The sequence below is a fragment of the Methylorubrum podarium genome (assembly GCF_040270385.1).
Lineage (GTDB): Bacteria > Pseudomonadota > Alphaproteobacteria > Rhizobiales > Beijerinckiaceae > Methylobacterium > Methylobacterium podarium.
Window position 1 is genome coordinate 1 of sequence record NZ_JBELQE010000016.1, and the last position, 55,081, is coordinate 55,081.

The following is a 55,081-nucleotide window of genomic DNA, read 5'->3' on the forward strand; positions in this document are numbered from 1 at the left end:
TGCGCATCCTGCTCGGCGCGGCGGGGGCGGGCGGGCTGATCGGGCTCGCCACCACCGGTTTCCGCCTCCTCGCCGACGGTTTGCACACCACCCTTGCCGCGGGGCCGGCCCTGTTCCGCTTCGCGACCGGGTTCTCCCCCGCCCTCGTCGGCGTCGGCTATCTCGTCGGGCCCGGTGCCTGCCTCGCCCTGCTCGCCGGCGTGGCCCTGGCCTGGGGCCTCGCGGTGCCGCTGCTCACCGCCTTCGGCGATGGCACCGGCACCGAGGGCGCGGAGGCCGCCGCACGGGCGGTCTGGTCGGAAAAAGTTCGCCTCATCGGCGCGGGCATCATCGCGGTCGGCGCGATCTGGACGGTCGCCTCCCTCGGCCGCTCGATCCTCGGCAGCATCCGCTCCGCCTTCGGCGCCGCGCGGGGCGGCGGGCATGCCCTGCGCCAACTGCCCCGCCAGGAGCGCGACCTGCCGATCACCTGGGTCGCGGGCGCCTCGCTCCTGCTCGCGCTGCCGCTGACATGGCTGTTCTTCCATTTCAGCACCGGCGCCGAACTCGGCGGAATGCGCTTCGCACTGGTGGCCTTCGCCACCCTCTTCACCGTCGGCTTCGGCTTCCTGATGGCGGCGGCCTGCGGCTACCTCGCGGGCCTCCTCGGCTCGTCCTCCAGCCCGATCTCCGGCATCGGGATCCTCACGACGCTGCTCGCGGCGCTGCTGCTGCCGCTGCTCCTCGGCCGCGCCGCCGGACCGGAAGGCGAGCGCTTCGTCGTCGCCGCCGTCCTCCTGCTCTCGGCCATCGTCGTCACCACCGCCTCGATCGCCAACGACAACCTTCAGGATCTCAAGACCGGCCAGCTCGTCGATGCCACCCCCTGGCGGCAGCAGGTGGCGCTGGCGGCCGGCGTCGGCGTCGGGGCTCTGGTGATCGCCCCGCTCCTCGACCTCCTCTACAACGCCTACGGCTTCGTCGGCGCCCTGCCGCGAGAGGGAATGGACGAGGCCTCCGCCCTGCCGGCGCCGCAGGCGGCGCTTATGACCCAGATCGCCGGCGGCATCGTCCGCGGCGAACTGCCCTGGTCGATGGTGGCGACCGGGGGCGGCCTCGGCGCGCTGCTCGTCGCCCTCGAGGCCCGTCTGCGCCGCAGCGGCCGCTCCTTTCCGGCGCTCACCGTCGGGATCGGCATGTACCTGCCGCTGGAGGTGGTCGTGACGATCGCCTTCGGCGGTGTCGTCGGCCGGCTCGCCGCAGGCCGTCTGCGCGGGGCGGACGAGGCGGCGCAAGCGGGGGGACGCCGGCGCGGGGTGCTGCTGGCCTCGGGCTTCCTCGTCGGCGAGAGCGTCGTCGGCGTCCTGCTCGCCGCCGCCGACACGCTGAGCGGCCGCAGCGCCTCCCTCGCCTTCGCCGCGGACGCGCTGGGCGGCGTGGGGCCGTGGCTCGGCCTCGCCGTCTTCCTGCTGGTGCTTGCCGCCTTCTACCGCATCGCGTCGCACACGGACGAGGCAGGACGGCGCGGCGGCTCCTGACCCGTCCTCGATTTCGTCGCGATTGCAGGCCAGCATAACGGCGCGACTGCCCCGTTGCGACGGATTCCATGAACGCCCACGCCCCGTCCCTGCCTCAGCGTCAGAGCCATCTCGACGTCTACCTGCGCGTCCTCAGCGCCCTGATGCTGCGCGATATGCGCAGCCGCTTCGGGGGCAATTACTGGGGCTATCTCGTGCAGGTGCTGTGGCCCTGCGTGCATCTCGGCATCCTCGTCGGTGCCATGACCTTTCGCGGCATCAAATCGCCGATGGGCGATGATCCGATGGTTTTCATCGCTTCAGGCGCGCTTCCGGCCCTTGCGTTTCAGTACATCAGCCGTGAGGTGATGAAAGGCTACATGATTCACAAGCCGCTGACCTATTTCCCACAAGTGAAACGTTTTGACACAATTGTCGCACGGGTTCTCGTCGAGATCGTCAGTAGCTTCTTAGGCGTTTGCCTTGTCTGCATCGTGCTTCTCTGCTTCGGTGTCGATCCTGTACCCGCCGATATGATAACAGCTATCGGAGGTTATTTGACGGCAATCGCGTTGGGGATTGGCGTTGGAACCGTAAATGTCGGAATTTGCTCAGTATTTCCAGGATGGGTTATCGGATATATACTTGTTACTGTCACTCTTTATCTCACGAGCGGTGTATATTTTATGGCTTGCTACATGCCGGATGAAATTTATTACTATATGAAATGGAATCCAATCACACAAATTATAGAGTGGGTCCGCCTCGGCTACGATCCGACGATCCCAGTCCAAGTCGATTATCTTTACCTCTTCGGCTGGGTTTTCGGCAGTCTCACCATCGGATTGCTTATGGAACGCTACGTGGTTCGGGCCCAACAGTGACGGGGGCCGTGCGCCATGATGCGGATCCGAGGTCCGGAAGCCGTCTGACGGCTCCGGCTCTAGCTGGAGCGTATCGCGGTCTGCAGAGAGCCCGCAGCGGTAAAAGAGATGGATCGAAAGGCGGCTCAAAAATTCGGCCAAGCCTCCAAAAAGGGGGTTGAGTCCCGTCCATCCTCCGCTTATAGAACCGCCCATCGCCGACGCACTCAGCGCCGCCGGCGATGCCAGAGACCGGAAACGGTTGCGGCACACATGATGGGGCCTTAGCTCAGCTGGGAGAGCGCTTCCATGGCATGGAAGAGGTCATCGGTTCGATCCCGTTAGGCTCCACCATCTCATCGTTCTCGTCGACGGCCAGCAGTCCCGATGCTGGTCCTGCGGTAAGCCGCAGAATTCGTCCGAGATGATTTTCATCCTCTGAATGCGAATCCGCTGCGCTCGTCTCCTCCCGCGCAGCAGGGACCGCCTGCGCCGGCCGAGAGGCTCGCCGCGAGCTTCCCGTGCGCTGGCGATCCGCCGGCGTCCGACGGGGCGTTTCGCGTTCTCCGAGCCTTACCGGGCCGTCTGCCACGGGTTGATGATGCGGGCGGGAGCCGGCCCCGTCTCGGCGCGGGCCTGACGGTTGAGCGGCTCGATGTCCTCCTGCGGTGCCAGGCGCCGAGCCTTGGCGAGAACTTTTCGAGCCTCGTCGGCCGGCATGGCGCCGTGCGGCAGCATCATCGCCAGCAGCTTGCGCCGGGTCTTCGCATCGATCGTGCGCGCGTTCTTCACGTCCTCGAAGTCGCTCAGGCGGTGACGCGCGGCCTTGGCGCCGCGACCGCGATCCTCGCGCCCCTTGAAGACCTTCGGGCCGTTCGGCATGACCACGATGTCGCCGGGCCGAAGGGTTTCGTCGCGCAGGAGCGCGGCCGTCGGATTCGCCGCAATCGCCTTCGAGTCGACCGGCTGCTTGCCGCTGATCCCGTCGCCCTCATCCTTCGGAAGGGCAACCTTCGGCAGGGCAGCGTAGCGCACCTTGGGTCGGCTCCGCTCCGTCGTGCCCCGGTGGCGCCGCCAGCGGTAGCGCTCGTTCACCTCGCTGCCGCCGCCGTAGGAGGGCACGGCCGGTGCGGGAGCAGGGGCGGGGGCTGCCTGTTGCGGGGCGAAGAGCTGCTGGAAGAGGCCGCCGAGGCCGCCCTCCTGCGCATGCACGCCGGCCACCGTGGAGAGAATAAGCGCGGAGGACGCCAGGACGAGCGCGAGGCGACGTCCGGAGCGGGGCGGGGTCGATGGCATCGACGGCTCCTGAAGCGAGGGGGTCGCGTTCGACCGATGCGCTTTCAACGGAGTCGGATCTTAACAGTTCCGGCGAAAACTTGGCGCGAATGTGGATTTTTCGTGGGCGCTCGATCCGAATACGCTGCCCGAATACGCTGCCGGCGCGATGCTCACGTCCGTGTGAACCGAAAGCCGGGCCAAAGGGTTGCGAAAACAGCGCCGCCGGTCCTGCGGCGGACGGAGCCGATCCTTCGATGCCTACATCCGACCGCGCCGTTCCCGACGCCGCTGCGGGCTCAGCCGGCGATCCCCGCCATCCAGCCCTGTGGACGATGGCCCTGGCGGCGGCGCTCCTCGGTGTCGTCGCCCTGCCGCGCCGATCGGGATCGCCCCCGCACCGTGCGGGCTCGAGCGACGATGCGTCGGGCTCGGCGCGAGAGGAATCGCCCTCGCACGAGGGCGCCGATGCCCACCGGGTCGCGCGGACCGAGCGCGACCGCGGCCGTTCCGCCGACCGGCCGACCGAAGTGCCCGCCGCGGGTTGGATGGATGTCCTCAAGCGGACCTACAAGGATATCGGCGAGAACCGCCTCACCCTCGTCTCGGCGGGCGTGACCTTCTTCGTGCTCCTCGCGATCTTCCCGGCCATCGCGGCCCTGGTCTCCGTCTACGGTCTCGTCGCCGACGTCTCGACCATCAACCAGCAGATCGACGCGCTGCGCGGCGTCCTCCCGTCCGGCGGCGTCGATATCGTCTCCGAGCAGGTGAAGCGACTGACCGAGAAGGGCGATACGGCGCTGGGCCTCACTGCGCTGATCGGCATCGTGCTCTCGATCTGGAGCGCCAATGGCGGCGTCAAACACGTCTTCGACGCGCTCAACCTCGTCTACAACGAGCGGGAACGGCGCGGCTTCTTCAAGCTCAACCTCGTCTCGCTCGCCTTCACCGCCGGCGCGTTGCTCTTCGTCGTGATCGCGCTCGCCGGCATCGTCGCGGTGCCGGTGGCGATCCAGTTCGTCGGGATGTCGGGCGATGCGTGGTGGCTGGCACTGCTGCGCTGGCCGGCGCTGTTCGTCGTGGTGATCCTGATGCTCGCGGTGCTCTACCGCTACGGCCCGAGCCGCGACGCGCCGCGGTGGCGCTGGGTGACGCCGGGCGGATCGCTGGCGGCATTCCTGTGGCTGGCCGGCTCGCTGCTGTTCTCCTGGTACGTTTCGAATTTCGGCAGCTACGACAAGACCTACGGCTCGCTCGGCGCCGCCATCGGTTTCATGACCTGGATTTGGCTCTCGACGACGATCGTGCTGCTCGGCGCGCAGCTCAACGCCGAACTCGAGCATCAGACCGCCAAGGACACGACCGTGGGCGAGGAGAAACCGCTCGGGACCCGCGACGCGCGCATGGCGGACACGGTGGGCGCTGCCGCTTGAGGCCCCGTTCGCCTTCGCTCTGCGGCACCGAGCCAGATCGATGCCGCGATTGGTCCAGCTCTCACCCTCACTGTGAGGTGCGGAGCGAGGTTGCCGTTGCTTCCGGCCGGCCGATGCCACGCAAAAGGGGAGCGGCGAGGCTCTTGCCCCGCCGCTCCCCTCGACGCTCTCTGGACGGAGTTGCTCAGTAGGCCGGGCGGCCGTCGCTCGGGTAAGCGGTGTAGCCGGCCGGGCGGCGGACCGAGCCGGTCACGATGTCGTCCGCCGCGCCCACGGTGCCGCCGACGATGGTGCCGGCTGCGCCGAGCGTCCCGCCGACGATGCTGCCGGCCGTGTTGGTCACGCCGCCGACCACGTTGCCGACGCCGCCGATGAGGCCGCCGCGCTCGCGCACCGGGTCGATATGCGCGCCCCACACATTGAGGGTGCCGTCACGGTTGAAGCTGGCGCTGTCGGACGGAACGCCCTGCGCGAAGCTCGGGGTCGCGGCCAGGCCGAGAGCGAGGGCGAGGGCGGTGGTGATCTTGCTGCGGTTCGTCATGATCGTACCTCTGTCTGTCATGTCGGACGGTTCCGTGCGGGGCCGAAACTGTATTGAAGCTCGTATCGGCCGCTGACCGTCTTCGATGATTAGGATCTGTGCTCGATCTGACTGACGACAATACCCAATTTGTCGCAGTGCAATATCAATATAGTTCAAGGTGATGCCCTTGCGGGCGAAATTTCATGCAGCGACATCGTGCGCGGCAAAAAATTCCTTTTCTTAGAGAGGTTTCCCGCGCCGGCCTCGTCGAGGAGACGTGTCGTGCACGAACGCACATGGGGGCGGGATCCGGCGACTTTCCTCATGCGGCCAGCCCTTCGGTGCGCGATCGGATCGAGTCGATCCCGCTCCCAGTCGCGGCCAGCACGCCGCCAGCCGCGAGGGAAGCCGGGGATCTGCGGCATTTCCCGGCATGGGGGCGATGTCCTGAGGGGGCGAAAATGCTCTATGGATCGGCGCGGCCCGCCTCCGGGCCCCCGTTCGCCGATGGCTGTTCGACCGATGACCGCTGAGACGCAACCGCAACCGGACAAGCCCGTCGGCGCCGACGACCGGGTGATCCTCGTCGACGGCTCGTCGTTCATCTTCCGGGCCTACTTCCAGTCGATCAACCAGGACCAGAAGTACAACACCCGGCCCTCCGACGGCCTGCCCACGGGGGCGGTGCGCCTGTTCTGCACCAAGATCGCGCAGTTTCTCCAGGACGGTGCGGCGGGGGTGAAGCCGACCCATCTCGGTATCGTCTTCGACAAGTCCGAGGGCTCGTTCCGCAAGGAGCTGTTCCCCGACTACAAGGGTCATCGGCCGGACGCGCCCGACGACCTCAAGCGCCAGATGCCGCTGATGCGCGACGCGGTGCGCGCCTTCGGCCTGCACGCGGTGGAACTGGAGCGCTACGAGGCCGACGACCTGATCGCGACCTACGCGCGGCAGGCGGAGGCGCGCGGCGCCGAGGTCATCATCGTGTCCTCCGACAAGGATCTGATGCAGCTCGTCTCGGACAAGATCCGGTTCTACGACTTCGAGTCCGGCGCCAAGGGCAAGCCCGGCTACCGGCCTGAGCGCAACCTCGACCGCGACGCGATCATCGCCAAGTGGGAGGGCCTGTCGCCCGAGCAGATCGGCGACGCGCTGGCGCTGATCGGCGACACCTCGGACAACGTTCCGGGCGTGCCCGGCATCGGCCTGAAGACGGCCGCCGCGCTCATCAAGGAGTACGGCAGCCTGGAGCAGCTCCTGGAGCGGGCCGCCGAGATCAAGCAGCCCAAGCGCCGGGAGACGCTGCTCACCAACATCGATCAGGCCAAGCTCTCGCGCCGCCTCGTGGCGCTCGAGGAGAGCGTGCCGGTCCCGGTGCCGCTCGACGAACTCGGCGTGCCGCAGCCGAACCCGGAAAAGCTCGTCGGCTTCCTGAAGGCGATGGAATTCAACACCCTGACGCGGCGCATCGCCCAGATGCTCCACGTCGATCCGGAGGCGGTGAAGCCCGATCCAGCGCTGCTGCCGGGCGCGCAGCCCCATGCCTACACCAACGCCGCCGGCGGCAGCGACGCGGTGCCGTTCTTCGGCGATGCGGTGCCGGTCGATCCCGAGACCGAGGCCGCGCCGGAGCGGACGGACGGCGCGGCCCCGCCCGAGGCGGGCGAGGCCGATCCCTTCGCCGATCTCGACCTGCCGGATCAGGCACCGAAGAAGAAGCGTGCGCCGACCGAGCCGACGCCCGCGATGCTCGTCGCCGCCCGGGCGGCGGAGGCGGTCAAGCCGTTCGACACCGCCGCCTACGAGACGATCGCCACGGTCGAGCAACTGGAAGCCTGGATCGCCGAGAGCTACGAGGCCGGCGTGATCGCGGTGGATACCGAGACCGACGCCCTCGACGCGGCCAAGGCCGGCCTCGTCGGCGTCTCGCTCGCGACCGCGCCGGGGCGGGCGGCCTACATCCCGCTCGCCCACGTCAAGCCCGAGGTGAAGGGCGGCGACCTGTTCGGTGATGGCGGCGCGGGGGCGGATGCCTCCGACAGGCAACCCGGCCAGATCGACTTCGACACCGCCCTCAAGCTGCTCAAGCCGCTGCTGGAGGATGCCGGCACGCTCAAGGTCGGGCAGAACCTGAAATACGACCTCTCGGTGCTGCACCGCTACGGCATCGACGTGGCGCCCTTCGACGACACGATGCTGATCTCCTACGTGCTCGATGCCGGCAAGGGCGGGCACGGCATGGACGAGCTCGCCCGCCGCCATCTCGGCCACCAGCCGATCACCTTCGCCGACGTCGCCGGTACCGGCCGCGGCAAGGTCACTTTCGACCGCGTGGCGATCGACAAGGCCACCGCCTACGCGGCGGAGGACGCCGACGTCACCTTGCGCCTGTGGCGGATGATGAAGCCCCGCCTCGTCGCCGAGCACCGGGTGACCGTCTACGAGACGCTGGAGCGGCCCCTCGTCCCGGTTCTGGCGCGGATGGAGCGGGCGGGCATCGCCATCGACCGCAACATGCTGAGCCGCCTCTCCGGCGACTTCTCGCAGATCCTGGCGCGGCTCGAAGAAGAGATCCAGGAGGACGCGGGCGAGCGGTTCCAGGTGTCCAGCCCGAAGCAGATCGGCGACGTGCTGTTCGGCAAGATGGGCCTGCCCGGCGCCAAGAAGACGCCCTCGGGCCAATGGGCCACGCCCGCGACCCTGTTGGAGGAACTCGCTCAGGCGGGGCACGACCTCCCGAAAAAGATCCTGAACTGGCGCCAGCTCTCAAAGCTGAAATCGACCTACACCGACTCGCTGCAGGAGCATGCCGACCGCGGCACGAACCGGGTCCACACCTCCTTCGCGCTCGCGGCGACGACGACCGGCCGGCTCTCCTCGTCGGATCCGAACCTGCAGAACATCCCGATCCGCACGGAGGAGGGGAGGCGGATCCGCCGCGCCTTCGTCGCGCCCGAGGGCAAGAAGCTGATCTCGGCCGACTACTCGCAGATCGAGCTGCGCCTGCTCGCCCACATCGCCGACATCCCGCAGCTGCGCGAGGCGTTCGAGCAGGGGCTCGACATTCACGCGGCCACCGCCTCGGCGATGTTCGGCGTGCCGCTCGACCAGATGACCGGCGACCTGCGGCGGCGGGCCAAGACCATCAATTTCGGCATCATCTACGGCATCTCGGCCTTCGGGCTCGCGGACCGCCTCGGCATCGGCCGCGAGGAGGCGTCCGCCTTCATCAAGCAGTATTTCGAGCGCTTTCCGGGCATCCGCGACTACATCGACACCACCAAGCGCTCGTGCCGCGAGAAGGGCTACGTGACGACCCTGTTCGGGCGCGTCTGCCACTACCCGCAGATCCGCTCCAACAACCCGTCCGAGCGGGCGAGCGTGGAGCGGCAGGCCATCAACGCCCCGATCCAGGGCACGGCGGCCGACATCATCCGCCGCGCCATGACGCGGATGGAGGACGCGCTGGAGGCGAAGAAGCTGACCGCGCGGATGCTGCTGCAGGTACACGACGAACTCGTGTTCGAGGTGCCCGACGACGAGGTGGAAGCGACGATCCCGGTGATCGCGCGGGTGATGGAGGAGGCGCCGGCGCCGGCCCTGTCGTTGAGCGTGCCGCTGGTGGTCGAGGCGCGGGCGGCGGGGAACTGGGAAGAGGCGCACTGACCGGCGGTTCGGCTGCGCTGTCACGGCAGTCACGACGGCCCTCATGCTGAGGTGCTGCGCCAGCAGCCTCGAAGCACGCCGCGACGCTTCTCCCGGCGGGCCGGCGCCGTGGGATCGACCGTTCAGGCGTGCTTCGAGGCCGAGCTTGCGCTCGGCGCCTCAGCATGAGGTGCCCTGGGATTGCCGGACCGGGTCGATCAAAAATCGCCCGCCGCGTTGTGCGCGAGGCGGATCGGCTCCGGCAGGCGGTATTTCGGCGAGCAGGCCAGCACCAGATCGACCGCACTCGGAATGTCGGCGAGGTGCCCCGGCGAGATGAACAGCGGGTGCTTGGCCGTACGCGTGCGGACCACGGCGCCGATGGTCTCGCCCCGGTCGATCAGGGGGACGTGCGCGCCCTTCTCCTCGGGCAGGGGCGCGTTGGTGCCGACGAGGCGGGTCTTGCCGACGCCGATGGTCGGGCGCTGCAGCCACAGGCCCATATGGCTGGCGATGCCGATCCGGCGGGGATGGGCCGTGCCCATGCCGTCGAACAGGAACACGTCCGGCTCCGTCCGCAGGCGCCCGAACGCTTCCTCGAGAACCGGCCCCTCGCGAAAGCTCAGCAGGCCGGGGATGTAGGGGAACGGCGTCGGCCGCTCGGCGGTCGCCGTCTCGACGAGGAGAAAGCCGGGAAACGTCACCACGACGACCGCGGCGCGGGAGCGCTCGTTCTTCACGCTGACATCGACCCCGGCGACCAGCCGCACCGCGCCGAGGTCGATCGGCCGATCGGCCTCGATCTCGCCGCGGAGCCGGCGCTGCAGGGCGACCGCCTCGGCCGGCGTCAGGTCCCAGGCATGGCGCGGGTGAAGCTCCATGCCGGGCTCCCCGTCAGTTGGCGAAGCGGAAATGCAGCACGTCGCCGTCCTGCACCACGTAGTCCTTGCCCTCCAGCCGCAGCTTGCCGGCGTCGCGGGCGCCCGCCTCGCCATTCAGCGCGGTGTAGTCCTTGAAGGCGATGGTCTCGGCGCGAATGAACCCCTTCTCGAAGTCGGTGTGGATCACCCCGGCCGCCGCCGGGGCACGGGTGCCCTTGGTGATCGTCCAGGCGCGGGCCTCCTTCGGGCCGACGGTGAAGTAGGTCACGAGGCCGAGGAGGTCGTAGCCGGCGCGGATCACCCGGTTCAGGCCGGGCTCGGTCAGCCCCACCGCCTCCAGGAACTCGGTCTGGTCGGCCAGGGGCATCACCGCGATCTCGCTCTCGATCTTGGCGGAAACGACGACGGCGACGGCGCCCTCCGCCTTCGCCCGGTCGAACACGGCCTGCGACTTCGCATTGCCCTTGTCGGCATCGCCCTCGTCGACGTTGCAGACGTAGAGCACGGGTTTCGCCGTCATCAGGCCGAGCTGCTGGAACAGCCGCTCCTCCTCGACTTTCCGCTCCACGAGCCGGGCCGGCTTGCCCTCGCGCAGGAGCGGCAGGGCGCGGTTGACGAGGTCCAGGAACTCCTTGGCCTCCTTGTCGGAACCCTTGGCGCGCTTCTCGAGCGCCACGACGCGCTTCTCCAGGCTGTCGAGATCGGCGAGCATCAGCTCGGTCTCGATCGTCTCGATGTCGGCGATGGGATCGACCTTGCCCTCGACATGGGTGACGTCGCCGTCCTCGAAGCAGCGCACCACGTGGGCGATGGCATCGACCTCGCGGATGTTGGCGAGGAACTGGTTGCCGAGACCCTCGCCCTTCGACGCGCCGCGCACGAGGCCGGCGATGTCGACGAAGGTCAGCCGCGTCGGAATGATCTCCTTCGAAGAGGCGATCCTGGCGAGTTCATCCAGGCGCGGATCGGGCACGGCGACCTCGCCGACGTTCGGCTCGATGGTGCAGAACGGGTAGTTCGCGGCCTGGGCCGCGGCGGTCTGCGTCAGAGCGTTGAAGAGGGTCGACTTGCCGACGTTCGGCAGGCCGACGATGCCGCATTTGAAGCCCATGTCCCGGTCCTAATGCTCGGTCGCGACGGCCTCAGGGCCGACGATGAAGGGGTTGAGGATGGTGGTCCCGCGGATGGTGCGCCCGTGCTGATAATCCTCCGAAAGGAGGTATCGGCAGCCGGCCCGGTTCGCGGAGGCGAGAACGACGCAATCCCACCACTGAAAGCCGGTTTCGATCCGGAGCGCCCAGGCTTGGCCGACGAGTTCGAGGTCGGTCGTTCCCTGCGAGAACGGATGCAACTCGGTGGTGACGCGTCGCATCTCGATCGGATCCAGGGCAATCTTACCCCGAAGCACCGCGTTCAGGAATTCGCCGAGGATCTGGGGGCTGACGACCAGCGCGTCACGGGACGCGAGATCCGCGAGCCAGGATGCAGCCGCCTGCTGCTTGGCAGGAAAGCGGTCGTCACGAGCGTAGAGGAAGACGTTCGTATCGACGAAGACGAGATCAGTCGTCATCGTAGAATTGCGCCGTCGTCGGAGCCTTCCCGTTCTCGTCGAGAACGTGGAGCGGCGGCCCCGCGAGGAAGCGCTCGATCGCCTCGCTCTGCGTCAGGGACTTGCCGACGCGCTGCTCGACCGCCTCCGCAACGAAGCGGGAAAGGCTCTTGCCGTCGCGCGCGGCGGCAATGCGCGCGCGCTGAAGCAGTGCCTCACTCATCGTCACCGTGACGTTCTTCATGACCGCCTCCACGGTCCATATCCTGTCCTCGTGTTTTCGTGTCAATTCGCGTCGCGCGCGTCCTTCGCCCTCGCCTTGCCGGCCTCGGCGGGCGTCTTCACCGCGTCCCAGCCGCGGCCGGCCATGGCGAGGTGCACCTTGTTCTGGAAGCTCGCATCCTCGCCCGCCGCCAGCAGGGGCGCGTGGTCGGCGGTCGCCCGGCAGAGATCCTCGACCCACGGCTCTTCCGACTTGGCGAAGTCGTTGAGCACGTAAGCGTGCACCAGCGCCTTGTCGCCGGGATGGCCGATGCCGAGGCGGACCCGGCGGTAGTCGTTTCCGCACAGCGCCGTGATCGAGCGCAGGCCGTTATGGCCGGCATTGCCGCCGCCGAGCTTCACCCGCAGCTTGGCCGGCGCGAGGTCGAGTTCGTCGTGCAGCACGATCACGTCGGCGAGCGGGATCTTGAAGAAGCGCTGCGCCTCGCCGACCGAGCGGCCGGATTCGTTCATGAAGGTCTGGGGTTTCAGCAGGATGGCGCGTTCCGTGCCGAGCACGACTTCGGCCGCCTCGCCCTGGAAGCGGCGGCGGAACGGGGCGGCCCGGTGGACGCGGGCGATCTCGTCCACGGCCATGAAGCCGATGTTGTGACGGTTGCGCGCGTAGCGCGCGCCGGGATTTCCCAATCCGACGATGAGCCGCATGCGTGCCCCCGATTCGATGCCCGGCAAATGGAAATGCCCCGGCCGGGCGGCCGGGGCATCGATGGATGCGCGAGAGGCGGGCGCCGTTCGGCGCCCGTCGCGGCTTACTCCTCGGTCTCGTTCTTCTCGGCCGTGGCCTCGGCGTCGGCATCCGCCTTCTCCTCGGCGGCCTCGGCGGACTGCGCCTCGGCGATCGCGGCCTCCTCGGCCTCGACCTCGGCACCGAGCACCGTCGGCGGCAGGAGGTTGGCGACCGTGTCGGTCGGCTCGCCGGTATAGGTACCGGCCGGCAGGCGCAGGTCGGAGGCGTGGATCACGTCGCCGATCTCGCGGCCGGTGAGGTCGACCTCGATCGCGTCCGGGATCTGGTCGGGCGCCACGTCGAGGGAGACCGTGTGCAGCGCGATGTTGAGGGTGCCGCCCTTCTGCTTGATGCCCGGCGCCTTGTCCTCGTTGACGAAGTGGACGGGGACATCGACCGTGACGGTCTGGCCGGCGACGACGCGCAGGAAGTCGACGTGCAGCGGCACGCCGCTGACCGGGTCGAGCTGGAAGTCGCGCGGGATCGCGCGGGTCTTCTTGCCGCCGACGGTGATGTCGAACAGCGTCGTCTTGAAGCCGCCGGCGTAGATCAGCGTGCGGGCGCGGATGAGGTCGACGGCGATGGCTTCGGGGGCTTGGTTGCCGCCGTAGATGACGGCGGGAATCTGGCCCTGGCGACGAACGGCCCGGGCGGCCCCCTTGCCGACCCGGTCGCGTGCCACGGCCTCAAGCGTCTTGGTGGCGCTCATGGCGTGATCCTTTTGTAAAAAGATGGAGCCGGGCCAACGACAAAGGCCGCCCGAAGCGGACGGCCCGACCGTTCCCCAGCGCGCCCGTGCCTCCAAGGGTGTCTCAAGGGCGCGGGCGGGCCATACACGCAACGGCGCCGCGTGGCAACGGCCGGGCGACCGGCGTTATCGGTTCGCCGTCGCCATGCCGCGGCGCGCCTCGGCCTGCTTGCTGGTCTCGTCGAAGTACTTGGTGGCGTCTCCGAGCTGCACCGAGGGCTGGCAGTTCGGGGTGCAGGAATAGGACTCGCGGTCGAGGCCGCGCTGCACCGTGATGATCGAGGCCTGCGGCGCCTGCACGCTGATGGTCGATTCGGCGAGCATCGCACCCTTGCCGTCGAGGGCGATCAGGTTGGTGGTGCCGAAGCTCTTGCCCGTCAGCACCACGACGCCGTTCTTCTGCAGGGTGATGTCGGCGATCATCGGGTTGCCCACCACCACGGTCTGCGTCTTCTCCGGCAGGCGGATCACCTTCGCATTGTCCACCTGGACCGAGACGGCGCCCTGCGGCGCGGGCTCGTTGGCGCGGGCGGGCGCCGTCAGCACGAGGAGCGCGAGGACCGCCGAGACGGTGGGGAGCGGGAAGCGATGAGGGCGCAGGCGGGGCATGAAGGGTCGGTCCGATCGCGCGGAGTGCCGGACTCGCCGCCGGAGTCCGTGCCGTATCCGCGGCACCGATCCGAAGGAGAGGCATCTCCCGTCGCGGTACGGAACAGGAAAGTGATGAAGGAAGCGCTAACCGTATTCGAAGCGGCGGGCATCCGTCGATACGTCGGCGCTTTGCGGACCATTCGAGTGATTGGTGCAATACGTCGTTAACTGATCTTCGCGAACGACCGGCAGGAGGCTTGGTTGGGAGATCGATTTAACCCAAACGCAACGCGTCGGGACTACATCTCGACCTGTCGCCGATCGGGGCCTCTACAGACTTCCGACGGTCGTCCATCGGATTAAAACAAGTGGAGATCATCGTGAAGAACATTGCCAAGCGCTTCATCTCTGATGAGTCCGGCGCGACTGCTATCGAGTACGGCATGGTTGCGACCATGGTCGGTATCGCCGTGATCGGCATCTTCACCACGTTCAAGACCAACCTGTCGACCGCCTTCGCGACGCTCGGCACCGGCCTGAACACGCAGACCACGAAGCTCGGCACCGCGCAGTAATTCTCAAAACTGGGCGACGAGGTTTTCAGGTTATGGCGGATCGCATCCGTCATAACCTGCAATCGCTCGGTCTGGCGGCGCCGAATGATCGACGCCCTGCGCAAGCGCCGTTCTCAGAAGGGATCGGCGCGCCAAGAACAGCGGACTTTCTGCCGAGCCATACCCGGCCGAGCACGCGATCCAAACGACCCGAAGAGCAGGCCGAGCAAGGAATAGTTCCGTGTCGAACATGGCGGCCTATCTCCTTCTGTGCATCCTCTTCCCGTTCCTGATGGCCTACGCCGCCGCCAGCGATCTGTTGACGATGCGCATTTCCAACCGCGTGACCGGCCTCGTCTTCATCGGATTCGTTCTCTATGCCGTCGCGTCCGGCATGGCCTGGTCCGACTTCGCCTGGCACCTTGCGGCCGGTGCGCTGACCCTCGTCATCACCTTCATCCTCTTCGCGCGAGGATGGATCGGAGGCGGCGATGCCAAGCTCGCGGCGAGCACCGCCCTCTGGATCGGCCTCGCGAACCTGCCGGAATATCTGATCCTGGCCTCGATCCTCGGCGGACCCCTGACGCTCTCGATCGTCTCCGCCCGCAAGTACCCGCTGCCGACGTTGGCGCTCAAGTTCCCCTTCGCCGTTCATCTGCACGACGCGAAGACCGGGGTTCCCTACGGCATCGCATTGGCCGCCGCCGCGCTGATGGTGCTGCCGAATTCCGTCGGACTGGAGCAACTCGCCCTGCCTTGATCGAGGGAAGGGTCCAATTGAGCGGGCCGCCGTCGAGGCGGCCTTCGCGTTTTTTGCAGATTTCGGAATTGTGCCGGTCGGGACAGCACCGAAAAGCACGCGGTGACGCTCGGTTAACCCTAACTTGACGAATCCCGGGCAAGTCTCGGAACCGGACGGCGACCAAGCCGTCGCCACGGTTCCACGCTCCCATGAAACCAGCCCGTCTCGCCGTTCTGGGAATCGCGCTCGTCGCGGGCTGCGGTGCTGCCCTGCTGATGCAGGGCGAGAAGGCGCCCGAGCCCGCACCCGTCGCGAAGGTCGAACCCGTCGCGCCCATCCCGATGAGCGAGGTGCTGGTCGCTGCCGCAGAACTGCCCATGGGTCAGACCCTCAAGCCCGAGGATCTGCGCTGGATACCCTGGCCGGAACAGGCGGTCTCCCCAGGCCTGATCGACCGGCGCGCCGCGCCGAAGGGGCTCGAAGACGCGGTCGGCGCGATCATCCGCACCGGTTTCTCGGCCAACGAGCCGATCCGGTCCGAACGCCTCGTCAAGGCCGGCAGCGGCTTCATGTCGGCGATCCTGCCGTCGGGCATGCGGGCGGTGGCGATCACGACCGATACCCGAGGATCGAGCTCGGCCGGCGGCTTCATCCTGCCGAACGATCATGTCGACGTCATCAAGACCAGCAACGAGGGCGCCGAGCAATTCGCCGAGACGCTGCTGACCAATGTGCGCGTGCTCGCCGTCGGCCAGATCGTGCAGGAGAAGAACGGCGCCAACGTCGTGACGGCGGAGACGGCCACCCTGGCTCTCACGCCGAGCCAGGCCGAGACCGTCACGCTGGCGCAGAAGGTCGGGCAGCTCTCGCTCGTCCTGCGCAGCATTCAGGATTCCGCCCGAACCGCCGCCGTCTCCGATGAGACGGACATGCCGACCGAGGGCCCTTTGACCGTCGTGCGATTCGGCGTCGCCAAGCAGCAGCGCCGGTGAGGACAGGACCGATGACGACCCCCTCTCGCTTCCGCGGCTTCGCCCTCTTCCTGCTCTCCGGCGCCTGCCTCGCCTCGGCGTCCCTGTGCGCCTCGGTCCCCGTTCAGGCCAATCCCGCCGCGACTTCGCCGGTGCTGACGATCGGACCGAACGAGGCGGCGGTCTCCCGGCGGGTCGAGCTGAGCAAGGGCCGCTCGCTGATCGTCGATCTGCCCCGTGACGCCAAGGAGGTGTTCGTGGCCAATCCGGCGGTCGCGAACGCGGTCGTCCGCTCCAGCCGCAAGCTGTTCCTGATCGGCATCGACAACGGCGCCACCTCGATCTTCGTGATGGACGCCGAGGGGCGCCAGATCGCGGCGCTCGACGTCACCATCGCCCGCGACATCAATGTCCTGCGGCAGTCCCTGCAGCAGAGCCTGCCCGGCGGCCGGTTCGACGTGAAGGCGGTCGGCGAATCGCTCGTCCTCTCCGGCAGCGTGAGCTCGGCCTCGGAGGCGCAGCAGGCGCTCGACATCGCCAACGCCTTCGTCGGCATCGCCGCCGGCGGAGCATTGGGGACCCGTGGCGCCGTCATCAACAACCTGACGATCCGCAACAAGGATCAGGTGATGATCCGCGTCACCGTGGTCGAGGTGGCGCGCACGGTCCTGAAGCAGTTCGGCATCAACGTCACCGGTAACTGGTCGGCGCTGAATCCGCTCAGTTCCACCGGCAACGTCCTGACGAACAACACGCTGTTTCCGATCACCGGCGCCTACACGCCGGACGGCAACGCCCTGTCCGCCTCGGTCCGCTCCGGCGGAGCCTCGCTCCAGGCGACCTTGCGCGCCTTCGAGCAGGCCGGCGTCTCCCGCATCCTGGCCGAGCCGACGCTGACGGCGATTTCGGGTGAATCGGCCAAGTTCACCGCCGGCGGCGAGATCCCCGTTCCTTCGAACTGCGCCGCAGGTGTTTCCGGCGCGGCCTGTACCGTCGCGCTCGAATTCAAGCCCTACGGCGTCAGCCTCGCCTTCACGCCGATCGTGCTGGCGGAGAACCGCATCTCGATCCGCGTCGCCACCGACGTGACCGAACTCGACCGGCAGAACAGCTACAGCTTCTCCTTCCCCGGCTCCAGCCGGGTCACGCCGGTGCCGGCGACGACGCGGCGCAGCTCCGAGACGACGGTGGAACTCGCCTCCGGCGCCACGATGATGACGGCCGGCCTGATCCAGCAGAAGAACCGGGCCGCGATCGGCGGCCTGCCCGGGCTGATGAACCTCCCGATCCTCGGTGCCCTGTTCCGCTCGCGCGACTACCAGCGCGACGAGACCGAGCTGATGATCATGGTCACGCCCTACATCGCGCAGCCCATGGAGGCGCGGCAGGTCCAGCGGCCGGACGACGGTTTCGTCGACGCGACGGACGGTCAGGCGGTGCTGCTCGGGCGCCTCAACAAGCTCTACGGCACGGTCGGCGGCGGCACCCTCGGGCCGGCCTATCGCGGCCGCGTCGGCTTCATCGCCGACTGACCCCACCCGGAGCCGTTCCCGACCGGACATGGTCGGGAACGGCTCGAAGACCTTGGCTGAACGCGCGCTCCCCCGCCGAGCCGGCATCCATCTCGGCAGGGGACGCTCCCGCAGGATCGACGCTCGATGTCCTCACCCGCTCGCAACCTCGTCTCCCGCGCCCGGCCCGCCGCCGCCGTCGTGCTGGTCGCCGCCGCGCTCGGCGCCTGCCGCGCGGATCGCGTCGCCACCACGGGGTCGACCTACCCGATCGACGTGCGCACGCGGCACCCGATCGTGCTGGCGGATGCCGACCGCAGCCTCGATCTCTTCCCCACCGGGATCGGTCACCTCGATCCGCGCCAGCGCGCGGACCTCGAATCATTCCTCGTGGAGTACCGTCGCTACGGCCGCGGCCTCCTCGTCGTCGAGGTGCCGCGCGGCGTGTCGCCGGCCCTGGCCGGGCCGGTCGAGCGCACCGGCGCAGCGGTTCGCCACTTCGCGGCGGAGATGGGCGTGCCGGCCGGCGGTCTGCGCGTGGTCGCCTACCCCGTCGCCAACCCGACCCTCGCCGCGCCCCTGCGACTGAGCTTCCAGCGGATGCAGGCCAAGGTCGCCGACAAGTGCGGGCTCTGGCCGCGCGACCTCGGCGTCAGCGACCTGCGCTCCGACTGGTCGAACGAGCCGTCGTGGAATCTCGGTTGCGCGATGCAGTCGAACGTCGCGGCGCAGGTCGCCGACCCGATCGATCTCGTGCGCGGCCGGCCCGAGGGCCGCATCGATACGATCCGGCGCACGCAGGACATCGGTCAGCTCCGCGAGGGCAAGGATCCGTCAACCCAATGGCGCCAGGATGGGAAGGCGAACGTCGCCGACGGCGTGAAGACCAAATAGGGCGCCGGACGAGAACGCGGGCACGGCGTTCGCCCTCCGGCGGGTTCTCGACATCCCCCTGTCCGTCACCCTCGGCACACGAATCGGAAACTGCGCATCATGCCGGACACCCACGAGGCCTCAGAGCGGACCATCGCCCCGGTGCCGCGCATCACGATCCAGGCCTTCTGCGAGACGCCGGAGACGGCCGCGATGATCGAGGGCACCGCCTCCGATCGCCGGATGCAGAAGGCCCACGTCAAGGTGCAGATGGGCGGGGGTGCCGCGGCCCTGGAGGCGTACCGGCACGCCCCCACACCCAACGTCATCGTGATCGAGTTCCTGGGCCTCAAGTCGCGCCCGCTCGAATGTCTCGACCAGCTCGCCGAGGTCTGCGACGAGGGCACCAAGGTGCTCGTGATCGGCCACGTCAACGACGTGCTGCTCTACCGGCAATTCATCCAGCGCGGGGTGAGCGAGTACCTGATGGCGCCGGTCGAGCCGGTCGGCATGATCGGTGCGGTCTCCGACCTGTTCTCGGCGCCGGGCGCGAAGCCGGTGGGACGGACCATCGCCGTCTACGGCGCCCGCGGCGGCGTCGGCAGCTCCACCATCGCCCACAACCTCGCCTGGACCGTGGCGCGGGAGCACGGCACCGCCACCGTGATCGCCGACCTCGACGTCGCCTTCGGCACCGCGGGTCTCAACTTCAACCAGGATCCGCCGCAGGGGATCGCCGAGGCGGTGTTCGCGCCCGAGCGCCTGGACGCCAACCTGCTCGACCGGCTGCTCTCGAAATGCGCCGACAACCTGAGCCTGCTCTCGGCCCCGGCCACCCTCGACCGCACCGTCGACCTGACCGAGCCCGCCTTCGACGCGCTCACCGACCTGCTGCGTTCGACCGTGCCCTGCATCGTCCTCGACGTGCCGCATCAATGGTCCGCCTGGACCCGGCGCGTGCTGATCAGCGCCGACGAGATCGTGATCGTCGCCGCGCCGGATCTGGCGGGCCTGCGCAACGTCAAGAACCTGCTCGCGCTGCTGCACCAGCAGCGTCCCAACGATGCGAAGGCCCGGGTCGTCCTCAACGGCGTCGGCATGCCGAAGCGGCCGGAGATCGCGGCCGCCGAGTTCGCCAAGGCGCTCGACGTGCCGCTCCAGACGGTCATCCCCTTCGAACCGGCCCTGTTCGGGACCGCGGCCAACAATGGCCAGATGATCGCCGAGGTGCAGGCCGGCTCGAAGCCCGCGGAGATCTTCTCCGAACTCGCCGCGGCCGTGACCGGCCGGGCCGAGATCCGCCGTGCCAGGGCGAACCTCCTCGAACCGCTGCTCGCCCGGCTGACCCGCAAGAAGGCGTCCTGACGGTGCCCTGCGCTCCCTCCTCTCGAGACTGCTGAAGGCGCGGCGCCATGTTCGGTCGACGCTCCAACGCCGCATCGGCTCCCGCCCCGGCCCCCGCCGCGGCCGGGCCGACGACGGTCGCCCCGCCGGTCCTCCAGCAGGAGGCCGTCCGCGCCCGGCCGGAGCCGCCGCGCGCCTCGGTGCCCCAGGCGCCGCTGCCGAAATCCGACGACTATTTCCGCACGAAGAGCATGATCTTCGGCGCGCTGATCGAGGCCATCGACCTCGCCCAGCTCGCCCGGCTCGAAGGAGAGGCCGCGCGGGAGGAGATCCGCGACATCGTCTCCGAGATCATCGGTCTCAAGAACATCGTGCTGTCGATCGCCGAGCAGGAGGAACTGCTCGACGACATCTGCAACGACGTCCTCGGCTACGGTCCCCTGGAACCGCTGCTGGCCCGCGACGACATCGCCGACGTGATGGTGAACGGCGCCGACCGGACCTTCATCGAGGTCGCCGGCAAGATCCAGCTCACCAACGTCCGCTTCCGCGACAACCAGCAGCTGATGAACATCTGCCAGCGGATCGTCAGCCAGGTCGGCCGGCGCGTGGATGAATCCTCGCCGATCTGCGACGCGCGCCTGCCCGACGGCTCCCGCGTCAACGTCATCGCCCCGCCGCTCGCCATCGACGGGCCGGCGCTGACGATCCGAAAGTTCAAGAAGGACAAGCTCACCCTCGATCAGCTCGTGCGCTTCGGGGCGATCTCGCCGGAAGGCGCGAAGATCCTGCAGATCATCGGCAAGGTCCGCTGCAACGTCGTCATCTCGGGCGGCACCGGCTCGGGCAAGACCACGCTGCTGAACTGCCTGACCGCCTTCATCGAGCACGACGAGCGCGTCATCACCTGCGAGGACGCCGCGGAGCTTCAGCTGCAGCAGCCGCACGTGGTGCGCCTGGAGACCCGGCCGCCGAACCTGGAGGGCCAGGGGCAGGTCACCATGCGCGACCTCGTCAAGAACTGCCTGCGCATGCGTCCCGAGCGCATCATCGTCGGCGAGGTGCGCGGACCGGAGGCCTTCGACCTGCTGCAGGCGATGAACACCGGCCACGACGGCTCGATGGGCACGCTGCACGCCAACTCCCCGCGCGAATGCCTCGCGCGTATCGAGTCGATGATCACCATGGGCGGCTTCTCGCTGCCCTCGCGGACGCTGCGCGAGATGATCACCGGCTCGGTCGACGTCATCATCCAGGCCATGCGCATGCGCGACGGATCCCGGCGCATCACCCACATCACCGAGGTGATGGGGATGGAGGGCGAGGTCATCATCACCCAGGACCTGTTCGTCTACGACGTGCTCGGCGAGGACGCCAACGGGCGCCTGATCGGCCGTCACCGCTCGACCGGGATCGGCCGCCCGCGCTTCTGGGAACGGGCCCGCTACTACGGCGAGGAGCGGGCGCTGGCCGCCGCCCTCGACAGTGCGGCGGAAACGGTGGAGCCGTCGCTGTGAGCGCCTTCAACGCTCCCCTCGCCGCCGGACTCGTGGCGGTCGCCTCGGGCGCGCTCGCCTACGTTTTCCTGATGCCCGCCCTGTCGGGCGAGCGGCGGGCCGAGCAGCGGCGCAAGGCGCTGGGTCAGCCGCGCGCGGTGCTCGCCGAGCGCGGCGCCGCCGCCAGCCGCCGCGAGCAGGTCGCCAAGAGCCTCAAGGAACTGGAGGCCAAGAAGGACAAGACCAAGGTCACCCTCGAACTGCGCATCGCCCGCGCCGGCCTCGATTGGACCCGCAAGAAATACTACGTCGTCTCCGCGATCTCGGCGATCGTCCTCGCACTCGCCGCCTTCCTCGTCTCCCGCAACGTGATCGTCGCGCTGCTCGCCCTGTTCGCGGGCGGGTTCGGCCTGCCCGCCTGGATGCTCAAGCGGATGCAGAAGCGGCGCGTGGCGGCCTTCATTGAGGAACTGCCCAACGCGATGGACGTGGTCGTGCGCGGTCTGCGCTCCGGCATCCCGCTCGGCGATTGCCTGCGCATGATCTCGCGCGAGGCGAAGGAGCCCCTGCGCAGCGAGTTCCGGGTCGCGATCGAGGCGCAGGCGCTCGGCCTGTCGATGGGGGACGCGATCCTGCGCATGTACGAGCGGGTGCCCGTGACCGAGGTGAACTTCTTCGCCATCGTGATCGGCATTCAGCAGAAGGCCGGCGGCAACCTCTCGGAGGCGCTCGGAAACCTCTCGCGGGTGCTGCGCGAGCGCAAGAAGATGGCCGGCAAGATCCAGGCGATGAGCATGGAGGCCAAGGCCTCGGCCGCCATCATCGGCGCCCTTCCGTTCGTCGTCGGAGCGGGCACCTACCTGTCGAGCCCCGATTACACTTCGCTTCTGTGGACGACCTCGGTCGGCAAGATCGCCCTGGTGATCTCCGGGCTGTGGATGCTGGCCGGCGTCCTCGTGATGAAGAAGATGATCAATTTCGACATCTGACGCATCGCATCGCGAGGGCGTCGACGGCGAGCGGGAAGAGACGGCGAGCGGGAAGAGACGGGGCAGCGGCGCAAAGCGAATGCGTCGCCGCGGATGTGGGTTTCGAGGCGACGCGCTCGGACGGTGCGGGCCGGGGCGGAAGTTGATGTGGACGGGGCGGTTCGAGCCGCTCCGCGAAGGGACGGGCAGGGCCGGACACCGATGCTGGACGATTTCGTCAACGCCGCCCTCGCGCCCCGCACCATCGCCGCGGTGCTGGCCGGCATCGCTGCGGCGGCCACGGTCTTCACCCTCATCCAGCCGCTCTTCGAGGGCGATCAGCTCGCCAAGCGGATGAAGCTCGTCAGCGACGAGCGCGAGCAGATCCGCCAGCGCGAGCGCGAGCGGCTGAACAGCCGCGTCAGCCTGCGCGTCGAGCCGAAGGCCTACATGAAGCGGGTCGTCGAGCAGTTCAATCTCAGCCGCTGGCTCGGCACCGAGACCGCCCGGGTCAAGCTGATCCAGGCCGGCCATCGCGGCACCGGCGCGGAGACCGCCTTTCTCTTTTTCCGCCTGGTGATGCCGATCGTCCTCACGGCCGTCGCCCTGTTCTACCTGTTCGTGCTGGAGGTGCTCGATCAGCCCTTCGCGATCCGGCTCGGACTCGTTTTCGCGGCGGGCTTCGTCGGCCTCAAATTGCCGGAGGTCTACCTCTCGAACCTCACCGCCAAGCGGCAGGCCGATATCCGCCGCGGCTGGCCCGACTCCCTCGACCTGTGCCTGATCTGCGTGGAGTCGGGCATGTCGGTCGAGAACGCCTTCCGCCGCGTCAGCCTGGAGATTGCGAGCCAGTCGGCGGTGCTCGCCGAGGAGCTCGCGCTTCTGACCGCGGAGCTGTCCTTCCTGCCCGAGCGGCGCGTCGCCTACGAGAACCTCGCCCTGCGCACGGGGCTCGAGACCGTCAAGTCGCTCACCACGGCGCTGATGCAGGCGGAGCGCTACGGCACGCCCGTGGGCCAGGCCCTGCGCGTCCTGGCGCAGGAGAGCCGGGACTTCCGCATGACCGCGGCCGAGAAGAAGGCGGCCGCGCTCCCTCCGAAGCTGACCGTGCCGATGATCCTGTTCTTCCTGCCGGTGCTGTTCGTCGTGCTCCTGACGCCCGCGGGTATCCAGGCCTACGCGCTGATGCAGTGAGGCACGCCTCGGGCGCAGGCCCCCGGCGGGCTCGCCCCGGATGCGCTCGGCCGTTCGATGATGTAGCCACGCTCGGACCTTGACCCCGGCGCGGCATCCCATGGCTCTGCTTTCCCTCGACGATCTCGCTCCCGGCCAGGAATTCACCGCCGGACCCATCACGGTGAGCCGGGACGAACTCGTCGCCTTCGCGCGCCTTTACGATCCCCAGCCCTTCCACCTCGACGAGGCGGCGGCGAAAGACACCTTCGTCGGCACCCTGATCGGCTCGGGCTGGCAGACGGCGGCTCTGGGCATGCGCCTGTTCGCGCAGGCGCTCGTCTCGCACGCCACCTCGATGGGGTCGCCCGGCATCGCCGCCCTGCGCTGGCTGAGGCCGGTCCTGCCGGGGGACGCCTTGAGCGCCGTCGTCCGGGTGGAGGAGGTCCGTCCCTCGTCCTCGAAGCCCGACCGCGGCATGGCGCGGCTGGCGATGACGCTGACGAACGGGCGCGGCGAGGCGGTGATGACGCAGGCCTTCGCGGTGCTGTTCGCCCGGGCCGGTGCCGTGCCCGCGCCGCGTCCGGTCGAACTCTCCAGCGAGACGGGCCCCGTGCCGGAGCCGGACGACGCGGTGACGCTGCCCTATCTGGCCGAGGCCGAACTCGGCGTCACCCGCGAACTCGGCGCCCACCGCTTCGAGGCGGACGACATCGTCGCCTTCGCCCGCGCCTACGATCCGCAGGTCTTCCACCTCGATGCGGAGGCCGCGCGGGCCACGCATTTCGGCGCGCTCTGCGCCTCGGGCTGGCAGACCGCGGCGGTCTGGATGAAGCGGCTCAACGCGACCTTCGCCCGGGACATCGCGCTGACCGCCCGCACCGGTCCGGTGCCGCAGCTCGGCCCCTCGCCGGGCTTCAAGGACCTGAAATGGCTGCGGCCGGTCTATGCCGGCGACACGATCCGTTACCGGAGCACGCTCATCGACCGGCGCGCCTCCGCCTCGCGGCCGGGCTGGGGCCTCGCCACGCACCGCAACACCGCCGAGAACCAGCGCGGCGAGCCCGTCTTCGAATTCACCGGCACGGTGTTCTGGCAGTGGGAGCCGCCCGCGGCATGAGCCTCCCGTCCGCCCGCCGGATCCTGGTCGCGAGCTTCGTCGGCACCGCGATCGAGTTCTACGACTTCTACATCTACGCCACCGCCGCCGCGCTGGTCATCGGGCCGATCTTCTTCCCCCAGGGTGAGCCCGGCGTGCAGACGCTCCAGGCGTTCGCGACCTTCGCCATCGCCTTCCTCGCCCGGCCGGTCGGGGCGGCGGCCTTCGGGCATTTCGGCGACCGGATCGGGCGCAAGGCGACGCTGGTCGCCTCGCTGATGATCATGGGGGTATCCACGGTCCTGATCGGCTGCCTGCCGGGCTATGCCAGCATCGGCTGGTGGGCGCCGGCGCTGCTCTGCCTGCTGCGCTTCGGCCAGGGCGTCGGCTTCGGCGGTGAATGGGGCGGGGCGGCCCTGCTCGCGGTCGAGAACGCGCCGCCGGGGCGCCGCGCCCTCTACGGCATCTTCCCGCAACTCGGCGCGCCGATCGGCTTCATCGCGGCCAACCTCCTGTTCCTCGGGCTCAGCGTCGCCCTGAGCCCGGCGGATTTCGAGGCCTGGGGCTGGCGGCTGCCGTTCCTGGCCTCGGCTGCCCTCGTCGGCGTCGGGCTCTATGTCCGCCTCAAGCTCACGGAGACGCCGGCTTTCCGCGCCGCCCTCGAACAGGCGCCGCCGGAGCGGGTGCCCCTCGCCACGATCTTTTCCGCGCATCGTCGCGCGACGCTGCTCGGCACCCTGGCGATGGTGGCGGCCTACGCCGTCTTCTACCTCTCGACGGTGTTCGCGCTGAGCTACGGCACCGGCACGCTCGGCTACGCCCGCAAGACCTTCCTACTGTTCGAGTGCGTGGCGATCCTGTTCATGGCGCTGGCGATCCCGCTGTCGGGCTGGACGGCCGACCGGTTCGGGCGCAAGCCGGTGATGCTCTCGGGGCTCGTCGCGACGGGCGCCCTCGGCGCCGTGCTGGGGCCGATGCTCGGCAGCGGCGAGCCGACCCTGGTGCTCGGCTTCCTCTGCCTCGCCCTCTTCGCCATGGGCTGGATCTTCGGGCCGATGGGCGCGCTCCTGCCCGAGCTGTTCCCGACCCGGGTGCGCTACACCGGCGCCTCCATCACCTACAATCTCGCCGGCATCGTCGGCGCCTCGGGCGCGCCCTTCGCGGCGCAGTGGCTCGCGGGCTGGGGCGGCATCGGCCTCGTCGGGCTCTACCTCGCCGTGGCCGCCGGGATCAGCCTCGCCGCCATCGCCGCCATGCCGGAGACGGGCCGCGATCCCTGACGCCGCAGGGACACACGATCCGGGGCGGGGCAGCCATGCGCTGGGCGGATCGCTCGCGCGCGATTTAGATTGCGCGCAATCTATATTGCCGGTATCCAGGTCCCGAGCCGAACGGATCGGCCTCGTTCCACCCCGATCACGAGGACAGACCATGACCGTCGATGTGAAGTACCGCACCACCGCCACCGCCACGGGCGGCCGCGACGGCTCCGCCCGCACCGAGGACGGCAGCTTCCAGGTCCAGCTCTCGACCCCGAAGGAGCTCGGCGGCGCGGGCGGCCCCGGCGCCAACCCCGAGCAGCTCTTCGCGGCGGGCTATTCCGCCTGCTTCATCGGCGCCTTGAAGGTGGCCGGCGGCCAGCTCAAGCTGAAGGTCCCCGCCGACACGACCGTCACCGCCACCGTCGGCATCGGCCCGCGCTCCGAGGGCGGGTTCGGCATCACCGCCGACCTCAAGGTGAGCCTGCCGGGTCTCGACCGCGCGGACGCCGAGCGCCTCGTCGAGGCGGCCCACCAGATCTGCCCGTATTCCAACGCGACGCGGGGGAATGTGGATGTCGGGCTGATGGTGGCCTGAGCCGTCATCCCAACGCTGCCCCCCACTTCCGTCATCCTGAGGTGCGGCGAAGCGGCCTCGAAAGGCGCTCCAGCGGTCGCGCGACTCCCTGGAAGATCCTTCGAGGCTCCGCTTCGCTGCGCACCTCAGGATGAGGTTCGAGGGTAGGAGGCGTCACGGTCCCTCGATCGTCCGCTTCTGCACCCCGCCCTTCGCCATCTGCGGCTTCTTCGCGCTGAGGATGCGGGAGTTCACGCCGGTCCAGCCGATCTCGCCGGAGAGGCGGCCGTACTCGATCTTCGGGCAGCGATTCATGATCACCGTCACGCCCGCCGCCTCGGCCCGCGCCGCGGCCGCGTCGTCGCGCACGCCGAGCTGCATCCAGATCACCTTCGGCGGCACCGGCAGCGCCAGCGCCTCGTCCACCAGCGGCCCCGCCGCGGCGGAATTGCGGAAGATCTCGACCATGTCGACCGGTCCGGTCAGGTCGGACAGCCGGGCGATCACCGGGCGGCCGAGCAGGCTCTGGCCCGCCAGCCCCGGATTGACCGGCGTCACCGCGTAGCCGCGCTCGCCCAGATACTTGAAGACGATGTAGCTCGGCCGCGCCGGGTTGGCCGAGGCGCCGACCAGCGCGATCGAGCGCGTCTCCTTGAGGACGGCGCGGATCTGCGCGTCGGGATAGCGGTCGTGCCGGGTCGGGATGCCTTCGGGCGCGCTGTCGATCGTCGGGATCATGCGCCCTTGTCCGCCATGCGCGGGCGTGCTGCAAGGCGGGTCATGAGCGAGACCGTGATGAGCCTGGAGGAGACCGCCGCTTTCCTCGAGCGCGACTTCCCGCAGATGAATGCGGGCGGGCGCCACTACCAACTGGAGGCGGTCGGGCCGCTCTCGGCGCGGATGCGGCTCGACTATCACGAGCGCCATCTGCGCCCCGGCGGCACGGTGTCCGGCCCGTCGATGATGGCGCTGGCCGATTACGCGCTCTACGCGGCGATCCTCTCGAATATCGGCCCGGTGGCGCTCGCCGTGACGACGAGCCTGAACGTCAACTTCCTCCGCCGGCCCGGTCCCGCCGCGCTGGTGGCCGAGTGCCGGTTGCTGAAGCTCGGACGGCGCCTGGCCGTGGGGGAGGTCGCGATTCGAAGCCGGGGCGGCGAGGCCATCGTCTGCCACGCCACCGGCACCTACTCGATCCCGCCGGACCGGTGAGACCCGCAGCCCCGCCGGAGGCGTGTCCTGTCCCCGGAGGGCGCACCTACTCGGCCGGCACCGCCTGCGGTGTCGAGGATGTTCCGGGCGGCGCATCCGTCGGGCGGGGCCGGTAGCCGAAGGTCTCGGGCATGAACAGCAGGTAGAGCGCGAAGCCGGCCCCCGCGATCGCCGCGAGGACGAGGAAGGCGGCCGCGTAGCCCGCCCCGACGATGACCAATCCGGCCAGCGTCGCGCTCAGGGCGGCGCCGAGGCCTTGCGCCGTCGCCACGGCGCCCTGGGCGACGTTGAACCGGCCGGTGCCGCGGGTGAGGTCGGCCACGACGATCGGGAACAGCGCGCCGTAGATGCCGGCGCCGACGCCGTCGAGGCACTGCACCGCCACGAGGTAGAAGGGGTTGTCCGAGAAGGTGTAGAGCACGCCGCGCAGGGCCAGCACGCCGAAGGCGACCAGGAAGATCGGCTTGCGTCCGAAGCTGTCGGCCTTGGCGCCCACCAGCACCGCCATCGGCACCATCACGCATTGCGCCGCGACGATGCAGACCGCGATCAGCGAGGTCGCGTTGTCCTTGCCGACCACCTTGGTGAGCAGTTGGCCGACGGAGGGCAGCATCGCCGCGTTGGCGAGGTGGAAGGCGGCGCAGAGAAGCGCGAACAGCAGCAGGTGGCGATTGCGCAGGAGCAGGCTCAGGCCCGAGGGCTGCTCGCAGGTCTGATCCTCCGCGCAATCGAGGCCGCGGGCGAGGTCGTCGTCGATCGCGTCGCCCGGCACCATCAGCATCGCGACGATGGAGCAGGCGGCGAGCAGCCCCATCAGCCAGAACACGACGACGGGCCCGAAGACGTAGGCCAGGCCGCCCGCGAGCATCGCCGAGACCGCATTGCCGGCGTGATTGAAGCCCTCGTTCCGGCCGATGCGCTTCGAGAACAGCTTCGGGCCGACGATGCCGAGCGTGATTCCGGTCAGCGCCGGCGCGAAGACGGAGCCGGCCATGCTGGCGAGCGCCTGCGTGCCGGCGACCAGGGTGAAGTTCGAGATCCAGGGAAGGACGAGGCAGCTCACCGTCACGACCACCGCCGCGGCGACGACGACGCTGCGCTTGGCGTTGGTGCGGTCGATCAGGGCGCCCGCGGGCGTCTGGGCCAGCAGCCCGGCAATGCCCGCGATCGTCATCACGAGACCGATCGTGGCCTCGTTCCAGCCCTGGTCGGGGCCGCGCACGGCGAGCAGGTAGATGGCGAGGTAGGGGCCGAGCCCGTCGCGCACGTCGGCGAGGGTGAAGTTGAGCAGATCGAGCCCACGCAGGGCGCGCCGGGACGGCTCGCGCGGGGCGGATTCGTTCGAGCCTTGTGCATCGAGACGCATCGGCGGTTCCCACGGCCAATCGCAACCTCCCGGAGCCGCGGGGCGGCCTCGGGAAGAGGGCAATCCAGAAACGGACCATTTCTCAGAGTCGAGCCTCGCGACGGACTCCCCGAACGGGGCGCGATGACTCGATCCAGGCGCTTAAGTCTTGCTCTGCGCAGTCGTTCCAGAGCGATTTTCTTTAATCCCGACAGCGCGATCACGTCTTCGTGCGGTGCGAACAGCGCGGGATGACGGCCCATCCTGCGTCGCAACCGGTAACGTTGCTTTAGCCATCGACGCACCGACCCTCCGCATCGCGGCCCCGGCGAAAGGTTTGCTTAGCCCGCCGCGCCGACAGAGGGAGGCCGACGCATAAGAAACGAAGCCGATGCGCACCTCCGATGGCAAGCAGACCTGGGCGGGGGGGAGGGCGCATCCGGCGACATCCCGTCTGCGCATTCGCCTGGCCCGGCGCATCCGGTCGGCCCGGACCTGGATCGCCCTCGGCGTCCTCGCTCCCATCGGCATGCTGGTGCTCTCGGCCATCATGCTGCTCGACCTGCGGCAGGACGCCTGGGACAAGGCCGAACAGACCTCGAAGAACCTGCTTCAGGTGATCGAGCGCGACATCGCCCGCAACATCGAGATCATCGACCTGTCTCTCCTGGCCGTCGTCGACAACCTCAAGGCGCCCGGCGTCGCGGATCTCGATCCGGCCTTGCGCCAACTGGTCCTGTTCGACCGTGCCGCCACGGCCCGCGACATGGGGGTGATGCTCGTTCTGAACGAGAACGGCGACAGCATCATCGATTCTCACGCGACGCCGGCGCGGCACGTCAACAATGCCGACCGCGGCTATTTCAAGCTTCACAGGGCGCGGGCCGATCTCGGCCTTCACATCAGCCCGCCGGTGACGTCACGGCTGCTCGGCGAGCCAGTGGTCGTGCTGAGCCGCAGGATCGACAAGCCGGACGGCTCGTTCGGCGGCGTGGTGCTGGCGAGCCTCAAGCTGTCCTACTTCAGCACCCTGTTCGACCGGATCGGCCTCGGACGCGAGGGCGGCATCAACCTCTACCTGCGCGACGGCACCCGCCTGATGCGCTACCCCTTCGTGGAGGCCGATCTCGGCGCCAACATCGCCGGGGCATCGACGTTTCAGCGCTTCCTCGCGGAGCGCCGCGGCAGCTTCACCGGAACGTCCGTTCGCGACGGCGTCGAGCGATACTACGCCTTCACCCCCGTCGGCGATCTGCCGCTCATCCTCAACGTCGCGCTCGGAACGCGGGAGATCGAGGCCGAGTGGCGGAGCAAGGCGACGGTGATCGGGCTGGCCGTCCTCGTCCTGTGCGGTTTGACCATCCTGCTCTCGCTGCTGTTCGGACGGGAGCTGCGTCGCAGGGCGGCCATGCAGGCCGAACTGGCTCAGCTCGCGCGCACCGACACCCTGACCGGCCTGGCGAACCGGCGCCATTTCGAGGAGGCGTTCGCGCGGGCGTCGCGGGCATCGCGGCGCACGGGCAGGCCGCTGTCCCTCGTCGTCGTCGATGCCGACCACTTCAAGCGCTACAACGACCGCTACGGCCACGCGGTCGGGGACGCGGTGCTCAAGGGTCTCGCGCAGGGCCTGACGGCGAGCCTGCGCCGGCCGGGCGATCTCGCCGCCCGCGTCGGCGGGGAGGAATTCGCCGTGCTGATGCCCGAGACCGACCGGGACGGCGCCCTGCGCGTCGCCGAGGCGATCCACGGGGCCGCGACCGCACTGGCCGTGCCGTCCGCCGGGATCGAGCCCGGCTCCGTCACCGTGAGCATCGGGCTGGCCGTGACGTCGGCGGGCGGCGTCGGGGAGGACCTCTATCGCCGGGCCGACGCCGCGCTCTACGAGGCCAAGGAAGGGGGGCGCAACCGGACCCGGTGCGCTCCCGAAGAGACGGAGGCCGGGCCTCCCGGCCGGCAAAGCCTCCGGCTCGTCGCCCCGTGACGATGATCCGCGGGTAGGGCCGCTCTCAGGGGCAGGGATGGCGGGCGCCGTCATTGCCGAGATAGGTGCCGCTCCGCGCGTCGTAGGAACGGAAGCGGCGGGCGCAGGCCGCGACGGCCTCCGGATCGGCGCCGCCCTGGACCACCACGGGCGCGGCCTGGGCCTGGGAATTGGCGATGGCGCCGCCGAGGATCGCCCCGGCCGCGAGACCCGCTACGCCCGCGCCGACCGCGGCCCCGACGCCCGGACCCCGGCGATAGCCTCGGCCGTAGCCGTAGCGGCGATGCCCGTAATGGCGGTGGCCGTAGCGGCGGTACTGGACGTAGCCGGTCGGCAGGTCACCCCGGACCAGGGCATCCACCGGATTCTGCGGCGCGGCCGAGGCCGGCGCGCCGACGAGGAGGGCGGCGACGGCGGCGAGGGTCAGGGTCGATGTCGTCAATCTGGCAACTCCTTGATGGCGGTCGAGCCGCGGCTCGAAGCGGAAGCGCCGGCCGGACCAGCCGGCCGGCGCCTCTCCATATAACGCGCGAGCGGCCTGCCCGCGTCCGACGGCGTGTTGGCGCCGGAGGCCGGGCGGGACACCCGTCGCGATCGTAGGCTCAGTCGCGGACGCTCGCGAAGGCCGGCTTCGGCGCCGCGAGGAGGCCGCCGAGGAAGGCGGCGATGGCGCCGACGATCAGCGCGATCGAGGCGTAGAGCGCGCCCTGGGTCGCCACCGATTTCGCGGTCTTGGCCGCCTCCTCCGCCTGCGTCTTGGCACTGGCGACCGCCTGCTCGTACTGCTTCTGATAGTCCTGCACCTGCTGGCGCGCCTGATCGACCGGGATGTTCTGCGCCTTGGCGAGGGCGTCGGCGGCGCGCGTCTCCGCCTGCTGCTTGTCGGCGGCGTTGCCGGAGAGCAGGGCGCGCATGGCCGAGACGGCGGCGTCGCGAGCGGCCTGCGGGTCCTGGCCGGCGGACTGGTCCTTCACCCGCTGCTCGATCTGGTCGAGCGGGTTCGGAATCTTGGTCAGGGAGGGGGCGGCGGCCTGCGCCGCGGTCTGAACCGTTCCGCCGACGAGGTTGCCGGCGCCGCCGAGCGCCGAGCCGACCGTGCTGACGGCGCCGCCGACAATGCCGCTGGCGGCCGAGGTCAGCAGGTAGAGGACGACGAGGGTGGTGACGACCCAGGACACGAAGCCGTGCAACCCGGCGATCCCGCGCAGGGGCTTGCCGGCGAGGCGCCCGGCGATGAGGCCGCCGATGAGCGAGGCGATCACGCCGGAGGCGACGAACCACGCGCCGGCCCCGAGCGAGAAGCTCGATGCGGTCGGGTTCTCGGCCGAGTTGAGGCCGACCGAGGCGAGGCCGGCGGCCACGCCCACGAGGTTGATGACGACCTGGGACACCAGAGCCGTCGCGGCACCGGCGAAGACGGCCCCCCAGGAGACCTGGTTGAGGGCGACGGTCTCACGGGCGAACGTCCGTGTTCCGTCGACGGACGAGGGTTGAAAGCCGGAAGGATACGTCACGCTGCTACTCCAAGTCTCGTTCAAGTCTGGGGCTGTCTGGGAAGAGAGGGTCGGGCCTCAGTTGCGCCCGCGCACGAGGAGGCCGAGGCCGAAGCCGATCAGGCCGGCGACGACGAGGGAGGCGTGCGGCCACTCGACCGAGCGCTCGTGACCCTCCTGCAGGGTGCGACGACCGCGATCGTAGAGATCCTCGGCGGTGTCGTAGGCCTCGTCCGCGGCGTGCCGCGCCGCGTCCTTCGCCTGGCCGTAGATGTTCTCCGCGCGGCCCGCGACTTCGCGCAGGCGGCCCTCGGCGGCATCGCCCTGCGAGCCGGTCAGGTCGCCGAAGGCGCCCTGCACCTTGCCGCCCAATTCCCGGGCGGCACCCGTGACTCTGTTCCCATCGACCATGGTTGCGATCCTCGTTCCGATTGTTGCGATCCGGCGTCTTCCGGCGCGGCGTTCTCGACGTCGGCCGACCGCCTGACCCGGCAGCGGTGCACGAACGGGTTGCGGACAATGAGGTTCCACCGCCGCAGGGTGGGTGCACGGTCACAATCGCGCCATGTCTCCGCACTCGTTCAACGGGCGCCGTCGCGGGTGGTGCCCGGATCGGCACGCGATCGCGTTCAAGGACGGTTCAATTGGTCCGCCCTACTTCATCGAGAGCCGGCGCGGCGCCCCGCCGCCCGAGATGTCGGGAGATCGACATGCGTTCCTCGCTTCTGCGTACCGTCACGATCCTGATCGGCCTCGCCGCCGCCCCCGCGCTCGCGCAGGCGCCGAGTCCAGCCACGCCGCCCGCCGCCGCGAAGCCGCCAGCGGCCGCGCCCGCCGCGACGCCCCCGGCCGCCGCCGCCAAGGCGGATGCGAAGGGCGATGCGAAGGCGGAACTCGTCGACATCAACTCGGCCAGCGCCGAGGAGCTGAGCCGGCTCAAGGGGATCGGCGAGGCGCGCTCCGCCGCCATCGTCAAGGGCCGCCCCTACCGCGGCAAGGACGAACTCGTCCGCAAGAAGATCCTGCCGGAAGGGGTCTATGCCGGCATCAAGGACCAGATCATCGCCAAACAGAAATAGAGTTTCACGCTCCCGGCCGCGGGGGCGGGCCTATCGGGACGGCGCGCGCGATGCTACGCGCCGCCGGACCCGTTCTTCGAAGACGCCCGAACACCCATGTCCGCCGCCCATTCCCGGATCCGCCTCCATCAGGGCGACCTGCCGCCCGATTTCGCGCCTGGCGCGGCCATTGCCATCGACACCGAGACGCTCGGGCTCAACCCGCACCGTGACCGGCTCTGCGTCGTGCAGGTCTCCCGCGGGGACGGCAGCGCCGACGTCGTCCAGGTCCGGCCCGGCGATCCGGCGCCGGAGCGGCTGATGGCCGTCCTCGCCGACCCGCAGGTCGTCAAGATCTTCCACTTCGCCCGGTTCGATCTCGCGGTGCTGTTCAAGGCGTTCGGCGTGATGCCGGCGCCGGTCTACTGCACCAAGGTCGCCTCCAAGCTCGCCCGCACCTACACGGACCGTCACGGCCTCAAGGACGTGGTGCGCGAACTCGTCGGGGTCGATCTCTCCAAGCAGCAGCAATCGTCGGACTGGGGCGCCGAGACTTTGAGCCAGGCGCAGATCGATTACGCGGCCTCCGACGTGCTCTACCTGCACGCCGCCCGCGAGCGCCTCGACACCATGCTCGCCCGCGAGGGGCGAACAGAGATGGCGCAAGCCTGTTTCGATTTCCTGCCGACCCGGGCCAAGCTCGATTTGGCCGGATGGCCGGAGGTCGATATCTTCGCCCACGCCTGAGTCGCACGGGCCGCTGCAGGTCAGTCCCGCCGTCGCGAAGTAGAGCGCGGCCGGGCGCGGGCGTTCAAGCTGTCTCCGGCAGCGATGCCGGCCGGCAACGCCCGCTTGGAAGAGTACCGGGACGCGGCGATTCGCGCTGCATTCGGTGCGGGGGCGCACGCGGGTGCCGTTGATCATTTTGCGGACACGAGGCCATAACTTCGCCACCGCACCGGAGCATCCGGCCGGCAGGGCGCGACTGCGGACGCGTCGACCTCTCAGGAACGCGATGCAGGCGGCCGACACCATCCAGACGGAGACGGATCTCCTCGCGCTCGCCGCGAACGAGAACGCGCGCCGCCGACGGGCGCACGGGCGGGCCCGCCGACACAGCGCGCAGGTGCGCACCCTGCGCCGGGTGATCCCCGTCGCCGCCGGCCTCGCGGTGCTGGGTCTCGCCGCCATCGTGCTCTGGAGCCCGTTCACGGGCAGCATCCCCAACATCTCCATCGGTCCGATCAGCGTCTCGGGGACCAAGGTCACGATGGAGAACCCGCGCCTGTCCGGATTCCGCAAGGGCGAGCGGGGCTACGAGGTCGTCGCCGACGCCGCGCAGCAGGACGTGCGCAAGCCCAGCATCATCGAGCTCCAGGCCATGAAGGGCCACGTCGCCACCGACGACAAGGGCGGCCGCGCCTATCTCCAGGCGCAGGGCGGCGTGTTCGATTCCACCCGCGAATCGCTCAACCTCGAGAACGACATCCGCCTCTGGACCGACAAGGGCGAGGAGGTCCGCCTCTCGGTCGCCACCGTCGATTTCAAGACCGGCAGCCTGCGCTCCTCCAAATCCGTCACCGTGACGGTGCCGTCGGGCTCCATCGTCGCCGACAGCCTCGACGTGGTCGAGAACGGCCGGGTCGTCTCCTTCGTCGGCCGCGTGCACGCCGTCTTCCACGGGGAGGAAAACGACACCAAGGAGGGCGGCGCCAAGGTCGCCGCCCGGGCGGACGTCGAGCGCATCCACACCTCCGCGGCGGAACCCAGGCCATGACACGGCGTCTCGGCCCGGCCCTCGTCGCCGGCCTCGCCCTCCTCCTGGCTCAAGCCGCCGCGGCCGCGCCTGCCAAGGATCCTGCCAAGGAGCCTGCCAAGGACACGGCGAAGGAGAAATCCGCGCCGCTCGGCACCGTCGGCGGCGGCAAGGGGCCGATCAAGATCGATGCCGACCGGCTCGACGTGTTCGACAAGGAGAACAAGGCGATCTTCGCCGGCAACGTCGTGGCGGTGCAGGGCGAGAGCACGATCCGCTGCTCGGCCATGACGGTCCACTACAAGCGCGACAAGGATAAGGATCCGAACAAGCCTGCGAAGACGGAGGCCGAGGCCGCCGAGGACGCAAAGGCCAAGGCGGCGATGGGCGGCAGCGGCATCCGCAAGGTCGAGTGCGCCGGCCCGGTCACCGTCGCGCAGAAGGATCAGGTCGCCACCGGCGACAACGCGGTGTTCGATCAGGAGGCCAAGCGCATCGTCCTGACCGGCAACGTCGTGCTCAGCCAGTGCCAGAACGTCACCCGCGGCTCGCGGCTCGTCTACGACATGGCGACCGGCCGGGCGAACATGGATCCGGTGGCGGGCGGTCGCGTCTCGGCGATGTTCGTGCCCGGCGAGGGCGGCGAGGCCAAGGGTGGTCAGCCGAAGGGCTGCGCCCAGCCCGCCGCCGCGGGCAAGCCCGGCGGCAAGGCGGCGGAGAAGCCGGCCCCGAAGACGCGGGCGCAGGCGAACTGACCGTGACGGGAGCCGGGATGCCCGCGGGCGTGCCGCTTCACGCGGTCGCCGAGCCGAGGCCGGCGAGCCGCGGCCGCAACGCCTCGTGGTTCGGCCGCCTGCTGGGGCGCGGGAGTGCCGCGCCCAAGGCGGCCCCCGACGGCATTCTCGGCGAGGGCGGCGGGCCGGGCGTGCTGCACGTGCGGGGGCTTCGCAAGAGCTACGGCGCGCGCACCGTCGTCCACGAGGCGGGGCTCACCGTCCATAACGGCGAGGCCGTGGGGCTGCTCGGTCCCAACGGCGCCGGCAAGACGACGATCTTCTACATGATCACCGGCCTCGTGCCGGCCGACCGCGGCTACATCAGCCTCGACGGCATGGAGATCACCCATCTGCCGATGTACCAGCGGGCGCGGCTCGGCATCGGCTACCTGCCGCAGGAAGCCTCGATCTTCCGCGGGCTGTCTGTCGAGGACAACATCCGCGCGGTGCTGGAGGTGGCCGAGCCGGACCGCAAAACCCGCGAGCGCAAGCTCGACTCGCTGCTCGAAGAGTTCGACATCGCGCGCCTGCGCAAGTCGCCCTCGATCGCGCTCTCGGGCGGCGAGCGCCGCCGCTGCGAGATCGCCCGGGCGCTCGCCTCCTCGCCGACCTTCATGCTGCTCGACGAGCCCTTCGCCGGCATCGACCCCATCGCCGTCGGCGACATCCAGGATCTGGTGAAGCACCTCAAGCAGCGCGGCATCGGCGTTCTCATCACCGACCACAACGTCCGTGAGACGCTCGGCCTGATCGACCGCGCCTACATCGCCCATTCGGGCCGCATCCTCACCGAGGGCACGCCCGAGCAGATCGTGGCGAACGAGGACGCCCGCCGGCTCTATCTCGGCGAAGACTTCCGGCTCTGACCCGGCCTTTCCGGTCGGCCGCCCCGACGGGGGCCAGCCGCGGTAACGGCGCCTGAACCAATCGCGCCGGTTTCCAGGCCGCCCGCAAGGCTTTCTTGATCCTTGGAATGCAATCCCTCCGGAGCGCCTCACGCCCTGCGTGTGGGAGCTTCGTCCTGCCGCGTCGGCCGAACTCTGTGGCAATGCTGCCGATCGGAATGGATTTCAGGGAGCGGACGCCAATCAGACTTTGACGGGCCGATCGGATGCGGCTAGACCTGAAATTAGGAGAAGCAAAGAACGTGCCGAATTTGGCGCGGCTCCCGCTCGGGCTGCGGTTTTCCAACGATTTCTGAGGGTTGGGCGTCGAGATGAGTCTGCTACAAAGGCTCGAAATGCGCCAGGGCCAAGCCCTGGTGATGACGCCGCAACTGCTGCAGGCGATCAAGCTGCTGCAGCTCTCGCAACTCGATCTCACAGCCTACGTCGACGCCGAGCTGGAGCGCAATCCGCTGCTGGAGCGCGCCGAGGGCGAGGGGGCTCCGGAGCGCGAGGCGCCGGAGGCGTCGGGCGACGGCGAGTACGAGGGCGGCGACGGACCGGAGCCCGAGGCGTGGCTCGCCTCCGACATGACGCCGAGCCGCAGCGAGATCGAGGGCGACCTCGACACCCGCCTCGACAACGTCTTCGCCGACGAGAATCCGGCGCCGCGCGACACGGGGGCCGGCGACATGCTCTCGCTGACGCCCGCGCCCTACGGCAATGCCGGCGGCAGCTTCGACGGGGAGCTTCCCGATTTCGAGGCGACGCTGACCGCCGAGACGTCCCTGCGCGAGCATCTCGCCGCGCAGCTCGACCTCGCGACACAGAACCCGTCGGACCGGCTGATCGGCAGCTTCCTCATCGATGCGGTGGACGATGCCGGCTACCTGCGCGAGGAGATCGACGGCGTGGCCGAGCGGCTCGGCGCCGCGCTCGACGACGTCGCCCGCGTCCTGAAGCTGGTCCAGACCTTCGATCCGCCGGGCGTGGCCGCCCGCGACCTCGCCGAGTGCCTCGCGATCCAGCTCCGTGAGCAGGATCGATTCGATCCGGCGATGCAGGCGCTGGTCTCGCGCCTCGACCTCGTGGCTAAGCGCGACTTCCCGGCCCTGCGTCGCCTGTGCGGCGTGGACGACGAGGATCTCGTCGAGATGCTGGCCGAGATCCGCCGGCTCGACCCCAAGCCGGGGCGTGCCTTCGGCTCGCAGGCCGTCGAGGTGCTGATCCCCGACGTGTTCGTCCGCCCCGCGCCGGACGGCTCCTGGCTGGTGGAGCTGAACTCCGAGGCGCTGCCGCGGGTCCTGGTCAACCAGAGCTACTATGCCCGCGTCTCCAAGGGCGCCGTGGCGGAGGGCGACAAGGCGTTCCTGTCCGAGTGCCTCCAGACCGCGAACTGGCTCACCCGCAGCCTGGAACAGCGGGCGCGCACGATCCTCAAGGTCGCCACCGAGATCGTGCGCCAGCAGGACGCCTTCTTCCTGCACGGCGTCGCCCACCTGCGGCCCCTGAACCTGAAGACGGTCGCCGAGGCGATCGGCATGCACGAATCGACCGTCTCGCGGGTGACCTCGAACAAGTCGATCGGCACGAGCCGCGGCACGCTGGAGATGAAGTACTTCTTCACCGCCGCGATCCCCGGCGCGGCCGGCGCGGCGGCCCATTCCTCCGAGGCCGTGCGCCACCGCATCAAGCAGCTCGTGGACGCGGAGGCCTCCGACGTCCTGTCCGACGACGCCCTGGTCCAGCGCCTGCGCGACGAGGGCGTCGACATCGCCCGCCGCACCGTCGCGAAGTACCGCGAGTCGCTGCGCATTCCCTCCTCGATCGACCGCCGCCGCGCGCGGATGGCGACCGCCGCCCGGTGACACCGGACGCCGCGACGGCACGCGAAAGCCTTGTGCCGGCTTGACTTCGCGTTGACTTGACCCGCCCCCCTTTCTAACTCTCCAAGCCCTCGGGAGGAAAAGCGGAGACGTCGATGGCAGGTTTGCGGGTGACGGGGCATGGCCTCGATCTCGGTACGGCTCTGCGGGGCCGGGTCGAAGACCGCATGGCGGCGACGCTCTCGAAGTATCTCGATCCGCACATGAGCGGGACCTGCACGGGGCACGTCACGCTGCGGCGCGACGGGAACGCCTACCGGACCGATTGCGTGCTGCATCTGGTCACCGGCCTGACGCTGGAGGCCTCGGGCGCCGCGCACGACGTGCATGCGAGCTTCGAGCAGACCGCCGACAAGCTCGAGAAGCGTCTGCGGCGCTACAAGCACAAGCTGAAGACGCACAGCGCGCCGAGCCATAACGGGGCGGATATCGAGGCGGCCTACGCCGTCTTCGCCGCGCCCGACGACGGGCTCGACGACGAGCCGGCCGACGCCGCCGACGCGGAGGAGGGCGATCACCCTCCGGTCGTGGCCGAGAGCACCCGAACCCTGAAGCGCCAATCCGTCAGCGAGGCGGTGACCACCCTCGACATGACCGGGGCGCCGGTGGTCGTTTTCGTTCACGCTGGCACCGGGCGCATCAACGTCGTATATCGGCGCAGTGACGGCGCGATCGGGTGGGTCGATCCTCCCGCCGACCGGGGTTGAGGCACGGCCCCGTTTCGGATCACCTCCGGCGGGGCAACGAGCGTCCTCACGAAAATCCGGCTGCGCTCCCGCCGTCGGACAAGGGCCATCCGGGAGGCCCGTGAAGCGTTCGTGCCGGGGCCCTCCGCCCCGGGAGCGTGCATGGGAACGCGGGATCGCCGATGGATCCCGCCGACGAGGCGTTTAGTTTTCATGCCGATGCTCGAATTCCTGAACCCGGACTCGGTCGTCTCCGCCCTGCGCGTGCGGGACAAGAAGCACGTGCTCCAGGAACTGGCCGCCCACGCCGCCCGCCGCCTGCCGGGCCTGTCGGACCGCGACATCTTCGAGACCCTGCTTCAGCGCGAGCGCCTCGGCTCCACCGGCATCGGTGACGGCGTGGCGATTCCCCACGGCAAGCTCGCGCAGCTCGACCGGCTGTTCGGCCTCGTCGCCCGGCTTGAGAAGCCCGTGGATTTCGATGCGCTCGACGGCCAGCCGGTCGATGTCGCCTTCCTGCTGCTCGCCCCCGAGACGGCCGGCGCCGACCACCTGAAGGCGCTGGCCCAGGTCGCCCGGCTCCTGCGCGAGCCCGGCATGCTGGAGCGGATCCGCAGCGCCCGCGACGCGACCGCCCTCTACGCCCTGCTGGCCAACGGCCCGACGACGCAGGCGGCCTGACGATGGTCCTGTTCCGTCCGCGGACCGCCCTCGTGGCGGCGGTGCTCCTCTCACCCGGCAGCCTGCACGCCCAGGGCGAGGCGGCCTGTGCCCGCGACGTGCTGGTCGCCGGTTCGATGCAGCGGCAGGCGATCGAGCAGCTCGAAGGCGGCGGCGACGATGAGGCGAGCCTCTGCCGCATCTGGCGCCGTCACGTCGAGACCATGCGCCGGATCGCCGGTGTCTACGGCCGCTGCCTGTCCGGCCCCGAACGGACCGAGCGCCTGTCCCAGGTCCAGGGCTCGGAGAAGGAGTTCGCGGGCCTCGTGCGCAGCCGTTGCCGCGGGATGTGAAGGCCGGGGACCGATTGTCCCGGTTGAGGCCGAGCGCGGCTGTTCGTTCCGCGCAATTCGTGCATGATCGCTGCAACCGCCCGTGAGCCTCGTCCGGGCCCCTCCGGCCTCGGAAGCTGAGTGAGCGTGCCTCCCTTTCCCTTCACCGCCATCGTCGCCCAGGAGGAGATGAAGCGGGCGCTGCTGATCGCGGCGGTCGATCCCTCCGTCGGCGGCGTCCTGATCTTCGGGGACCGGGGCACCGGCAAGTCCACCGCGGTGCGGGCGCTCGCGGCGCTGCTGCCGAAGATCCGCGCGGTGGCGGGCTGTCCCTATTCCTGCTCCCCGGACAGCCCGGCCGATGCCTGCCCGCACTGCGCCCGGGGGAGAGGCAAGAGCCATCAGATCCCGGTGCCGGTGGTCGACCTGCCGCTCGGCGCCACCGAGGACCGGGTGGTCGGCGCCCTCGATCTGGAGCGGGCGCTGACGCGGGGCGAGAAGGCGTTCGAGCCGGGCCTGCTGGCGCGGGCCAACCGGGGCTTCCTCTACATCGACGAGGCGAATCTCCTGGAGGACCATCTCGTGGACCTCCTGCTCGACGTCGCGGCCTCCGGGGTCAACACCGTCGAGCGCGAGGGCCTGTCGCTGCGCCACCCCGCCCGCTTCGTCCTCGTCGGCAGCGGTAACCCGGAGGAGGGGGAACTGCGCCCGCAACTCCTCGACCGGTTCGGTCTCGCTTGCGAGGTGACGACCCCGACCGACATCGCCACCCGCATCGAGGTCGTGCGGCGGCGCGACGCCTACGAGCGCGACGGCGAGGGGTTCTGCGCGGGCCAAGCGAAGGCGGAGAGGGCGCTGCAGAAGACGATCCTGTCCGCGCGCGAGCGTCTGGGAGGCGTCGGCGTTCCCGACGCGGTGCTGGAGAGCGCCGCCCGGCTCTGCCTCGCGCTCGGCACCGACGGCCTGCGCGGCGAACTCACCCTGATGCGCACCGCACGGGCCCTGGCGGCCCTCGACGGGGCCGAGACGGTGACCGTCGCGCATCTGCGGCAGGTGGCGCCGAGTGCGCTCCGCCACCGCCTGCGCCGCAACCCCCTCGATGAATCGGGCTCCACGGCGCGCGTGGCGCGGGCCGTGGAGGAGGTTCTGGGCGGCGCGTGAGCTCGGGCCCTCAATCGTCCTGGTCGATGTCCTTGTCGAGGATCAGCTTCGACTCGACCGTGGTGTCGGCCTTCAGGTGGTAGACCAGCGGGATGCCGGTGGCGATCTCCAGGCTGGCGATGGTCTTGGTGGTCATGCCGTCGAGCACCATCACCAGCGCCCGCAGCGAGTTGCCGTGGGCGGCCACCAGAACCCGCTCGCCCGACATGACCCGCGGCAGGATCGTCTGGATGTAGTAGGGCAGCACCCGCGCGGCGGTGTCCTTGAGGCTCTCGCCGCCGGGCGGGGGGACGTCGTAGGAGCGGCGCCACTCGTGGACCTGCGCATCGCCCCAGCGCTCGCGGGCATCGTCCTTGTTGAGGCCGGACAGGTCGCCGTAGTCGCGCTCGTTCAGCGCCTCGTTGCGGATCGTCTCCAGTCCGCCCTGGCCCATCGCCTCGAGGATCAGCGCGCAGGTGTTCTGGGCGCGCTTCAGGTTCGAGGTGAAGGCCACGTCGAACTGCGTGCCCTGGGCCTTGAGCCAGCGCCCGGCCTGGCGCGCTTCCTGAATGCCGAGCTCGGTCAGATCCGGGTCGCGCCAGCCGGTGAACAGCTTCTTCAGGTTCCATTCGCTCTGGCCGTGCCGAGCGAGGACGAGCAGGCGCTCCATGGGAAGGATCTCTCCGAAGAAGGTCGGGGCGAGGCCACCGCTTCACGGGGCCTCGCGATCATAGGGCGGGCCTCTACCAGAGGCGGCGGCGCCTCCCAAGCCCAAGCCTGACGTTCCACCGAATTCGTTATTCGGAGGAAAGTCTAATCCCGCAGCCCCAGCACGTCGTCCATGCCGTAGAGACCCGGCGGCTTGTCGAAGGCCCATTGCGCGGCCCGCACGGCGCCGCGGGCGAAGATCGCCCGGTCCTCGGCGTGGTGGGAGAGGGTGATGCGCTCCGACGGACCGGCGAATATCACGCTGTGGTCGCCGACCACCGACCCGCCGCGCAGGGTCGCGAAGCCGATATCGCCGGGCCGGCGCGCCCCGGTATGACCGTCGCGGGTCGAGACGCGGGTGTCGGAAAGGGCGACCTGACGCCCCTCGGCCGCCGCCTCGCCGAGCAGCAGCGCCGTGCCCGAGGGGGCGTCGACCTTCATGCGATGGTGCATCTCCAGCACCTCGATATCGAACTCCTCGCCCAGGGTCGCCGCGACCTTGCGCACGAGGCCGGCGAGCAGGTTGACGCCGAGCGACATGTTGCCCGAGCGGACGATGCGGGCGTGGTAGCTCGCCGCCTCCAGGCGCTTCAGGTCGTCCGCGGACATGCCCGTGGTGCCGACGACGTGGACGATGCGGGCCTGCGCGGCGAGTTCGGCGAAGGCGACCGTCGCGGCGGGGGCGGTGAAATCCAGCACCCCGTCGGCGGCGACGAACAGAGACAGCGGATCGTCACTCACCGCTACGCCGAGATCGCCGATGCCGGCCAAGCGCCCGGCATCCTGGCCGAGGGCGGGCGAGCCCGCGCGCTCGACCGCGCCGTGCAGCGTGCAGCCCTTGGCCTCCGCGACGGCGCGGATCAGCATCCGCCCCATGCGCCCCTCGGCGCCGACAACGACGAGCTTCATGATGATCGACTTCCCGCTGAGATGGGTGATGGGCTCATGTCGGACGGCATCTAACCGAAATCGCTTCCGCCGAGACGGCTAAACTCGATGCGACGCGATCAGCGGTCCGAGCACGTCCGACACGCCGTTGACGGTGATCTGCGTGCCGACACACAGCAGCAGGAAGGCCGAGAGACGCCCGAGCACCCGCGCCCGCACCGGTCCGATCAGGGTCACGACCCGGTCCGCCGATCCGTAGGCGAGGCGGATCATGCCGGCAATGGCCAGGGCGGCCAGGGAGGCGCCGATGAAGAAGCCGGCGAGATCGCCGGGTTCCGACGGGCGGTTGGCGCCCAGCGCGATGGCGACCGCGATGGTGCCGGGCCCGGTGGTGAAGGGGAGGGTGAGGGGGAAGAAGGCGATCTCGGCGAGGTTCTCCCCGGCCTCGGGCTCGGACGCCTCGGCATGCTTGCGGGCTTCCCGGGTCTCGGGCGCGTTGAGCAGGGTCCAGGCGAAGGCCGCCACGAACAGGCCGCCGGCGATCCGTAGGGCGGCGAGCGACACGCCGAAGAAGTTGAGGATCGGGGCGCCGGCCCAGAGGGCGGCGAGCATCACCAGGGCGGCGTAGAAGCCGATCCGCCGCGACAGCTCCGCCCGCTCTCCCTGCGAGCGGTCGGCGGTGATCTGCGCGAACATCAGCGCCGAGCCGATCGGGTTGACGATGGAGAACAGGCCGGACAGCGCGAGCAGGAAGCTCGTCAGCACGGTCTCGAATCCGATGGATGCCAGCATGCGGGCCCGGCTCGGCAGTCTGCGGGAACGGGAGGGGCTTTAGCCCGGCTGTCCGGCCGGCACCAGCACCCGTGCCGGCACGCGGCTCTCCAGGCGGCGGACCTGCCGCACCGCGACCGGTCGGTAGAGCTGCTTGGTGGCATCCACCACGTGCAGGCCGGCGAACGGCATGGCGAGGCCGGTGCCGAACCGCTCCCAGGCGGCGGCGGTGCGCAGCCAGAACCGGCTGCGGATCGGCGGCATGTAGAGGGTCTCGGCCCAGCCCTCCGGCGAGAACAGCGTGTCGCGCATCAGCCGCGACAGCTGCGAGCGGCTGTAGGGCTGGCCGTGGCCGAAGGGCGTCGCGTCCCGCCGCGCCCAGACGCCGGTCCGGTTGGGCACGACGAGGATCAGGCGTCCCCCCGGCGTCAGCACCCGCCAGACGTCGGCCAGGAGTTCGCTCGGGCTCTCCACGGCTTCGAGCGCGTGGACGAGGATGACGCGGTCGACCGCGGCCTCGGGCAGGGGCAGCATGGTGAGATCCGCGAGCGCCGTCACCGAGCGCCCGCTGGAGGGCCAGTTCACCACGCCCTGCGTCGCCGGCATGAAGGCCAGCGTCCGCTCGGCGATGACGTGGACCGGACCGAGATAGGGCGTGACGTAGCCGAGCCCGAGCACGCGCAGCCCCGAGACCGAGCCGAGAAAGCCGTGGATCGTCCGGCCGACGACACGGTGCGTGACGACGCCGAGCGGACTGGCGTAGAAGGCGCGCAGATCCGTGACGTCGAGGCGCATCGGATGGGGTGCCGGCACGGCCGGTTGTCCTCCACGAGACGGATGCCGCAAGGCTGGTGCCGCATCAATGGGGATCGCGGGCGCATCCGGCAAGCGGGGCGCTGCCGCCGGCTCCGGAACCGTGGCCGCCATGCACCCGTTCCCTGCCGGTCCCGTGCCGGCGGTGTTGTGAGAGAGTCAGACTGGTGAAAGGGTCTTCGATGACGAGCGCGACCCCCGACATCCGCACCTTCCTGTGCCGGAGCGACAATATCGGCGTGCTGATCCGCGATTCCACCAGCGGCGCCTGCGCCGCCATCGACGTGCCGGAGGCGGACGCCGTCCTCGCCGCGCTCGACGCGGAGGGCTGGCAGCTCACCGACATCCTCGTCACCCACCGCCACGGCGACCACATCGAGGGGATCCCCGAGGTGGTGGAGCGCACGGGCGCGCGGGTCACCGCGCCGGAGAAGGCGCGCACGGCGGTGCCGGGCGCGGCCCGCTACATCAGGGAAGGCGACACGGTCACCGTCGGCAACCTCTCGGCCGCGGTCTGGGAGACGCCGGGGCATTGCGCCGACCACGTCACCTACCACTTCGCCGATGCCGGCGTGGTGTTCGCGGGCGACACCCTGTTCACCCTCGGCTGCGGCCGGGTGATGGAGGCCGAGCCCGAGACGCTCTGGCGCTCGCTGGTCCGCTTCCTCGACCTGCCCGACGCGACGTCGGTCTATAGCGGCCACGATTACGTGCTTTCCAACGGCCGCTTCGCGCTCGCCGCCGATCCGGACAACGCCGACCTGAAGGAGCGCGTGGCGCAGGCCGAGCGGCTCGCCGAGACCGGCAGTTTCCTGATCCCCTCGACCATCGGCGAGGAGAAGGCGACGAACCCGTTCCTGCGCGCGGGCGAGCCCGTGCTCGCCCGCTCGGCCGGGCTGGAACCGGGCTCGGACCCGGCGGCGGTGTTCACGGCCCTGCGGCTGTGGAAGAACCGCTTCTGAGGCCTGTGGACGGGCGGGATCGGGTGTCGCCGTGGTTCCATTGACCGGGCCGCGTGTGTTCGGCGAGACCTTGCCTTTGGGTCGGTGCCGTGTGATCGAAGCCCACGGTTTTGCGCATCGCAACACGACCCGCTCGTCCGCGTAGCCTCGGCGAAAGGCCGGTTCCCTTGCCCACCCTGTTCCGTTTCCTCGCCACGATCGCGATCCTCGCGGGCCTCGTCTTCGCCGGCATGTTCGCGCTGGCGACCTTCGTCCAGCCGACGCCGCGGGAGATGAGCGTCACCATTCCTCCCGCGAAACTCCAGCCGGGCAACCGATGAGCGCGGACGGTTCCGCGCCCCCGGACGGGGCGGAGGATCCGGGCCAGCTCTTTCTCGACATGCTCGCCGCCGAGCGCGGCGCGGCGGCCAACACCCTGGCGGCCTACCGGCGCGACCTCGACGACTACCTCGGATATCTCGCGCAAGCCGGGATCGATCCCGAGGAGGCGCAGGCCGATCAGGTCCGGGCCTACATCGCCTCCCTGGAACCCCGCGGGCTGAAGGCGTCCTCGGCGGCCCGGCGCCTCTCCTGCATCCGCGGCTTCCACCGCTTCCTCTACGCGGAGGGCTACGCCGAGACCGATCCGACTGCGCCGGTCGCCGCCCCGCGCCGGGCCAAGGGCCTGCCGAAGATCCTGTCGGTGGCCGAGGTCGACCGCCTGCTCGCGACGGCGCGCGAACGGGTTGAGGCGGCGGGCGACGACCGGGGGGAGGCGCGGGCCGCTTCGCGGATGCTCTGCCTACTCGAACTGCTCTACGCCACCGGCCTGCGCGTCTCGGAACTCGTGGCTCTGCCGCGCTCGGCCGCCGCGACCCGCGAGCGCTACCTCGTGGTCAAAGGGAAGGGCGGCCGCGAGCGCCTCGTGCCGCTGACCGACCTCGCCCGGGAGGCGATGCGCGCCCACGTCGCGCACCTGCCCGCGGACGGTTCCTGGCTGTTCCCGGCCGAGAGCGAGAGCGGATACCTGACCCGTCAGGCCTTCGCCCGCGATCTCAAGACCGCCGCCGCGGCCGCCGGCCTGCGGACCGACCGGGTGAGCCCGCACGTGCTGCGGCACGCCTTCGCGAGCCACCTGCTCCAGAACGGTGCCGACCTGCGTATTGTCCAAGAACTGCTGGGACATGCCGACATCTCGACGACGCAGATCTACACCCACGTTCTCGACGAACGGTTGAAGGGCATGGTGCGCGACCTTCATCCGCTTAACGATCGAGACGATTACATCGAGCCTGGAACTGTTTCCTCATAAGAACCGTATCATAACGCACCATTATGCCGACTATGCCGACTATGCCGGCTGATCGGTCATGGATTGCTACAAATTCGGGCTCCAGCTTGGTGTATTGCCGTTGACATCGCGGGCGTGGTCTGACCCTCTACAAGGGCCACGATGCTGAGGAGTCGGCGCAGCGGCTCGAACGGGCCGGTGCCAGGGTACGATGCGCCTCGATCTCCCGACACTCTTCACGATGACGGCCGCCGTCACCTTCACGGTGGGCGTGCTGTTCCTGCTGTCGTGGAGCCAGTCGCGCCGCGAGCGCGCCCTGGCGGTGTGGGGCGTCGCCCACGTCGTCGGCAGCGTCGCCTCGCTGATGCTGGCCCTGCGCGGGCAGATCCCGGACAGCCTGTCCATCGGTCTCGCCAACGCGCTGATGATCGGCGCCTACGGACTGATCTGGAGCGGCGTGCGCGCCTTCGAAGGCCGCCGGCTGCACCTCGACTGGGCCCTGGCCGGCGGGACGATCTGGATCGCGGCCTGTCTCGTGCCCGCCTTCTTCGAGTCGCTCCCCGCCCGCGTCGGCCTCGCCTCGACGCTCGCCGGGTTCTATTGCGGCTCCGGCGCGCTCACCATCTGGCGCGGACGCGGCGAGCCGCTGGTGTCGCGCTACCCCGCGCTGCTTCTGCTCGCGACCTACGCCGCCCTGTACTGGCTCCGTGTGCCGCTGGCCTTCACCGTGCCGATCCCGGCCTCCGTCGCGGTCGCCTCGCCGTGGTTCGCCATCCTCTGCTTCACCGGCACGCTGTTCTCGGTCGCCATCGCCTTCGTCTTCATGGCGCTGACCAAGGAGCGGGCCGAGCGCGAGCAGCGGCTGGCCGCCGAGACCGATTCGCTCACCGGCATCGCCAACCGCCGCGCCCTGGTCGCGGGGGCCGAGCGGCACCTCGCGGTCGCGCCCGCCGCCCTGCTTCTGTTCGATCTCGATCACTTCAAGTCGATCAACGACCGCTTCGGCCACAGCGTCGGCGACGCGGCTCTGGCCGCCTTCTGCCACATCGCGGCTCCTCTGCTGCCGCCCGGTACGGTGTTCGGGCGGATGGGCGGCGAGGAGTTCGCCTGCCTGCTGCCGCGGTTCGACGAGCGGGCGGCGGCGCGGGTCGCCGAGCGGGTTCGGGCCGGCGTCGCAGGCTTCGCTCACCCGGCCTATCCCGATCTCACGATGAGCGTGAGCGTCGGCGTCGCTGCGGAAAGCCAGATCGGCGGCAGCCTCGACTACCTGCTGCGCCGGGCCGACGACGCCCTCTACCGGGCCAAGCGGACCGGGCGCGACCGGGTCGTCACCTCCGGGGATGATCCGCTTCCCGCGGTCGAGGAGGCCCTCGGCACGGGGCTGCACGCCAAGGCGGGCCGCCGGAGCCGGATGCGGTCGCCGTGAGCTCCGTCCACATCGATCTGCCGTCCGCCCGTTGAAGCCGCCCAGTCCTCCATCGACGGCGCGCCCGATCCTGCGGCATCGTCGCGCCCGACGGGAGCGGGCGGTCGAGACCGCTCCGGGGAGAGGGTGACGATGCGGCGGCTGGCTCGGGGGATCGTCCGCGGCGCCGCCTGGGCCGTTCTGATGATGGGTTCGGCCCAAGCCGAGCCGATCGAGCGCCGGATCGACGCGCTGCTCGCCCGCATGACGCTGGAGGAGAAGGCCGGCCAGCTCAACCTGATCTCGCACGAGCCGATCCTCGACCTCGGCAGCTTCCGCCGCGGGGAAGTCGGGGCAATCATCAACTTCAGCAATGCCGGTCTCGTCGCCCAGGCCGACCGGCTCGCCCGCTCCTCGCGGCTCGGGATCCCGCTGCTGGTCGGACTCGACATCGTCCACGGCTACCGCACCATCTTCCCGCTTCCGCTCGCCATGGCCGCGAGCTTCGATGCCGGCCTCCTGCGCCGCGCCGCCGCCGCCCAGGCGCGCGAATCCGTCGGCGTCGGCCTCAACTGGACCTTCTCGCCGATGGCGGACGTCGCCCGCGACCTGCGCTGGGGCCGGGTCGTCGAGGGCCTGGGCGAGGATCCGTGGCTGACCGGGCGGCTCGCCGCCGCGCAGGTCGAGGGTTTTCGCGACGGCGGGCTCGCGAGCACGCTGAAGCATTTCGCGGGCTACGGCGCGGTGCTCGGCGGACGCGACTACGACGCGACCTTCGTGGCGCCCACCGAACTGCACGACCTCCACCTGCCGCCGTTCCGCGAAGGCGTCCGCGCCGGCGCCGACGCGGTGATGACGGCGCTGACCGCGCTGAACGGCCTGCCCACGACCGCCGACCCGGCGCTGATGACGGGCCTGTTGCGGCGGCAACTGGGCTTCTCCGGGCTCGTCGTCGCCGATTGGCAGGCGGTGGCGAGCCTCGTGAAGCACGGCGTCGCCCGCGACGGGGCCGAGGCCGTGCGCAAGGCGCTGCTCGCCGGCGTCGACATGGACATGACGAGCGGGCTCTACCTGCGCCACCTGCCCGAGGAGGTGCGCACCGGCCGCGTTCCGGAAGAGGCGGTCGATGCGGCGGTGCGCCGGGTGCTGCGGCTGAAATTCGGGCTCGGCCTGTTCGACCGCGCCGTGATCGATCCGGACGGTGCGGAGGAGAGGCTCCTGCGCCCCGAGACCCGGCGGCTCGCCCGCGAGGCGGCGCGGGCGAGCCTCGTCCTGCTCCAGAACCGCGACGGCCTGCTGCCGCTCGATCCGGCCCAGGTCCGCCGCATCGCCGTCGTCGGCCCCTTCGCCGATTCCGCCTGGGATCAGGTCGGCCCGCACGAGGGCGCGGGGCAGGAATGGGACGCGGTGACGATCCTGGCGGGCCTGCGCGAGCGCGCCGCCGCGGCCGGCGTCGCGATCGAGTTCGCGCCGGGCTGCCCGCGGGTCTGCGACGGCCGTGCGGGTTTCGCCGAAGCGGTCGGGGCGGCGGCGCGGGCCGATCTCGTCGTGGCGGTGATGGGCGAGCCGCGGGACCGCTCGGGCGAGGGCTCCTCGAGCGCGTATCTCTCCTGGCCGGGCCTGCAACACGACCTGCTCGCCGCGGTCGCCGGGGCCGGCAAGCCGGTCGCGCTCGTCGTGGTCGGCGGACGCCCGACCGAACTCGGACCGGCGCTGGCCCACGCGCAGGCGGTGCTGATGGCCTGGCTTCCGGGCACCGAGGGTGGGCCGGCGGTGGCCGAAACGCTGTTCGGCGATGCCAATCCCTCCGGCAAGCTGCCGGTCTCCTGGCCGCGCACCGTCGGGCAATTGCCGCTGACCTACGACGCCCTGCCGGGCGGGCGCCCGCATCTTCCGGGCTCGCGCTGGACCATGGGCTATGCTGACGAATCGCCGTCGCCGCTGTTCCCGTTCGGCTACGGCCTCTCCTACACCCGCTTCGCCTACGGCGAGCCGGAGATCGTGACGCCGCATGTCGGTGTCGGCGATCGCTACGACGCCGCGCTGGAGGTGCGCGCCGCCGTCACCAATTACGGCACGCGGTCGGGTCGGGCGGTGGCGCAGCTCTATGTCAGCCAGCCGGTGGCGGGCCGCAGCCGGCCGCGACGCCTGCTGAAGGGCGTCGCGCTTCTCGATCTCGCCTCGGGCGAGACCGGCACCGCGAGCTTCCGCGTGCCCGCGCGCGACCTCGGCTATCACGAGCCGGACGGCACGCTGGTGGTGGAGGCCGGCGCCTACCTCGCCCATGTCGGCGGCGACGCGGTCGCCACCCGGAGCGCCGGCTTCACCGTCGAGACCGGCTGGCGCGGCCCCCCCGGCAGCGACGAGGCGCGTCGCTGACACTCAAGCTTTTGATGCCGGCATCGCCTTTTTCCGAAGGCCGGCGGTCACCTCTTCGGACGACGCCCTATCCGAACGTCTTGCGCGGATCGAACGCGTCGCGCACCGCCTCGCCCGCGAAGACGAGCAGGCTCAGCATCGTCGCCACCACGAAGAAGCCGGTAAGGCCGAGCCAGGGCGCGTTGATGTTGTCCTTGCCCTGCGCCAGCAGCTCGCCGAGCGAGGGCGAGCCGGGCGGCAGGCCGAAGCCGAGATAGTCGAGGGAGGTCAGGGTCGTCACCGAGCCGTTGAGGATGAACGGCAGGAAGGTCAGCGTCGCCACCATGGCGTTGGGCAGCAGGTGGCGGGTCATGATGCGCACGTTCGACAGGCCTAGCGCCCGGGCGGCGCGCACGTATTCGAAGTTGCGCGCGCGCAAAAATTCCGCGCGCACCACGCCGACGAGCGCCGTCCACGAGAACAGCGTCAGGATGCCGAGCAGGGTGAAGAAGCTCGGCACCAGGAAGGCCGACATGATGATGATGAGGTAGAGCGTCGGGATCGCGCCCCAGATCTCGATGACCCGTTGGAAGGTGAGGTCGGTCCAGCCGCCGAAATAGCCCTGCACCGCCCCGGCGATCACGCCGATGACCGACGAGATGCCGGCGAGCACGAGGCCGAACAGGATCGAGATGCGGAATCCGTAGATCACCCGCGCCAGCACGTCTCGCGTCGCGTTGTCGGTGCCGAGCCAGTGCCACTCGATGTCGCGGCAGCCGAGTTCGCGCCCCTCGGCCTTCACGCCGGCCCGCTCGGCGACCGGGCGACACTGTTCGTCGCTCAGCATCCAGGTCGGGGGCGAGGGCGCCGGGGTCGGCAGGTCCCGCATGTAGGTGTTGTCGGCGTAGGGGATCGGCGGCCAGAGCGCCCAGCCGTTCTCCTCGATCTCCTTGCGCGTCTCGGGCGCGCGGTAGTCGGTCTGTGCCAGAAAGCCGCCGAACTTCTCGTCCGGATAGTCGATCAGGACGGGGAACAGCCACTCGCCCTTGTACTGCATGACGATCGGGCGATCGTTGGCGATGAGTTCGGCGAACAGGCTCAGCACGAACAGCACGGTGAAGATCACCGCCGACCCGTAGCCGCGCCGGTTCGCGCGGAAATTCGCCAGCCGCCGCCGGTTGAGCGGCGAGAGGCCGCGGCGCTCGGCGGTCGGCAGGGCCTGCATCTGCGGCGCGTTGCCCGGCGCGGTGACGGGCACCGCGTCGGGTTCGGGTCGCAGGTGCTCGTTCATCGGCTCCAACCCTCACGCTCGGGCGGCCGATGCCGGCTCAGTCGAGCCGGATTGCGGTGCCCTCGATCTCGCTCGGCCGCAAGTCGCCCTTGCGCTCGAGATGGCGGCGCAGCAGGCGCACGTTGCGGCGGTTCGCCTTGAAGGCCGCGTCGAGCAGGTCGCCGGCCAGCGGCACCGAGCCCACCGCGCCGTCGAGGGCGACGTTGGCCATCATGCGCCAGACCAGCCAGCGCGGCGCGCCGAGCCGTTTCGCCTCGTAGACGATGTAGGACGCGATCGCCATGCCCGCGATGTCGCCGAGCACGGGGACGAGGCCGATCACCGCGTCGAGCCCGACGCGGCGGTTGATGCCCGGCAGGAGGAAGGCCGAGTCCATCAGGTGGGCGAGCTGCTCCAGCCGCTGGAGGCTCGCCTCCGTGCTGGTGTCGGTGAAGCGACGCAGCTGCGCCGCGCCGGGAGGCTCGCGATAGGCCATGCTGGGGGTCTGGGCGGAGGTGGTCATGGCAGACGATGTGGCCCCACCCCGACCGTTGCACAAGGAAGCCGACGCGCGCGCGCTCACCGCCCGCGAAATAATCCCCCCAGCCGCTCGACCGCCGCGTCGAGGGTGGCGTCCGTCTTGGCGAAGCAGAAGCGGGCGAGGTGTCTCACGCCGCCTTCCGCGTAGAAGGCGCTGACGGGGATCGCGGCCACGCCGTGCGCGGTGACGATCCGCTCGCAGAAGGCGACGTCGTCCTCGGCGAGAGCCGCGACGTCGACGGTGAGGAAGTAGGTGCCCGCGCTCGGCAGCACCGTGAAGCCGATCCGCGACAGGCCGGCTGCCAGCCGGTCGCGGGAGCGGGCGAGTTCGGAGCGCATCCCCTCGAAATACCCGTCCTGCTTGGCCAGCCCGTAGGCGACCGCCTCCTGAAGATTCGGCGGCGTGGTGAAGGTGAGGAACTGGTGCGCCCGCGACAGGACCCGCATCAGCGGCTCGCTCGCCATCACGAAGCCGACCTTCCAGCCGGTGAGGCTGAAGATCTTGCCCGCCGAGCTGATCTTCACCGTGCGCTCGCGCATGCCCGGCAGCGCCATCAGCGGGAGGTGGCGACGGCCGTCGAAGATCACGTGCTCCCAGACCTCGTCGCAGACCGCCACCGCGTCGAAGCGCCGGCAGAATTCGGCGAGCAGGGCGAGGTCGTCCGGCCCGAAGACGGTGGCACTCGGGTTGAGCGGGTTGTTGAGCAGGACGAGGCGGGTGCGCTCGGAGAACACCGCGGCGAGCGCCGCCTCCTCGATCCGGAAATGCGGGGGCTTGAGCGTGACGAAGCGCGGCACGCCGCCGGTCCGGCGCACCAGCGGCAGGTAGGCGTCGTACATCGGCTCGAACAGCACGACCTCGTCGCCCGGCCGCACCAGGGCCATCAGCGCGCCGGCGAGCGCCTCGGTCGCGCCCGAGGTCACCATCACCTCCCGCTCGGGATCGAGGTCGAGGCCCTGATGGTGCCGGTAATGCGCCGCGATCGCCCCGCGCAGGGAGGGCAGCCCCATCATCGGCGGGTACTGGTTGCTGACGCTCTCCAGTGCCCGCGCCGCGGCGGCGCGCACGTCGTCGGGTCCCTGCCCGTCGGGAAAGCCCTGGCCCAGATTGATCGCGCCGTGCTGCCGCGCCAGCCGCGACATCGATTCGAACACGGTTTCCGGCAAGTCGGCGAAGACGGGGTGACCGGTGAAAGCGGGGATGCGATTCGCTGCGGGATCCATGGTCGATGTCTTCGCAGAGCGGCCACGCCGCTCCAAGCGCCTTCGGAAAGGTGGGAACGGGACGAGAACTTGAGCGCGCTTGGTATCGTCCTGCGCGAAGACAAGAGGCGTCTTGCCGGAGCCTTGCGAGAACATCCCGATCCGGTCTGTGCGACGTGCGTTCACGCACACGAGTTGGCGGATGAGCCGCGAAAACCCGTTTTTGCAGCGCATCGAACGGCTGACGAATGTTGACGATCATCAGTCGTAAGCGCATGTTCACCCCACGGTCGGACCGGCCGCCGCGCTGAAGGAACTTCGCCCCCTCGTTTCTTGAGTGTGGCAGGCCGGTCCGGTCGTCCTCCTGAAAAGGCCGCCGCTCGACACGGCGGCCTTTTTCATGTCCGATCGGGCGGCGCGTCCGGTCCCGCGGCGCCCCTCTCGTCATCGGCGGATCATGCGTCTCGGAACCTGCCTGCTGCTGGCCGTCATGTCCGCCGGTCTCGGCCTGGGCCTGCGTTTCGCCGTGCCGGTGACGCCTGTCGATGCCTCGTTCCGCGACGTGATGCGCCTCTATCAGTCGCAGGGTGGGCCGGAGGGCAGCAACATGCCGGAAACGTCGGCGCCGTAGGAACACCGCATTGCCAGGCGATGCTCGCCGGCCTTACCGAAGCGGGCCCGTCCGGGCCGCACGGTCTCGACGGGATCGGACTTCCGGCCGACTGAAGCGTTCCTGCGGACCGGCCCGCATTCGATGGCCGTGGTTGATGTCGACGAGTGTGTGAGGGATGAACGAGAGTTCGCCGATACGCAGGGAGACCGCCCGGGAATACCGGACGGCGGATCCGGTGCCGACCGCGCCGGTCCGCCGGCGCACGCGGTTCGGCCGCTGGATGCTCGCCCTGCTGATCCTGGGTGGCGCCGGCGCGGTCGCCCACCGCACCTACGAGGCCCGGCAGAAGCCGGCCGAGGAGGCCGCGCACGCGCCGGGCGCCGGCGGCCATGGCCGCGGCGGACGGCCCTTCGAGATGAAGCAGGCGGTCGGCGTCGCGCCGGTCGTGACCGGCGACATGCCGGTGGTGCTCCAGGGGCTCGGCACGGTCA

Annotated in this window: 56 protein-coding genes and 1 tRNA gene (1 of these 57 cut by a window edge); 36 read left to right on the forward strand and 21 right to left on the reverse strand. The window is 69.9% G+C overall.

Annotated elements, in window-relative coordinates; all coding sequences use genetic code 11:
* From ABS772_RS01680 to ABS772_RS01690, 3 genes are all read left to right on the forward strand, one after another.
* A partial coding sequence (locus tag ABS772_RS01680) for an OPT family oligopeptide transporter (protein ID WP_350391822.1) occupies positions 1–1,517 on the forward strand: 1,517 nt, incomplete at its 5' end.
* A 68-nt stretch (positions 1,518–1,585) separates the two neighbouring features.
* Positions 1,586–2,380, forward strand: a complete 795-nt coding sequence (locus ABS772_RS01685; protein WP_350391823.1) for an ABC transporter permease — start codon at positions 1,586–1,588, stop codon at positions 2,378–2,380.
* Between the two features lie 257 nt (positions 2,381–2,637).
* Positions 2,638–2,713, forward strand: a tRNA-Ala gene (locus tag ABS772_RS01690).
* Positions 2,714–2,932: 219 nt separating this feature from the next.
* Here ABS772_RS01690 and ABS772_RS01695 read toward each other — a convergent pair.
* Positions 2,933–3,655: a hypothetical protein gene (locus ABS772_RS01695; protein ID WP_350391824.1), complete on the reverse strand. Its 723-nt coding sequence runs from the start codon at positions 3,653–3,655 to the stop codon at positions 2,933–2,935.
* Positions 3,656–3,891: 236 nt separating this feature from the next.
* Here ABS772_RS01695 and ABS772_RS01700 point away from each other — a divergent pair, with 236 nt between their 5' ends.
* Entirely contained in the window at positions 3,892–5,067 is a 1,176-nt protein-coding gene (locus ABS772_RS01700; protein ID WP_350391825.1) for a YihY/virulence factor BrkB family protein, read from the forward strand.
* 184 nt (positions 5,068–5,251) lie between these two features.
* Here ABS772_RS01700 and ABS772_RS01705 read toward each other — a convergent pair whose 3' ends face one another.
* Entirely contained in the window at positions 5,252–5,608 is a 357-nt protein-coding gene (locus ABS772_RS01705) for a hypothetical protein (RefSeq protein ID WP_238254732.1), read from the reverse strand.
* A gap of 504 nt (positions 5,609–6,112) precedes the next feature.
* Between ABS772_RS01705 and polA the strand changes: the two genes are divergently transcribed.
* Entirely contained in the window at positions 6,113–9,256 is a 3,144-nt protein-coding gene (polA, locus tag ABS772_RS01710; protein WP_350391826.1) for a DNA polymerase I, read from the forward strand.
* A 197-nt stretch (positions 9,257–9,453) separates the two neighbouring features.
* Here polA and nfi read toward each other — a convergent pair whose 3' ends face one another.
* The 7 genes from nfi to ABS772_RS01745 all read right to left on the reverse strand — a co-directional run bounded on the left by nfi (position 9,454) and on the right by ABS772_RS01745 (position 14,031).
* A complete protein-coding gene (gene nfi, locus ABS772_RS01715; RefSeq protein ID WP_350391827.1) occupies positions 9,454–10,116 on the reverse strand; it encodes a deoxyribonuclease V in 663 nt (220 codons plus the stop codon).
* Between the two features lie 13 nt (positions 10,117–10,129).
* Positions 10,130–11,227, reverse strand: a complete 1,098-nt coding sequence (gene ychF, locus ABS772_RS01720) for a redox-regulated ATPase YchF (RefSeq protein ID WP_350391828.1) — start codon at positions 11,225–11,227, stop codon at positions 10,130–10,132.
* A 9-nt stretch (positions 11,228–11,236) separates the two neighbouring features.
* Entirely contained in the window at positions 11,237–11,686 is a 450-nt protein-coding gene (locus tag ABS772_RS01725) for a PIN domain-containing protein (protein WP_350391829.1), read from the reverse strand.
* Positions 11,676–11,921 (reverse strand): hypothetical protein, encoded by a 246-nt coding sequence (locus ABS772_RS01730; protein ID WP_350391830.1) that lies wholly within the window; start codon positions 11,919–11,921, stop codon positions 11,676–11,678. The genes ABS772_RS01725 and ABS772_RS01730 overlap by 11 nt, the downstream gene beginning before the upstream one ends.
* A 29-nt stretch (positions 11,922–11,950) precedes the next feature.
* The gene (gene pth / locus ABS772_RS01735) at positions 11,951–12,592 is read right to left on the reverse strand and encodes an aminoacyl-tRNA hydrolase (protein WP_350391831.1); all 642 of its coding nucleotides are present in this window, start codon (positions 12,590–12,592) and stop codon (positions 11,951–11,953) included.
* A gap of 104 nt (positions 12,593–12,696) precedes the next feature.
* A complete protein-coding gene (locus ABS772_RS01740) occupies positions 12,697–13,383 on the reverse strand; it encodes a 50S ribosomal protein L25/general stress protein Ctc (RefSeq protein WP_350391832.1) in 687 nt (228 codons plus the stop codon).
* 165 nt (positions 13,384–13,548) lie between these two features.
* Positions 13,549–14,031 carry a pilus assembly protein N-terminal domain-containing protein gene (locus ABS772_RS01745; protein WP_238254738.1) on the reverse strand — a complete coding sequence of 161 codons (483 nt, stop codon included), beginning with the start codon at positions 14,029–14,031 and terminating at the stop codon, positions 13,549–13,551.
* A gap of 350 nt (positions 14,032–14,381) precedes the next feature.
* Between ABS772_RS01745 and ABS772_RS01750 the strand changes: the two genes are divergently transcribed.
* From ABS772_RS01750 to ABS772_RS01805, 12 genes are all read left to right on the forward strand, one after another.
* Positions 14,382–14,588 carry a Flp family type IVb pilin gene (locus tag ABS772_RS01750; protein WP_350391833.1) on the forward strand — a complete coding sequence of 69 codons (207 nt, stop codon included), beginning with the start codon at positions 14,382–14,384 and terminating at the stop codon, positions 14,586–14,588.
* Between the two features lie 229 nt (positions 14,589–14,817).
* A complete protein-coding gene (locus ABS772_RS01755) occupies positions 14,818–15,327 on the forward strand; it encodes an A24 family peptidase (protein WP_350391875.1) in 510 nt (169 codons plus the stop codon).
* A 191-nt stretch (positions 15,328–15,518) separates the two neighbouring features.
* Positions 15,519–16,301, forward strand: coding sequence for a Flp pilus assembly protein CpaB (cpaB, locus tag ABS772_RS01760; RefSeq protein ID WP_350391834.1), 783 nt, complete (start codon positions 15,519–15,521; stop codon positions 16,299–16,301).
* Positions 16,302–16,312: 11 nt separating this feature from the next.
* Positions 16,313–17,812: a type II and III secretion system protein family protein gene (locus ABS772_RS01765; protein WP_350391835.1), complete on the forward strand. Its 1,500-nt coding sequence runs from the start codon at positions 16,313–16,315 to the stop codon at positions 17,810–17,812.
* Between the two features lie 126 nt (positions 17,813–17,938).
* Positions 17,939–18,685 carry a CpaD family pilus assembly protein gene (locus ABS772_RS01770; RefSeq protein WP_350391836.1) on the forward strand — a complete coding sequence of 249 codons (747 nt, stop codon included), beginning with the start codon at positions 17,939–17,941 and terminating at the stop codon, positions 18,683–18,685.
* Between the two features lie 99 nt (positions 18,686–18,784).
* On the forward strand, positions 18,785–20,029 hold the full coding sequence (locus ABS772_RS01775; RefSeq protein ID WP_238254743.1) for an AAA family ATPase: 1,245 nt from the start codon (positions 18,785–18,787) through the stop codon (positions 20,027–20,029).
* A gap of 47 nt (positions 20,030–20,076) precedes the next feature.
* Positions 20,077–21,525, forward strand: coding sequence for a CpaF family protein (locus tag ABS772_RS01780; protein WP_350391837.1), 1,449 nt, complete (start codon positions 20,077–20,079; stop codon positions 21,523–21,525).
* Complete coding sequence (locus ABS772_RS01785) at positions 21,522–22,493, forward strand: type II secretion system F family protein (protein WP_350391838.1); 972 nt, start codon at positions 21,522–21,524, stop codon at positions 22,491–22,493. Before ABS772_RS01780 ends, ABS772_RS01785 begins: the two co-directional genes overlap by 4 nt.
* 201 nt (positions 22,494–22,694) lie before the next feature.
* The gene (locus ABS772_RS01790) at positions 22,695–23,666 is read left to right on the forward strand and encodes a type II secretion system F family protein (protein WP_238255862.1); all 972 of its coding nucleotides are present in this window, start codon (positions 22,695–22,697) and stop codon (positions 23,664–23,666) included.
* 100 nt (positions 23,667–23,766) lie between these two features.
* Positions 23,767–24,765 carry a MaoC family dehydratase gene (locus ABS772_RS01795; RefSeq protein WP_350391839.1) on the forward strand — a complete coding sequence of 333 codons (999 nt, stop codon included), beginning with the start codon at positions 23,767–23,769 and terminating at the stop codon, positions 24,763–24,765.
* Positions 24,762–26,024, forward strand: coding sequence for an MFS transporter (locus ABS772_RS01800; protein WP_350391840.1), 1,263 nt, complete (start codon positions 24,762–24,764; stop codon positions 26,022–26,024). Before ABS772_RS01795 ends, ABS772_RS01800 begins: the two co-directional genes overlap by 4 nt.
* 151 nt (positions 26,025–26,175) lie before the next feature.
* The gene (locus ABS772_RS01805) at positions 26,176–26,601 is read left to right on the forward strand and encodes an organic hydroperoxide resistance protein (protein ID WP_350391841.1); all 426 of its coding nucleotides are present in this window, start codon (positions 26,176–26,178) and stop codon (positions 26,599–26,601) included.
* A gap of 153 nt (positions 26,602–26,754) precedes the next feature.
* Here ABS772_RS01805 and ABS772_RS01810 read toward each other — a convergent pair whose 3' ends face one another.
* Positions 26,755–27,318: a CoA-binding protein gene (locus ABS772_RS01810; protein ID WP_350391842.1), complete on the reverse strand. Its 564-nt coding sequence runs from the start codon at positions 27,316–27,318 to the stop codon at positions 26,755–26,757.
* A gap of 42 nt (positions 27,319–27,360) precedes the next feature.
* Between ABS772_RS01810 and ABS772_RS01815 the strand changes: the two genes are divergently transcribed.
* On the forward strand, positions 27,361–27,792 hold the full coding sequence (locus ABS772_RS01815; protein WP_350391843.1) for a PaaI family thioesterase: 432 nt from the start codon (positions 27,361–27,363) through the stop codon (positions 27,790–27,792).
* A 46-nt stretch (positions 27,793–27,838) separates the two neighbouring features.
* Here ABS772_RS01815 and ABS772_RS01820 read toward each other — a convergent pair whose 3' ends face one another.
* Complete coding sequence (locus ABS772_RS01820) at positions 27,839–29,158, reverse strand: MFS transporter (RefSeq protein ID WP_350391844.1); 1,320 nt, start codon at positions 29,156–29,158, stop codon at positions 27,839–27,841.
* 370 nt (positions 29,159–29,528) lie between these two features.
* Between ABS772_RS01820 and ABS772_RS01825 the strand changes: the two genes are divergently transcribed.
* Positions 29,529–31,118, forward strand: a complete 1,590-nt coding sequence (locus ABS772_RS01825; protein WP_350391845.1) for a sensor domain-containing diguanylate cyclase — start codon at positions 29,529–29,531, stop codon at positions 31,116–31,118.
* A 25-nt stretch (positions 31,119–31,143) separates the two neighbouring features.
* Here the strand turns inward: ABS772_RS01825 and ABS772_RS01830 are convergent, their stop codons facing one another.
* The 3 genes from ABS772_RS01830 to ABS772_RS01840 all read right to left on the reverse strand — a co-directional run bounded on the left by ABS772_RS01830 (position 31,144) and on the right by ABS772_RS01840 (position 33,022).
* Positions 31,144–31,560, reverse strand: a complete 417-nt coding sequence (locus tag ABS772_RS01830) for a BA14K family protein (RefSeq protein ID WP_350391846.1) — start codon at positions 31,558–31,560, stop codon at positions 31,144–31,146.
* Positions 31,561–31,720: 160 nt separating this feature from the next.
* Positions 31,721–32,632, reverse strand: a complete 912-nt coding sequence (locus tag ABS772_RS01835; RefSeq protein ID WP_238255871.1) for a PhnA-like protein — start codon at positions 32,630–32,632, stop codon at positions 31,721–31,723.
* A 57-nt stretch (positions 32,633–32,689) separates the two neighbouring features.
* On the reverse strand, positions 32,690–33,022 hold the full coding sequence (locus ABS772_RS01840; protein WP_350391847.1) for a CsbD family protein: 333 nt from the start codon (positions 33,020–33,022) through the stop codon (positions 32,690–32,692).
* 299 nt (positions 33,023–33,321) lie between these two features.
* On the opposite strand from ABS772_RS01840, the gene ABS772_RS01845 reads away from it, so the two are divergent.
* From ABS772_RS01845 to bchI, 10 genes are all read left to right on the forward strand, one after another.
* Entirely contained in the window at positions 33,322–33,690 is a 369-nt protein-coding gene (locus tag ABS772_RS01845; RefSeq protein WP_350391848.1) for a ComEA family DNA-binding protein, read from the forward strand.
* Between the two features lie 96 nt (positions 33,691–33,786).
* On the forward strand, positions 33,787–34,416 hold the full coding sequence (locus ABS772_RS01850) for a ribonuclease D (RefSeq protein ID WP_350391849.1): 630 nt from the start codon (positions 33,787–33,789) through the stop codon (positions 34,414–34,416).
* 268 nt (positions 34,417–34,684) lie between these two features.
* Complete coding sequence (locus ABS772_RS01855; RefSeq protein ID WP_350391850.1) at positions 34,685–35,446, forward strand: lipopolysaccharide-assembly, LptC-related protein; 762 nt, start codon at positions 34,685–34,687, stop codon at positions 35,444–35,446.
* Entirely contained in the window at positions 35,443–36,180 is a 738-nt protein-coding gene (locus ABS772_RS01860) for an LptA/OstA family protein (RefSeq protein ID WP_350391851.1), read from the forward strand. The genes ABS772_RS01855 and ABS772_RS01860 overlap by 4 nt, the downstream gene beginning before the upstream one ends.
* A 17-nt stretch (positions 36,181–36,197) precedes the next feature.
* Positions 36,198–37,067, forward strand: coding sequence for an LPS export ABC transporter ATP-binding protein (lptB, locus tag ABS772_RS01865; protein ID WP_350391852.1), 870 nt, complete (start codon positions 36,198–36,200; stop codon positions 37,065–37,067).
* Between the two features lie 350 nt (positions 37,068–37,417).
* Positions 37,418–38,953 (forward strand): RNA polymerase factor sigma-54, encoded by a 1,536-nt coding sequence (gene rpoN, locus ABS772_RS01870; RefSeq protein ID WP_238257193.1) that lies wholly within the window; start codon positions 37,418–37,420, stop codon positions 38,951–38,953.
* A gap of 113 nt (positions 38,954–39,066) precedes the next feature.
* Positions 39,067–39,678 (forward strand): ribosome hibernation-promoting factor, HPF/YfiA family, encoded by a 612-nt coding sequence (gene hpf / locus ABS772_RS01875; RefSeq protein WP_238257192.1) that lies wholly within the window; start codon positions 39,067–39,069, stop codon positions 39,676–39,678.
* Positions 39,679–39,870: 192 nt separating this feature from the next.
* Complete coding sequence (ptsN, locus tag ABS772_RS01880) at positions 39,871–40,338, forward strand: PTS IIA-like nitrogen regulatory protein PtsN (RefSeq protein ID WP_238257191.1); 468 nt, start codon at positions 39,871–39,873, stop codon at positions 40,336–40,338.
* A 2-nt stretch (positions 40,339–40,340) separates the two neighbouring features.
* Positions 40,341–40,670: a hypothetical protein gene (locus ABS772_RS01885; RefSeq protein ID WP_350391853.1), complete on the forward strand. Its 330-nt coding sequence runs from the start codon at positions 40,341–40,343 to the stop codon at positions 40,668–40,670.
* Between the two features lie 126 nt (positions 40,671–40,796).
* Positions 40,797–41,810: a magnesium chelatase ATPase subunit I gene (bchI, locus tag ABS772_RS01890; RefSeq protein WP_350391876.1), complete on the forward strand. Its 1,014-nt coding sequence runs from the start codon at positions 40,797–40,799 to the stop codon at positions 41,808–41,810.
* 10 nt (positions 41,811–41,820) lie between these two features.
* Here the strand turns inward: bchI and ABS772_RS01895 are convergent, their stop codons facing one another.
* The 4 genes from ABS772_RS01895 to ABS772_RS01910 form a co-directional block, all read right to left on the reverse strand.
* A complete protein-coding gene (locus ABS772_RS01895; RefSeq protein ID WP_238257189.1) occupies positions 41,821–42,459 on the reverse strand; it encodes a 2,3-bisphosphoglycerate-dependent phosphoglycerate mutase in 639 nt (212 codons plus the stop codon).
* Between the two features lie 143 nt (positions 42,460–42,602).
* Complete coding sequence (gene dapB, locus ABS772_RS01900) at positions 42,603–43,406, reverse strand: 4-hydroxy-tetrahydrodipicolinate reductase (protein ID WP_350391854.1); 804 nt, start codon at positions 43,404–43,406, stop codon at positions 42,603–42,605.
* A 78-nt stretch (positions 43,407–43,484) separates the two neighbouring features.
* The gene (locus ABS772_RS01905) at positions 43,485–44,177 is read right to left on the reverse strand and encodes a MarC family protein (protein WP_350391855.1); all 693 of its coding nucleotides are present in this window, start codon (positions 44,175–44,177) and stop codon (positions 43,485–43,487) included.
* Between the two features lie 39 nt (positions 44,178–44,216).
* Entirely contained in the window at positions 44,217–44,951 is a 735-nt protein-coding gene (locus tag ABS772_RS01910) for a class I SAM-dependent methyltransferase (protein WP_238258842.1), read from the reverse strand.
* Between the two features lie 200 nt (positions 44,952–45,151).
* Between ABS772_RS01910 and gloB the strand changes: the two genes are divergently transcribed.
* The 5 genes from gloB (at position 45,152) to ABS772_RS01935 (ending at position 50,985) form a co-directional block, all read left to right on the forward strand.
* Positions 45,152–45,931 carry a hydroxyacylglutathione hydrolase gene (gene gloB / locus ABS772_RS01915; RefSeq protein ID WP_350391856.1) on the forward strand — a complete coding sequence of 260 codons (780 nt, stop codon included), beginning with the start codon at positions 45,152–45,154 and terminating at the stop codon, positions 45,929–45,931.
* 167 nt (positions 45,932–46,098) lie between these two features.
* The gene (locus tag ABS772_RS01920) at positions 46,099–46,251 is read left to right on the forward strand and encodes a histidine kinase (protein WP_108940425.1); all 153 of its coding nucleotides are present in this window, start codon (positions 46,099–46,101) and stop codon (positions 46,249–46,251) included.
* On the forward strand, positions 46,248–47,222 hold the full coding sequence (locus ABS772_RS01925) for a site-specific tyrosine recombinase XerD (RefSeq protein ID WP_350391857.1): 975 nt from the start codon (positions 46,248–46,250) through the stop codon (positions 47,220–47,222). Before ABS772_RS01920 ends, ABS772_RS01925 begins: the two co-directional genes overlap by 4 nt.
* A 190-nt stretch (positions 47,223–47,412) precedes the next feature.
* On the forward strand, positions 47,413–48,627 hold the full coding sequence (locus ABS772_RS01930) for a GGDEF domain-containing protein (RefSeq protein WP_350391858.1): 1,215 nt from the start codon (positions 47,413–47,415) through the stop codon (positions 48,625–48,627).
* 132 nt (positions 48,628–48,759) lie between these two features.
* A complete protein-coding gene (locus tag ABS772_RS01935) occupies positions 48,760–50,985 on the forward strand; it encodes a glycoside hydrolase family 3 N-terminal domain-containing protein (protein ID WP_350391859.1) in 2,226 nt (741 codons plus the stop codon).
* A 67-nt stretch (positions 50,986–51,052) separates the two neighbouring features.
* Here the strand turns inward: ABS772_RS01935 and ABS772_RS01940 are convergent, their stop codons facing one another.
* The 3 genes from ABS772_RS01940 to ABS772_RS01950 form a co-directional block, all read right to left on the reverse strand.
* The gene (locus tag ABS772_RS01940) at positions 51,053–52,255 is read right to left on the reverse strand and encodes an ABC transporter permease (protein ID WP_238254627.1); all 1,203 of its coding nucleotides are present in this window, start codon (positions 52,253–52,255) and stop codon (positions 51,053–51,055) included.
* Positions 52,256–52,292: 37 nt separating this feature from the next.
* Entirely contained in the window at positions 52,293–52,730 is a 438-nt protein-coding gene (locus tag ABS772_RS01945; RefSeq protein WP_231347027.1) for a DUF4112 domain-containing protein, read from the reverse strand.
* 83 nt (positions 52,731–52,813) lie between these two features.
* Entirely contained in the window at positions 52,814–53,998 is a 1,185-nt protein-coding gene (locus ABS772_RS01950; protein WP_350391860.1) for an aminotransferase, read from the reverse strand.
* A gap of 436 nt (positions 53,999–54,434) precedes the next feature.
* On the opposite strand from ABS772_RS01950, the gene ABS772_RS01955 reads away from it, so the two are divergent.
* Complete coding sequence (locus ABS772_RS01955; RefSeq protein ID WP_350391861.1) at positions 54,435–54,608, forward strand: hypothetical protein; 174 nt, start codon at positions 54,435–54,437, stop codon at positions 54,606–54,608.
* 157 nt (positions 54,609–54,765) lie between these two features.
* Positions 54,766–55,081 carry the start of an MdtA/MuxA family multidrug efflux RND transporter periplasmic adaptor subunit gene (locus tag ABS772_RS01960; RefSeq protein WP_350391862.1) on the forward strand. It continues 1,058 nt past the right edge of the window, so 316 of the gene's 1,374 nt are visible here — the first part of the coding sequence; it begins with the start codon at positions 54,766–54,768; the stop codon falls past the right edge of the window.

Bases quoted from the DNA above. Each gene is read 5' to 3' on its own strand.
- ABS772_RS01685 (WP_350391823.1), top strand. From the start codon at position 1,586: ATGAACGCCCACGCCCCGTCCCTGCCTCAGCGTCAGAGCCATCTCGAC.
- ABS772_RS01695 (WP_350391824.1), bottom strand. From the start codon at position 3,655: ATGCCATCGACCCCGCCCCGCTCCGGACGTCGCCTCGCGCTCGTCCTG.
- ABS772_RS01700 (WP_350391825.1), top strand. From the start codon at position 3,892: ATGCCTACATCCGACCGCGCCGTTCCCGACGCCGCTGCGGGCTCAGCC.
- ABS772_RS01705 (WP_238254732.1), bottom strand. From the start codon at position 5,608: ATGACGAACCGCAGCAAGATCACCACCGCCCTCGCCCTCGCTCTCGGC.
- polA (WP_350391826.1), top strand. From the start codon at position 6,113: ATGACCGCTGAGACGCAACCGCAACCGGACAAGCCCGTCGGCGCCGAC.
- nfi (WP_350391827.1), bottom strand. From the start codon at position 10,116: ATGGAGCTTCACCCGCGCCATGCCTGGGACCTGACGCCGGCCGAGGCG.
- ychF (WP_350391828.1), bottom strand. From the start codon at position 11,227: ATGGGCTTCAAATGCGGCATCGTCGGCCTGCCGAACGTCGGCAAGTCG.
- ABS772_RS01725 (WP_350391829.1), bottom strand. From the start codon at position 11,686: ATGACGACTGATCTCGTCTTCGTCGATACGAACGTCTTCCTCTACGCT.
- pth (WP_350391831.1), bottom strand. From the start codon at position 12,592: ATGCGGCTCATCGTCGGATTGGGAAATCCCGGCGCGCGCTACGCGCGC.
- ABS772_RS01740 (WP_350391832.1), bottom strand. From the start codon at position 13,383: ATGAGCGCCACCAAGACGCTTGAGGCCGTGGCACGCGACCGGGTCGGC.
- ABS772_RS01745 (WP_238254738.1), bottom strand. From the start codon at position 14,031: ATGCCCCGCCTGCGCCCTCATCGCTTCCCGCTCCCCACCGTCTCGGCG.
- ABS772_RS01755 (WP_350391875.1), top strand. From the start codon at position 14,818: ATGGCGGCCTATCTCCTTCTGTGCATCCTCTTCCCGTTCCTGATGGCC.
- cpaB (WP_350391834.1), top strand. From the start codon at position 15,519: ATGAAACCAGCCCGTCTCGCCGTTCTGGGAATCGCGCTCGTCGCGGGC.
- ABS772_RS01765 (WP_350391835.1), top strand. From the start codon at position 16,313: ATGACGACCCCCTCTCGCTTCCGCGGCTTCGCCCTCTTCCTGCTCTCC.
- ABS772_RS01770 (WP_350391836.1), top strand. From the start codon at position 17,939: ATGTCCTCACCCGCTCGCAACCTCGTCTCCCGCGCCCGGCCCGCCGCC.
- ABS772_RS01775 (WP_238254743.1), top strand. From the start codon at position 18,785: ATGCCGGACACCCACGAGGCCTCAGAGCGGACCATCGCCCCGGTGCCG.
- ABS772_RS01780 (WP_350391837.1), top strand. From the start codon at position 20,077: ATGTTCGGTCGACGCTCCAACGCCGCATCGGCTCCCGCCCCGGCCCCC.
- ABS772_RS01790 (WP_238255862.1), top strand. From the start codon at position 22,695: ATGCTGGACGATTTCGTCAACGCCGCCCTCGCGCCCCGCACCATCGCC.
- ABS772_RS01795 (WP_350391839.1), top strand. From the start codon at position 23,767: ATGGCTCTGCTTTCCCTCGACGATCTCGCTCCCGGCCAGGAATTCACC.
- ABS772_RS01800 (WP_350391840.1), top strand. From the start codon at position 24,762: ATGAGCCTCCCGTCCGCCCGCCGGATCCTGGTCGCGAGCTTCGTCGGC.
- ABS772_RS01805 (WP_350391841.1), top strand. From the start codon at position 26,176: ATGACCGTCGATGTGAAGTACCGCACCACCGCCACCGCCACGGGCGGC.
- ABS772_RS01810 (WP_350391842.1), bottom strand. From the start codon at position 27,318: ATGATCCCGACGATCGACAGCGCGCCCGAAGGCATCCCGACCCGGCAC.
- ABS772_RS01815 (WP_350391843.1), top strand. From the start codon at position 27,361: ATGAGCGAGACCGTGATGAGCCTGGAGGAGACCGCCGCTTTCCTCGAG.
- ABS772_RS01820 (WP_350391844.1), bottom strand. From the start codon at position 29,158: ATGCGTCTCGATGCACAAGGCTCGAACGAATCCGCCCCGCGCGAGCCG.
- ABS772_RS01825 (WP_350391845.1), top strand. From the start codon at position 29,529: ATGCGCACCTCCGATGGCAAGCAGACCTGGGCGGGGGGGAGGGCGCAT.
- ABS772_RS01840 (WP_350391847.1), bottom strand. From the start codon at position 33,022: ATGGTCGATGGGAACAGAGTCACGGGTGCCGCCCGGGAATTGGGCGGC.
- ABS772_RS01845 (WP_350391848.1), top strand. From the start codon at position 33,322: ATGCGTTCCTCGCTTCTGCGTACCGTCACGATCCTGATCGGCCTCGCC.
- ABS772_RS01850 (WP_350391849.1), top strand. From the start codon at position 33,787: ATGTCCGCCGCCCATTCCCGGATCCGCCTCCATCAGGGCGACCTGCCG.
- ABS772_RS01855 (WP_350391850.1), top strand. From the start codon at position 34,685: ATGCAGGCGGCCGACACCATCCAGACGGAGACGGATCTCCTCGCGCTC.
- ABS772_RS01860 (WP_350391851.1), top strand. From the start codon at position 35,443: ATGACACGGCGTCTCGGCCCGGCCCTCGTCGCCGGCCTCGCCCTCCTC.
- lptB (WP_350391852.1), top strand. From the start codon at position 36,198: ATGCCCGCGGGCGTGCCGCTTCACGCGGTCGCCGAGCCGAGGCCGGCG.
- rpoN (WP_238257193.1), top strand. From the start codon at position 37,418: ATGAGTCTGCTACAAAGGCTCGAAATGCGCCAGGGCCAAGCCCTGGTG.
- hpf (WP_238257192.1), top strand. From the start codon at position 39,067: ATGGCAGGTTTGCGGGTGACGGGGCATGGCCTCGATCTCGGTACGGCT.
- ptsN (WP_238257191.1), top strand. From the start codon at position 39,871: ATGCCGATGCTCGAATTCCTGAACCCGGACTCGGTCGTCTCCGCCCTG.
- ABS772_RS01885 (WP_350391853.1), top strand. From the start codon at position 40,341: ATGGTCCTGTTCCGTCCGCGGACCGCCCTCGTGGCGGCGGTGCTCCTC.
- ABS772_RS01895 (WP_238257189.1), bottom strand. From the start codon at position 42,459: ATGGAGCGCCTGCTCGTCCTCGCTCGGCACGGCCAGAGCGAATGGAAC.
- dapB (WP_350391854.1), bottom strand. From the start codon at position 43,406: ATGAAGCTCGTCGTTGTCGGCGCCGAGGGGCGCATGGGGCGGATGCTG.
- ABS772_RS01905 (WP_350391855.1), bottom strand. From the start codon at position 44,177: ATGCTGGCATCCATCGGATTCGAGACCGTGCTGACGAGCTTCCTGCTC.
- ABS772_RS01910 (WP_238258842.1), bottom strand. From the start codon at position 44,951: ATGCGCCTCGACGTCACGGATCTGCGCGCCTTCTACGCCAGTCCGCTC.
- gloB (WP_350391856.1), top strand. From the start codon at position 45,152: ATGACGAGCGCGACCCCCGACATCCGCACCTTCCTGTGCCGGAGCGAC.
- ABS772_RS01925 (WP_350391857.1), top strand. From the start codon at position 46,248: ATGAGCGCGGACGGTTCCGCGCCCCCGGACGGGGCGGAGGATCCGGGC.
- ABS772_RS01930 (WP_350391858.1), top strand. From the start codon at position 47,413: ATGCGCCTCGATCTCCCGACACTCTTCACGATGACGGCCGCCGTCACC.
- ABS772_RS01935 (WP_350391859.1), top strand. From the start codon at position 48,760: ATGCGGCGGCTGGCTCGGGGGATCGTCCGCGGCGCCGCCTGGGCCGTT.
- ABS772_RS01940 (WP_238254627.1), bottom strand. From the start codon at position 52,255: ATGAACGAGCACCTGCGACCCGAACCCGACGCGGTGCCCGTCACCGCG.
- ABS772_RS01945 (WP_231347027.1), bottom strand. From the start codon at position 52,730: ATGGCCTATCGCGAGCCTCCCGGCGCGGCGCAGCTGCGTCGCTTCACC.
- ABS772_RS01950 (WP_350391860.1), bottom strand. From the start codon at position 53,998: ATGGATCCCGCAGCGAATCGCATCCCCGCTTTCACCGGTCACCCCGTC.
- ABS772_RS01955 (WP_350391861.1), top strand. From the start codon at position 54,435: ATGCGTCTCGGAACCTGCCTGCTGCTGGCCGTCATGTCCGCCGGTCTC.